Annotated in this window: 57 protein-coding genes (2 of these 57 only partly in view); 43 read left to right on the forward strand and 14 right to left on the reverse strand. The window is 47.9% G+C overall.

What is annotated here, in order from left to right:
- A protein-coding gene (locus H8710_RS08170; RefSeq protein ID WP_249294996.1) for a M56 family metallopeptidase crosses the window boundary here: on the forward strand, positions 1–2459 show its 3' portion. It extends 91 nt beyond the left edge of the window; the window shows 2459 of its 2550 coding nt (coding positions 92–2550); its start codon lies beyond the left edge, outside the window; its stop codon occupies positions 2457–2459.
- A gap of 51 nt (positions 2460–2510) precedes the next feature.
- Here H8710_RS08170 and H8710_RS08175 read toward each other — a convergent pair whose 3' ends face one another.
- From H8710_RS08175 to H8710_RS08190, 4 genes are all read right to left on the reverse strand, one after another.
- Positions 2511–3299, reverse strand: coding sequence for a class I SAM-dependent methyltransferase (locus H8710_RS08175; RefSeq protein ID WP_249294997.1), 789 nt, complete (start codon positions 3297–3299; stop codon positions 2511–2513).
- A 65-nt stretch (positions 3300–3364) separates the two neighbouring features.
- Complete coding sequence (locus H8710_RS08180; protein ID WP_249294998.1) at positions 3365–3853, reverse strand: GNAT family N-acetyltransferase; 489 nt, start codon at positions 3851–3853, stop codon at positions 3365–3367.
- 62 nt (positions 3854–3915) lie between these two features.
- Positions 3916–4545 carry a hypothetical protein gene (locus tag H8710_RS08185; RefSeq protein ID WP_249294999.1) on the reverse strand — a complete coding sequence of 210 codons (630 nt, stop codon included), beginning with the start codon at positions 4543–4545 and terminating at the stop codon, positions 3916–3918.
- A gap of 16 nt (positions 4546–4561) precedes the next feature.
- Entirely contained in the window at positions 4562–6463 is a 1902-nt protein-coding gene (locus H8710_RS08190; RefSeq protein WP_249295000.1) for a beta-N-acetylhexosaminidase, read from the reverse strand.
- Positions 6464–6779: 316 nt separating this feature from the next.
- On the opposite strand from H8710_RS08190, the gene H8710_RS08195 reads away from it, so the two are divergent.
- From H8710_RS08195 to H8710_RS08205, 3 genes are all read left to right on the forward strand, one after another.
- Positions 6780–7664 (forward strand): metallophosphoesterase, encoded by an 885-nt coding sequence (locus H8710_RS08195; RefSeq protein WP_249295001.1) that lies wholly within the window; start codon positions 6780–6782, stop codon positions 7662–7664.
- Between the two features lie 369 nt (positions 7665–8033).
- Positions 8034–8516 carry a YbaK/EbsC family protein gene (locus H8710_RS08200; RefSeq protein ID WP_249295002.1) on the forward strand — a complete coding sequence of 161 codons (483 nt, stop codon included), beginning with the start codon at positions 8034–8036 and terminating at the stop codon, positions 8514–8516.
- 485 nt (positions 8517–9001) lie between these two features.
- Positions 9002–10096 carry an ArsR/SmtB family transcription factor gene (locus H8710_RS08205; protein ID WP_249295003.1) on the forward strand — a complete coding sequence of 365 codons (1095 nt, stop codon included), beginning with the start codon at positions 9002–9004 and terminating at the stop codon, positions 10094–10096.
- On the opposite strand, the gene H8710_RS08210 is transcribed toward H8710_RS08205, so the two are convergent.
- Entirely contained in the window at positions 10069–11145 is a 1077-nt protein-coding gene (locus H8710_RS08210) for a tetratricopeptide repeat-containing glycosyltransferase family 2 protein (protein WP_249295004.1), read from the reverse strand. The genes H8710_RS08205 and H8710_RS08210 overlap by 28 nt on opposite strands.
- 679 nt (positions 11146–11824) lie before the next feature.
- On the opposite strand from H8710_RS08210, the gene H8710_RS08215 reads away from it, so the two are divergent.
- Positions 11825–12409, forward strand: coding sequence for a uracil-DNA glycosylase (locus H8710_RS08215; RefSeq protein WP_249295005.1), 585 nt, complete (start codon positions 11825–11827; stop codon positions 12407–12409).
- A gap of 81 nt (positions 12410–12490) precedes the next feature.
- Here the strand turns inward: H8710_RS08215 and H8710_RS08220 are convergent, their stop codons facing one another.
- From H8710_RS08220 to H8710_RS08230, 3 genes are read right to left on the reverse strand one after another with little or no spacing between them, the layout of a single operon-like run.
- Complete coding sequence (locus H8710_RS08220; protein WP_249295006.1) at positions 12491–13333, reverse strand: ABC transporter permease; 843 nt, start codon at positions 13331–13333, stop codon at positions 12491–12493.
- Positions 13330–14004, reverse strand: coding sequence for an ABC transporter ATP-binding protein (locus H8710_RS08225; RefSeq protein WP_249295007.1), 675 nt, complete (start codon positions 14002–14004; stop codon positions 13330–13332). Before H8710_RS08225 ends, H8710_RS08220 begins: the two co-directional genes overlap by 4 nt.
- 12 nt (positions 14005–14016) lie before the next feature.
- The gene (locus tag H8710_RS08230; protein ID WP_249295008.1) at positions 14017–14970 is read right to left on the reverse strand and encodes a DUF1848 domain-containing protein; all 954 of its coding nucleotides are present in this window, start codon (positions 14968–14970) and stop codon (positions 14017–14019) included.
- A gap of 659 nt (positions 14971–15629) precedes the next feature.
- On the opposite strand from H8710_RS08230, the gene H8710_RS08235 reads away from it, so the two are divergent.
- The 4 genes from H8710_RS08235 to def all read left to right on the forward strand — a co-directional run bounded on the left by H8710_RS08235 (position 15630) and on the right by def (position 17958).
- The gene (locus H8710_RS08235; RefSeq protein ID WP_249295320.1) at positions 15630–16463 is read left to right on the forward strand and encodes an undecaprenyl-diphosphate phosphatase; all 834 of its coding nucleotides are present in this window, start codon (positions 15630–15632) and stop codon (positions 16461–16463) included.
- A gap of 30 nt (positions 16464–16493) precedes the next feature.
- Positions 16494–17021, forward strand: coding sequence for a putative immunity protein (locus H8710_RS08240; protein ID WP_249295009.1), 528 nt, complete (start codon positions 16494–16496; stop codon positions 17019–17021).
- A gap of 163 nt (positions 17022–17184) precedes the next feature.
- Positions 17185–17424: a helix-turn-helix transcriptional regulator gene (locus H8710_RS08245; RefSeq protein WP_249295010.1), complete on the forward strand. Its 240-nt coding sequence runs from the start codon at positions 17185–17187 to the stop codon at positions 17422–17424.
- A 78-nt stretch (positions 17425–17502) separates the two neighbouring features.
- Complete coding sequence (gene def, locus H8710_RS08250; protein ID WP_249295011.1) at positions 17503–17958, forward strand: peptide deformylase; 456 nt, start codon at positions 17503–17505, stop codon at positions 17956–17958.
- A 71-nt stretch (positions 17959–18029) separates the two neighbouring features.
- On the opposite strand, the gene H8710_RS08255 is transcribed toward def, so the two are convergent.
- The 4 genes from H8710_RS08255 to H8710_RS08270 form a co-directional block, all read right to left on the reverse strand.
- A complete protein-coding gene (locus H8710_RS08255; RefSeq protein ID WP_249295012.1) occupies positions 18030–18410 on the reverse strand; it encodes a zinc ribbon domain-containing protein in 381 nt (126 codons plus the stop codon).
- A 132-nt stretch (positions 18411–18542) separates the two neighbouring features.
- Positions 18543–18947, reverse strand: a complete 405-nt coding sequence (locus H8710_RS08260; RefSeq protein WP_249295013.1) for a pyridoxamine 5'-phosphate oxidase family protein — start codon at positions 18945–18947, stop codon at positions 18543–18545.
- A gap of 200 nt (positions 18948–19147) precedes the next feature.
- Complete coding sequence (locus tag H8710_RS08265; RefSeq protein ID WP_283242819.1) at positions 19148–20596, reverse strand: nicotinate phosphoribosyltransferase; 1449 nt, start codon at positions 20594–20596, stop codon at positions 19148–19150.
- 16 nt (positions 20597–20612) lie between these two features.
- Complete coding sequence (locus H8710_RS08270) at positions 20613–21140, reverse strand: cysteine hydrolase family protein (protein WP_249295014.1); 528 nt, start codon at positions 21138–21140, stop codon at positions 20613–20615.
- Positions 21141–21455: 315 nt separating this feature from the next.
- Here H8710_RS08270 and H8710_RS08275 point away from each other — a divergent pair, with 315 nt between their 5' ends.
- The 32 genes from H8710_RS08275 to H8710_RS08430 all read left to right on the forward strand — a co-directional run bounded on the left by H8710_RS08275 (position 21456) and on the right by H8710_RS08430 (position 54238).
- A complete protein-coding gene (locus H8710_RS08275; protein ID WP_249295015.1) occupies positions 21456–22325 on the forward strand; it encodes a helix-turn-helix domain-containing protein in 870 nt (289 codons plus the stop codon).
- 130 nt (positions 22326–22455) lie between these two features.
- The gene (locus H8710_RS08280; RefSeq protein WP_249295016.1) at positions 22456–22665 is read left to right on the forward strand and encodes a helix-turn-helix transcriptional regulator; all 210 of its coding nucleotides are present in this window, start codon (positions 22456–22458) and stop codon (positions 22663–22665) included.
- Positions 22658–23080, forward strand: a complete 423-nt coding sequence (locus H8710_RS08285) for a hypothetical protein (RefSeq protein WP_249295017.1) — start codon at positions 22658–22660, stop codon at positions 23078–23080. Before H8710_RS08280 ends, H8710_RS08285 begins: the two co-directional genes overlap by 8 nt.
- Positions 23081–23392: 312 nt before the next feature.
- On the forward strand, positions 23393–24676 hold the full coding sequence (locus H8710_RS08290; protein ID WP_249295018.1) for a glycosyl hydrolase family 18 protein: 1284 nt from the start codon (positions 23393–23395) through the stop codon (positions 24674–24676).
- A 338-nt stretch (positions 24677–25014) separates the two neighbouring features.
- Positions 25015–25737: a YveK family protein gene (locus H8710_RS08295; protein WP_249295019.1), complete on the forward strand. Its 723-nt coding sequence runs from the start codon at positions 25015–25017 to the stop codon at positions 25735–25737.
- Positions 25721–26449: a CpsD/CapB family tyrosine-protein kinase gene (locus tag H8710_RS08300; protein ID WP_249295020.1), complete on the forward strand. Its 729-nt coding sequence runs from the start codon at positions 25721–25723 to the stop codon at positions 26447–26449. Before H8710_RS08295 ends, H8710_RS08300 begins: the two co-directional genes overlap by 17 nt.
- A gap of 5 nt (positions 26450–26454) precedes the next feature.
- A complete protein-coding gene (locus tag H8710_RS08305; protein ID WP_249295021.1) occupies positions 26455–27105 on the forward strand; it encodes a CpsB/CapC family capsule biosynthesis tyrosine phosphatase in 651 nt (216 codons plus the stop codon).
- Between the two features lie 69 nt (positions 27106–27174).
- A complete protein-coding gene (locus H8710_RS08310; protein ID WP_249295022.1) occupies positions 27175–29298 on the forward strand; it encodes a polysaccharide biosynthesis protein in 2124 nt (707 codons plus the stop codon).
- A gap of 141 nt (positions 29299–29439) precedes the next feature.
- The gene (locus H8710_RS08315; protein ID WP_249295023.1) at positions 29440–29958 is read left to right on the forward strand and encodes a PglD-related sugar-binding protein; all 519 of its coding nucleotides are present in this window, start codon (positions 29440–29442) and stop codon (positions 29956–29958) included.
- Positions 29959–30016: 58 nt separating this feature from the next.
- Positions 30017–30964: an aldo/keto reductase gene (locus H8710_RS08320; RefSeq protein ID WP_249295024.1), complete on the forward strand. Its 948-nt coding sequence runs from the start codon at positions 30017–30019 to the stop codon at positions 30962–30964.
- 14 nt (positions 30965–30978) lie between these two features.
- Entirely contained in the window at positions 30979–31668 is a 690-nt protein-coding gene (locus H8710_RS08325) for a PIG-L deacetylase family protein (protein ID WP_249295025.1), read from the forward strand.
- Between the two features lie 3 nt (positions 31669–31671).
- On the forward strand, positions 31672–32319 hold the full coding sequence (locus tag H8710_RS08330) for a sugar transferase (RefSeq protein ID WP_249295026.1): 648 nt from the start codon (positions 31672–31674) through the stop codon (positions 32317–32319).
- A 42-nt stretch (positions 32320–32361) separates the two neighbouring features.
- Positions 32362–33150 (forward strand): methionyl-tRNA formyltransferase, encoded by a 789-nt coding sequence (locus tag H8710_RS08335; protein WP_249295027.1) that lies wholly within the window; start codon positions 32362–32364, stop codon positions 33148–33150.
- Between the two features lie 22 nt (positions 33151–33172).
- Positions 33173–34363: a glycosyltransferase family 4 protein gene (locus H8710_RS08340; RefSeq protein WP_249295028.1), complete on the forward strand. Its 1191-nt coding sequence runs from the start codon at positions 33173–33175 to the stop codon at positions 34361–34363.
- Positions 34364–34449: 86 nt separating this feature from the next.
- Complete coding sequence (locus tag H8710_RS08345; RefSeq protein ID WP_249295029.1) at positions 34450–35547, forward strand: glycosyltransferase family 4 protein; 1098 nt, start codon at positions 34450–34452, stop codon at positions 35545–35547.
- Positions 35544–36059: an acyltransferase gene (locus tag H8710_RS13375; protein ID WP_283242820.1), complete on the forward strand. Its 516-nt coding sequence runs from the start codon at positions 35544–35546 to the stop codon at positions 36057–36059. Before H8710_RS08345 ends, H8710_RS13375 begins: the two co-directional genes overlap by 4 nt.
- A 1-nt stretch (position 36060) precedes the next feature.
- A complete protein-coding gene (locus H8710_RS08355; RefSeq protein ID WP_249295322.1) occupies positions 36061–37383 on the forward strand; it encodes a nucleotide sugar dehydrogenase in 1323 nt (440 codons plus the stop codon).
- Positions 37384–37385: 2 nt separating this feature from the next.
- Positions 37386–38360, forward strand: coding sequence for an SDR family oxidoreductase (locus tag H8710_RS08360; protein ID WP_249295030.1), 975 nt, complete (start codon positions 37386–37388; stop codon positions 38358–38360).
- A 68-nt stretch (positions 38361–38428) separates the two neighbouring features.
- Positions 38429–39661: a hypothetical protein gene (locus tag H8710_RS08365; RefSeq protein WP_249295031.1), complete on the forward strand. Its 1233-nt coding sequence runs from the start codon at positions 38429–38431 to the stop codon at positions 39659–39661.
- A gap of 28 nt (positions 39662–39689) precedes the next feature.
- Positions 39690–40940: a glycosyltransferase gene (locus H8710_RS08370; protein WP_249295032.1), complete on the forward strand. Its 1251-nt coding sequence runs from the start codon at positions 39690–39692 to the stop codon at positions 40938–40940.
- A gap of 30 nt (positions 40941–40970) precedes the next feature.
- Positions 40971–42059, forward strand: a complete 1089-nt coding sequence (locus H8710_RS08375; RefSeq protein ID WP_249295033.1) for a glycosyltransferase — start codon at positions 40971–40973, stop codon at positions 42057–42059.
- Between the two features lie 53 nt (positions 42060–42112).
- Positions 42113–43201, forward strand: a complete 1089-nt coding sequence (locus tag H8710_RS08380; protein ID WP_249295034.1) for a glycosyltransferase — start codon at positions 42113–42115, stop codon at positions 43199–43201.
- A gap of 61 nt (positions 43202–43262) precedes the next feature.
- Entirely contained in the window at positions 43263–44669 is a 1407-nt protein-coding gene (locus H8710_RS08385; protein WP_249295035.1) for a lipopolysaccharide biosynthesis protein, read from the forward strand.
- A complete protein-coding gene (locus H8710_RS08390; protein ID WP_249295036.1) occupies positions 44647–46521 on the forward strand; it encodes a hypothetical protein in 1875 nt (624 codons plus the stop codon). Before H8710_RS08385 ends, H8710_RS08390 begins: the two co-directional genes overlap by 23 nt.
- A 62-nt stretch (positions 46522–46583) precedes the next feature.
- Entirely contained in the window at positions 46584–47642 is a 1059-nt protein-coding gene (locus H8710_RS08395; RefSeq protein WP_283242821.1) for a nucleoside-diphosphate sugar epimerase/dehydratase, read from the forward strand.
- Positions 47643–48851 (forward strand): capsular polysaccharide biosynthesis protein CapF, encoded by a 1209-nt coding sequence (locus H8710_RS08400; protein ID WP_249295037.1) that lies wholly within the window; start codon positions 47643–47645, stop codon positions 48849–48851.
- A complete protein-coding gene (gene wecB, locus H8710_RS08405) occupies positions 48851–50035 on the forward strand; it encodes a non-hydrolyzing UDP-N-acetylglucosamine 2-epimerase (RefSeq protein WP_249295038.1) in 1185 nt (394 codons plus the stop codon). The genes H8710_RS08400 and wecB overlap by 1 nt, the downstream gene beginning before the upstream one ends.
- Positions 50036–50097: 62 nt before the next feature.
- Positions 50098–50520 (forward strand): VanZ family protein, encoded by a 423-nt coding sequence (locus H8710_RS08410; RefSeq protein WP_488154047.1) that lies wholly within the window; start codon positions 50098–50100, stop codon positions 50518–50520.
- Positions 50521–50759: 239 nt separating this feature from the next.
- Positions 50760–51632, forward strand: coding sequence for a UTP--glucose-1-phosphate uridylyltransferase GalU (gene galU / locus H8710_RS08415; protein ID WP_249295039.1), 873 nt, complete (start codon positions 50760–50762; stop codon positions 51630–51632).
- A gap of 266 nt (positions 51633–51898) precedes the next feature.
- Positions 51899–52630 (forward strand): hypothetical protein, encoded by a 732-nt coding sequence (locus H8710_RS08420; RefSeq protein WP_249295040.1) that lies wholly within the window; start codon positions 51899–51901, stop codon positions 52628–52630.
- Entirely contained in the window at positions 52630–53307 is a 678-nt protein-coding gene (locus H8710_RS08425) for a class D sortase (RefSeq protein WP_249295041.1), read from the forward strand. The genes H8710_RS08420 and H8710_RS08425 overlap by 1 nt, the downstream gene beginning before the upstream one ends.
- Before the next feature lie 13 nt (positions 53308–53320).
- Entirely contained in the window at positions 53321–54238 is a 918-nt protein-coding gene (locus H8710_RS08430) for a hypothetical protein (RefSeq protein ID WP_249295042.1), read from the forward strand.
- Positions 54239–54295: 57 nt separating this feature from the next.
- Here H8710_RS08430 and H8710_RS08435 read toward each other — a convergent pair whose 3' ends face one another.
- On the reverse strand, positions 54296–54496 hold the full coding sequence (locus H8710_RS08435; RefSeq protein ID WP_249295043.1) for a hypothetical protein: 201 nt from the start codon (positions 54494–54496) through the stop codon (positions 54296–54298).
- 189 nt (positions 54497–54685) lie between these two features.
- Here H8710_RS08435 and H8710_RS08440 point away from each other — a divergent pair, with 189 nt between their 5' ends.
- Positions 54686–55036 (forward strand): helix-turn-helix domain-containing protein, encoded by a 351-nt coding sequence (locus tag H8710_RS08440; protein WP_249295044.1) that lies wholly within the window; start codon positions 54686–54688, stop codon positions 55034–55036.
- Between the two features lie 202 nt (positions 55037–55238).
- Here H8710_RS08440 and H8710_RS08445 read toward each other — a convergent pair whose 3' ends face one another.
- A complete protein-coding gene (locus H8710_RS08445) occupies positions 55239–55916 on the reverse strand; it encodes a response regulator transcription factor (protein WP_249295045.1) in 678 nt (225 codons plus the stop codon).
- 442 nt (positions 55917–56358) lie between these two features.
- On the opposite strand from H8710_RS08445, the gene H8710_RS08450 reads away from it, so the two are divergent.
- A protein-coding gene (locus H8710_RS08450) for a cation-translocating P-type ATPase (protein WP_249295046.1) crosses the window boundary here: on the forward strand, positions 56359–57671 show its 5' portion. 1063 nt of this gene lie beyond the right edge of the window; only the first 1313 of its 2376 coding nucleotides appear in the window; it begins with the start codon at positions 56359–56361; its stop codon lies off the right edge, out of view.

Raw genomic sequence — 57671 nt, forward strand, 5'->3', positions numbered from 1 at the left:
TTTGTCTCAAAAAAGCCCCCAAAATTTTTTCATACTGTTTGTGGGCGGCGGCCTTTTTCCGCCTCATTTGCCCCGTGTCCTTTGAAAGTGCTCTGAGCCTCATCCCCCACGGCCGCCAAATGGGAGATGCTGTCCCACCTTTCGCCGGGAGGATGCTCTCGGTCACCGGAACGGGCGGGGCGGACCCCTCCGGCGTGACAGTTGCGCCGCCTCTGCCGCCCGCCGCGCCATCCGGTATGACGCCAGCTGAACGGTTCTGGCTCGCCGCCGGAGCGGTTTGGATCGCGGGAGTGGTGCTCCTCCTCCTCTACAGCACCGTCACCACAGTCATGCTGAAACGAAGCCTCAAAAACGCCGTTCCCGCTGGGGATAACGTCTACGAGGCCCCGAACTTGCAAACTCCATTTGTACTGGGCTTTTTCCACCCGAACATCTACGTTCCCGCCGGGCTATCCGGCCGGGAGCGGCAGTATATCCTCGCCCATGAGCGGACCCACATCCGCCGGAAAGATTACCTCATCAAGCCCCTTGCCTTCTTTATCCTGTGCGTTCACTGGTTCAACCCTCTTGTTTGGGCCGCCTTTTTCCTCTTGGGCAAGGATATGGAAATGTCCTGCGACGAGCGGGTTCTGAAAGACTTGGGTCCCGGCATCAAAAAGGACTATTCCTCCTCCCTCTTGTCGTTTGCCTCCGGAAGGCGGTTTGTCGGGGGAAGCCCTCTGGCCTTCGGAGAGGGGAGCGTCAAATCCCGCATCAAGAATGTGCTGAGCTATAAAAAGCCCGCTTTCTGGATTTTGTTGGCCGCCCTTTTCGCGGTGATCGGTGTTACCACCGCTCTCCTCGCCAATCCGAGAACATTCGATTACGCCAAAGCGGAGGCGGCGGCTCTGCGGTTCTCCACTTCGGAGACCGAGCCGGAAAAAATCGGAACCGCTGCCTTCGAGCACTACTACGGCACTTTTCAAAAGAAAAACGTCCCCGACGAATATCGCTTGGACGACGTTTCCCTGAAAAGCATCGAGCTCAGCGCCGGCGACGAGGCAGAATTCCTCGCCATGATGGAGTTTACCTACACCGCCGGGGAAAAATGCCTTCTGCTTGAGGGTCCTGCGGACAACAAAGAGCAGTGGCAGTCCATCCGGGTCAAGAGCCTCGGTAAAGGTGACTACGAAATAGTCGCAATCGGGAAACGGGTTGATAATCAGGGCCTCCTCACCGCCGGGGACGCCCAGGGCATCACCGTCCAGACCGACGGCGACCGCCCCGTCAGCGCCGAGTTCGGCCGGACCCTCTGGCGGGACATCGCGGTGACGCCCCAGATGATGGAAAATGAGCTCTACACCATGAAGGGCTTTCTGTTTTCTGTATCCGAGGCAAAAAAAGGCATTTGGCTGGGTCTGCGGTTTTCAGACCAGAAACCCCGGAGCTCCGAAGCGGTAGGCCTTATCATCGACGGAAAAAAGGCGCCCGGCGCTTATCCGTCCCAATATATCGGCTGTGACGTGATGGTCCCTGAAAAGCCGGGCCGATACCACGTTTACATCGACCTGACCTGGCCGGACGGCACCCCGGAAACCATCTATTTTCCCATCACCGTCTGGGAGGGGAAAAAGCCTCAGGAACCCCCTGTGGGCGCCCGGGAACGCTCCTACTCGGTTGTGGCTGATGATAACGCCCCTATCGGCTGTGAATTCGGCATCGACCGAAACAATACTGACGCCCTGACCCTTCTCAGCAAGCTCCAGTCCTTAAACGGCTTCTACTACCAGATTGGTACCACCGACAACCAGTATGTAAAGCTCCAGTTCCATGACGAAAAGCCGCAAAGCGTCTATCTGCGCCTTGTCGGCTCCAACGGCTGGCAGGAGGAATACCCCATCGACAGTGAGACCTACCATATCAAGGTGCCGAACGGCATCGGCTGGTACAACTATTTCGCCGACATCACCTGGGAAGACGGCGCCACAGAAACTGCCTATTTCTGGGTCAAGGTGGATAAAGATGCCCTACAGCCCACAAATCCTTGGGATTCCACCATCGACGACGGCTCCGGTGAAAAGGTGGAGCTGATGGAAAAGCTTCAGCTTTCGTCCATGTTCAACCCCGCCTGGTACGGCGCCATAAATCCCTACCGGGTCGGCGGCCCTTTGGAAATCTACTGTGTCGATGAGGACGCAGTCAAGGAGGCCATCCGCTTCATGGGCATCACCGATGAAATCGCCTACTTTTCCTGCACCTACAGCCGGGCGGAGCTGGAAAAACTCTATGAGGAGCTCCGGCAGGAGAAACTGATTCAAAAGGCCCTCCAAAACGGCTATATCCGCCTTTCTGTCGACATCACAAACCCGGCGGTCCAGCTTTCCATTGTTCCCCTCTGCGATTTTGAGACCGAAAATCAGATTCTCGATTTTGCAGAAAACCACCCCATGTCGGAAGGTATTGCCGTCTCCATTACCTAACCTAAATAAAAGAGGGTGCTGCCCATGTGGGGAGCACCCTCTTTTCTCATTTTAGTTTCCCTGTAAATCCACCATCGTCACAAGGTGGGGAATCTCAAAAACTTCGGGCAGCGTCTCCATGTAAGCCCAGTGTTCCTTCTTAAACGCCTCGATTTCTTCCCGAGGCAGGGAAGAGGCCCCCACACCCCGGCAGGCGATGGTCCGCCCGTGCCAGCTTTCCCGCGTAAACGGCACATTACTCACATACCCCAGCGCCTCGGCGCACTGAAACAGCGTTTCGCTTCCCTTGGGCGGCTCCGGCTCGTACCGTCTCATCCCGCCGCCGGTCCAATGGGGATTGTATTTGAGTACCAGCTTTTCGGTGCCCATGGCGATTTCGCTTTCAAAGGGGAGCCAGCCCATGAACAGCAGGAGGAGATGCCCATGAGGCTTCAGCATTCGATGGATTTCCGGGAAAATCCGCGCCGGGTCGAAATACCAAAAGCACTGGGCCGCCGTAACGAGCTCGAAGGCCCCGTCCGGAAGCCCCGTCTCCTCAGCGGGAGCGGCTAAAAACCGGATGTCCATCCCGCTTTCCGCCGCCAGCCGCCTTGCCTCCCTGATTTGGTTCTCCGCAAGGTCCGCCCCCGTCCAGCGCGCGCCGTACCGGTACATGTTCCGGGGAATGACCCCGGTGCCGGTTCCCAGGTCGAGGCACTCCTGCCCTGAAACACCCAGTCCGCGGCTCGCGATCCGCTCATAGAACTCGTCGGGGTAAATGTCCCGGAACTTGGCGTAATCGGCGGAAGTGCGCCCCCAGTCGAAAGCTTTTCCGTGGTCGATATCCTTGTTCTGAATCATCTGGCTTACTCTCCTTTCTGTTGCACAAAACCCCGGCAAACGCTTGCCGGGGTTTTTCCGATATGCTATTCCGATAATTCCCTGAGCTGTTCTTTGGTCAGCCGGTAGGTACTCCACCCGTCCATGGAGCGGGCCCCCATAGAGCGGTAAAAATCGATAGAAGGCTGGTTCCAGTCGAGGCAGCACCACTCCATCCGGCCGCAGCCCTCTTCGTGGGCCAGCTTCGCCAGATACAAAAAAAGCGCCTTGCCAAAGCCCTTACCTCGGTATTCCGGCCAGACAAAGATATCCTCGATGTACAGGCCGGCTCTCCCCATAAAGGTGGAGAAATTGTGAAAAAAGAGAGAAAATCCTACCGGTACGCCACGGAGTTCCCCGATGATGACTCTTGCCGACTGCTTTTTAAACACCCATTCTCTGAGCAATTCCTCAGTGGCCACCACTTCCGGAAGCATTTTTTCATACTCTGCAATCCCTTTTATGAATTTGAGGATCAGCCCCACATCCTTTTCTTCTGCGAACCGGATGGCAAATCCCTCTGTTTTTCTGTCCATGGTCAAACGTCCTTTCGTCCTTTATGAGAATTTCACTGGTGGGACGGCATCTCCCGCCGACGTTAAAATTGCGGCAGAGGATAGCAAAGCTTCTGATGCACGTATTTGGGCCGCAGCACCTTGAAATCCCGAAACTCCGCCTTGCTGCAGTAAACTCCCAGCCCCACCCGGTTGCTCCCGGGATGACAGATGGGCTCTGGGTCCCGCATCTCGACGATGACTGCGTTATCCACCGCCAAAAAGCAGCGGTCACCGATGATGCCCGCCTGTATGTGGTACTCCCGGCCCGATTCCGGCTGGAACGCGCCCGTGAGCGCCTGCACCCGGCAGTCCGGGTATTTTTCGATGCCTGCCCGCCCGGTCCACCAGCCGCCCAGGCCACCGATGTAGCCCGTACTCGCGTCATTATTGAATTTATCCCATCCGACGGCCCGGAAGGTAAAATTCAGGTCGTTTTTACAGGGGGAAACGAGAGTCCCGTAAAAGTCCAGCATCACGTCGCCGGGAAACTGCTCGTGGGAGTAGATGAGCCCGCCCCGGTTTTCCCGGATGCAGCCCAGAAGCACGCCGTTTTTTATCGTCCAGCCGCCGCTGGCCACCTCCCAGTTGTCGCCCACCTTTCCGCTGAAGTCATCGTGGAAGAGAAGCTCGGATTTTTCGGGGTAAACCGCGTTATCGAATACGTAAAACATTTTTTCCTCAATTCTGTTATGCCTCCGGCGCAATGCGGCTGGGGGAAACGATTTCTCCATAGTAGTTGGCGTAGGAAACAAGCCCTTCCTTGCCATTATAGGGGAGCCGCGGCTCTAAAAGCTCCGGAATCTCCGGCAAGACACCGTTTAAATAATCGGACAGCTCTTCAATGGCGGAGCGAATGCGGATGAGCAGCGCACCGTAGCGCATATCCTGCACGTCCCAACCAAAGGGCTTGTAGGTTTTAAACCAGAGAGCCTTATGCAGCCGACGCAGTGTTTCCACTTCCTCGATAAGATTGGGAAGATACAGCTCCACGAAAGCAGCCAGCTGCTTTCGATCTTCACCCAGATAGGCTTTCCGGATCTGAAGGCCCATTTCCGCCTTGATCGAAAGCACCCGCGCCACTTGGGCGTTGAAGACAAACAAATCTTTGTAATTCTCGTTTTTCTCTGCCGATCTTTTAAATTTCTCTGCAAGGGAAGCGTAATGCTCCCTGAGGGGCAGTCCCTTGATATTTTCGTCAAACAGCCCAGTGAGAATATCCTGCCACATCAGGTATTTGGACGGATTTTTCTCCTCAGGGTTGCCCGGCTTACAGCCGGGGGTTTCGTCCAAAAACTGCAAATTGTAAAAATCTCCGTATTTGCCGCCGGTGCAGAAGTAGAATCGGTTTCGCAGATGATCGTTGCCAAAGGCCTCTACGTAGCCGTGTTCAGCAAACAGGCACAGCCCTAAAAGGGATGCCATGAGGTTCCCCTCGGTGCCATTGTCGCCCCATACGGTGGCGAACACCTCTTTGACGCCCTGCTCCTTGCAGGCGGTCAGCGCGGCACCTGTCACCGAAAAAGTCTTGGCCCAGTTGACGCCGAATCCCAGCCAAGTCCAAATGCCTCCCGCAAAAATTGGCTCACCCAGCTTGCGGTGCTTTGAGATAAAAGACTCATAGGTGTCCTTTGCATAATGGTAATAGTCCCAGTAAACCAGCTTGACCCCCGGCGGAACCTGCTCTGCGGCCTCTTTTGGAATTTCGGTTTTGGGGTTGTAATAATCGCCGTCGGGAGAGTAGGCACGGAAAAACATATCGCTCCACATCATAGGGGAAAGTCCCAGGCTTTGCACGATTTTCATAACTTTTTTCAGGTGGGAAATCATGATGTGTCCCGCCGGAACATAACCGTGCTTGTCGAAATACTTTCCATGGCCAAGATGCCAGGCTTCGTCCATACCGATGTGGATACGTTTGGTGCGGAAGGGCTTGGACGCCGTCTTGATCAAGTGCCGGATAAAATCGTAAGTGCGTTTTTCATCGGGCAGGAGGGTCGATGGGTTTTCGGTGATATTTCCGTAAACCCCTTTCCAGCGCAGAGGCTCGTAAAGGTGAGCCAAGGTCTGGATGCACGGGATCATCTCGATACCGAACAGTGCGGCATAATCGTCGCATTCCCGCAGCTCTGTTTCAGTGTATTTGCCTCTCATGTAGCCGAAATAAGGCTCTTCTTTTACTAAAAACCCGTCTTCGCAGTAAAGCATCAGCATGTTGAGCCCCATCAGGGCCATTCTTCGGAGAAAGATCTTAACTGTCTGTACAGTGGGAACCGCATTTCCCTGGGACGTGTCGAGCATGACTCCGTTTGTGGTAAACTGTGGATTCTCCAATAAATGAAAGCTCTTATTCTCATAAGATAATTCCTGTAAAAACCGGCCGAATCCCCGGAAAAAATGGATTGTTTCCGAATAGGAAATACAAACTCCCTGCTCCAGGTCTCCTGTGACCGTAAGAAGCCCATCTCGGGCCTGTACTGCCCGCACTGTAATTGCATCTGCGTCCTCACAAAGGCAGAACCCATATTCCTCGGTAAATTCCAGCAGCCCTTCCTCAAATTGGGCGCCGTCTATCAGTTTTATTTTCAACATACGGGGAGCCTCCTTACCTGGGTAAAATCCCATTACGCATACATTTCTATTCTACGGAACACATAGGAAAAAGTCAAGGAATTTCTATTGTTTATCTGGTGAGAAAAGAATTGTGCAATTGGGAGTTTTTCTTGCTTTCGCTTTCAAAAGTCAGTATAATGATAGTTAAAATAACTTCACAACGGATTTTGACTTCTGCCCAACTGCTCCGCAGTAAAAGCCATCGTCCAAAAGCAGTTTTCGGTCTGATGCATCATAGACTGATATGAGGGGAATCCTCATAAAAAACATTTTACACCATTCAGGAGAAAACAGCATGAAACATTTATTAACTGGCTCAAATATCTGGGCCATCCTTGGAATTTTTGGAGCCCTCTGTCTCATCGGGGTGTTTTTGTGGCGGGAAAATAACATCATCGGACTGACCCAACAGGAGTTTGTAAGCCGTGACCTGCCAGAGGGATTTGACGGCTACCGTATTCTTCATATTTCCGACCTGCATAACAAAAGCTTCGGCACTGGGCAGGAAAAGCTCCTGAAAATCTGCGCTGATGTATCCCCCGATCTGATCGTCATTACCGGCGATTTGATCGACAAGCGCCGGACCCGGCTTGGAGATATCGACCCCGCCCTCAATCTTGCAAACGGTGCCGCCCGGATTGCCCCCACCTTTTTTGTCTGCGGAAACCATGAAATCACCGCCGGTTATTACGACCGATTTCGTCTGGAGCTAATGGAATGCGGCGTGGCGGTGCTAGACGACGAAACTGTAGAACTCCATAGGGGAGACGACGTGATCACCCTGGCGGGTATTCAAAATGTCAATGTGTTTTCCGATGTGCGGAAAGAGGGAAAAGCGGCGGAAGAGAGCTTCCGTGTCCGGCTCCGGGAATTATCCAGTCAGGTTAAGACCCCTTTTTCGATTCTTCTGTCCCACCGTCCCGATCTTTTTGAATGGTATCTGGATGCGGGATTTTCCCTTACCTTCTGTGGCCATGCTCACGGCGGCCAGGTGCGGATACCGGGACTGGGGGGAGTTCTCGCTCCTAACCAGGGATTTTTTGGGAAATATACCGCTGGTCTGCATATAAAATCTGGCCGCGGCATGAACATCAGCCGGGGACTGGGCAATAGCGGCTTTCCCATCCGGCTTTTCAACCGTCCCGAGGTGGTTTTGGTTACCCTGCGCCGAGAGAAATAGAAAGTATTACTTAGGCAGGTGCTCCATCTGCTCTTTTCCGCTCGTCCGGAAGAATGCCCACCTGCAAAAAAACAAAATCCCCGGAGTGCCCCGGGGATTTTGTTTTTAAAAAGGATGTTGAAATACTTGGAAGAGTTAGAACCTTGCTGCGAGAATTATGTTATCATAAAAAAGTTAAAAAGATTGTCGTTTTCTGCAATGGAATCAAAATATTTTCGGAAATTGGAAGTTGATTTTTGCGCAGTAGTGCGGTAAAATGAGACCAGTTCACTGTACTTTCGCAATGCAAGAAGATCGACGCGGAAGATTAACGGCATGTCCGGTCGATTCGCTGCGCAGTGTATTTTATGACAAGAAAGGATGTTTACAATGGCGATTGAACCCGTTCGGGATTTTTTTAAACAATATGGAATTGAGGAGCGCATCCGGGAATTTGATGTTTCCAGCGCTACCGTTGAACTGGCAGCACAGGCGCTCGACTGTGAGCCCGCCCGCATTGCCAAAACCCTCTCGTTCCTTTCCGGGGATGGATGTATCCTCGTCGTCGCCGCCGGCGACGCCAAGGTGGACAACGCAAAATTCAAAGCCCAGTTCGGTATAAAGGCAAAAATGCTCACTCCCGATCAGGTGTTGGAGTTGTGCGGTCACGCAGTAGGAGGAGTCTGCCCCTTCGCTGTCAAGGATACCGCCAAGGTTTATACCGATATTTCCCTTCAGCGGTTCGAAACGGTGTATCCCGCCTGCGGAAGCAGCAACAGCGCCATTCCACTTAGTTGTGATGAATTGTTTACTTATTCCCAAAGCATTGATTGGATCGACGTCTGCAAGGCTTGGCAGAACACAGACATCTAATAACAAAAAGTTTTATGAAAAAAGCATTCTTTTCAGAAGAGTGCTTTTTTATTTTTTCTATCTCTTATCAATCGTCACTTTTAAAAAAGATAAAAATATTTTAGATATTATGCACCAGATATTAATCACATTTTCGTACATATTATTTGAAATTTTTCAAAATACGACGAAATATATCTTAAACAACCAAAAAAACGCATTAAAAAAACAGAAAATTCAAAATTCGACAAATTACGCGATAACATTATGCTATGATTTTATTGCAACATGATCTCAACTCAATCAAAAATTCGAATACCCATCATGCAGAAACACAGGCCTGGAATTTCCCAGGCCTGTGTTTTTCCAAAATATATGACATATTATTTTAGAAAATTATTTTCTAAAATAATTGAAATATCTGTCAAAAGCGCTATAATAAAATAGTAAACGCTTAGGCGGGCGATGTTTCTAAACGTGCTGCCCGCATGGAAAGGAGTTCCGACATGATAACCTACTCCCCAATCCCTGGCAGAATCATTGATCTGATTTACGCGCAAATGATCCGGTATGATTATTCCGGATGCCTCAGGGCGGCCAATGAACAAAAATTGTTTGTAGAAGACTGCCATAGCATGGTGCATGAAGGCTTTCATAAAAGTCAGTTGCCGCAGGAGCAGGTCCTCAGCGTTCTTTTTGCCGTCCATAAAGGGGACTGCTGTTTCAGCCGTTTTGTTCGGGCTTCTAAAGGATTATTTCGTTTCCCGTCTATTTCCGCCTTTCTCGACTGGATCCGTCGGATGGAACCCACTTACTTCCTATCGCATGTTCTTCGAATATTTGACCACCGTTCCTTGCTTTTAACGGATTACGAGAACAGACTGCGGGACAGCTGCAAACTGCTTTCGCTGATTCAGTCTTTTGAATTGGAAGAAAAGTACCAGTTTTACCTGTTGAGCCTATGTCTGGACGGAAAGCACTATCTGCAGGAACTGCATCATAGCTTTGTCCAGTGCGCAAGACTTCTGGAAAAAGTGGAATTGTGGGCTTCCGCTTCAAGCAGCCTCAACACCGCAGAAAACATGGATGAGGAAAGGTTATTTCAGCTTCTGGACATACCATTAGAAGCCAAAGAGACCGTTCGTTATTCTATCTGCACTCTTCCCGACGGTTTGGTGCGAATTTTCACCAAATCGGAGGAACTGGAAATCATCATCGGCTGCAATGCCTGCTCTCCGCTGGAGCAAACGAATCCCGATTCGCCCGACCTTCAGCTTATCGGTAACGCCTTGAGCGAACAGAGGAGACTGGATATCCTATCTGTTATCCGCGGCAGGGAACTATATGCAACCGAAATCGCAAAAGAACTTGACGTCTCCAATAATACTCTCTTTTACCATATGAACATGCTTTGTGAGGCAAAGCTTCTCACCGCCCGCACCTCTGGGCGAAAGGTGTTTTACTCCGTTGACCCGAAGACACTGAAAAAACTTTCAATTTACTTTGATCGCCTCTACCGGCGGATCGTCAGGGAACAACAGCAAGGGAAAAAAGTACCGGCCTCCGACGTGCGTCAGTCTGACAGCAGCTTTGAAAAATAAGCCCGGTTCAGTTTGACTGCTTCCGATTGAGGTTTTGTTTCCGCCGCCTTTTCATTATAGCGAAAGGCAGTTTCGTGTTCTCCCAGCCGGTCGTAGCAGACGCAGAGCTGAAGATAGGGGATGTAATCGTAGCAGTCGGTCAGCACAAATCCGCCGGACTGGTCGTTGCGGGGGCGGGAAGCGGCGGTCTCATACCAGAAGATTGCCGTCCGGAGCTGTCCTCTGTCCATAAAGTGCTTTCCTAAATCACAACAGGTTTCCGCCCGGGGCGCGTCGTAGCTAAAGCTTCGCAGCAACATGCCCAAAGCGCTGTCCGGGTCATTCAAAGCGTAGTAGCAGGCGGCTGCTATCCGGCAGGCGTCGATACAGTTTTCTGCCCAGCCCTTCCCACTGTCCAAAAAAGCCCGGAACACCGTTATGGCGTCCTCATAGCGGCCGTGATAGTAGAGCTCCCGGGCGTAGTAGAACTGCTGCCGCGGTTCGAGGACAGCGCCTCCCGCCAGCATCGACTCAAAAATGCGCAGGTTTCGGTCCGGGTCCCCTGGACCGAGTTTTTGATGGGTCACCGCCGTTTCGGAGTAGACGATGTTCCCCCTGGGGGCGATGACCTCATGTATGGCCCCTTCCCAGAAAAATTCCCCGCTGTTTTTGATGAGCCGCTCCCGGTAATAGCTGAAGGAGGGAGTGCCGTCCTCATGAAATGCTGTGTGGTATTTCATCATGACGATATCGGTGGTGGACGGAAGGGATTCTTTCAGCTGCAAAAAGGATTCCCGGTCCTTTTCGGTGAAAACGTCGTCGGCGTCCAGCCACAGGATGTATTCTTTGGTCGCCTTGGAAAAGGAGTAGTTTCGGGCGGCGGCGAAGTCATCCCTCCAGGCGAAGTCACATACTAGATCGGCGTACCGCCCGGCGATTTCCTTGGTGCCGTCGGTGGAACCGGTGTCCACGATAATGATTTCGTCGGCGATGTCCCTCACGCTTTTGAGGCATCTTTCTAAAACAGCCTCTTCGTTTTTGACGATCATGCACAGGCTGATTGTAATCATAAAAAAATCTCCTTTATGCGGATTGTTTGTGTTTTATCATATGCGCTCAAAGGTTTTTTGGGGAATGGAACCGCCCCTTGTCAATTACCCGCAACTATACGATAATAACCTCACGGCGTGAGTCGAAGCCTTGTTCTACAAGCCTTCGGACGCCTGAGAGAACATTTTGTCGTCATCTGGTTGTGCCAAAGCAGAACTACGGCGGGGAGACCCGCCTGCAAATTCCTTCGGAATTTGCAGATGTGGTATAATATCCACAAATAGCACACAATGTGTGCTATGAGCCGCAGGCGCAATCATTTTGTCTCGCAAAATGATTTGTGGATGATTATCACCATAGCAAAAACGGCTAAAGCTGTTTTGCGCCGCTGAAAGCGGCGTGCAAGCCCTATGGGCTTGCGGATATGGTATAATAGCCTCACAAGCAAACAGCTTTGCTGTTTGCAAAGCGCCTTTAAGGCGCTTTTATCCCGCTGGCACGGGATAAGTGAGAACATTGTATCATAAATTTGCAAAAGGCAGAGCCTTTTGCGCGGGCTATGCCCGTTATCGTGGACTTCGTCCACTAATTTATGGTATAATAATGATATATGGTGTGCAAAAAAAGTAAACTGGCTGCCATCATCAAAACCGTGAAAACGGCAAACAAGCCCTGAATATCAATCATTGAAAGGAGAGGATGCCGGTGCGTACCTGGGAAACATTGAAACAGGCCTGCCTGAACTGCACCCGCTGCAAACTGGCCAACACCCGGACCCACGTGGTCGTCGGAAACGGGAACCAAAACGCCGATGTGATGCTCATCGGAGAGGGCCCCGGAGAGCAGGAGGACCGGCAGGGGATTCCCTTCGTCGGCCCTGCCGGACAGCTCCTGGACAAAATGCTTTTGTCCATCGGCCTTGAGCGGGCCGATGTCTACGTAGCCAATATCGTCAAATGCCGCCCGCCCGGAAACCGGGACCCTGCCGCTGACGAAAAAGAGGCCTGCATGCCCTTCCTTCGGTATCAGACCCACCTTGTGCAGCCGAAAATTATCGTCTGCCTGGGACGGATTGCCGCTCAGGCCCTCATCAGCCCAGACTTTAAAATCACCAAGGAACACGGCGTCTGGTACGAGCGGAAGGGTTTCTGGATGATCGCCACTTACCATCCCTCCGCTCTCCTGCGGGATCCGATGAAAAAACGCCCCGCCTACGAGGACTTAAAGCTTATCCGCCAGAAGATCGACGAAATCTGCCCGCCCTTAAAGCCGGACGGCCAATGAATAAAACTTCTTCTGTTGGGTCAAGGCGTTAGAAAAACCCAAAGCAAGCGGCGAATAAAAAGGAACCCGCTGATAAATTTATCAGCGGGTTCCTTTTTGCGCAAATATTGTTTTCCCTTCTTTTTCCGTTTCCTTCTCCATGGGCAGCAGCCTCGCGTCCTTGGAAAAAAAGGTTTTGTACCCCAGGGAAACGAAAAGCACCGTCGCCAAAGCGGTGGCCCCGAGAATCGCCAGCATGATGCCGATTTGGTACTTTATGGCGGTGAGGGGAAAGGTGCCCGACAGAATCTGCCCCGTCATCATCCCCGGCAGGGAGACGATTCCCATGGTCAGCATGTTGTTCATGGTGGGGAGAATGGCGCTGTCAAAGGCATCGTTGACGATCTGCTTCGTTGCCGCAAAGGGGGTAGCTCCCAGCATGAGGGAATTTTCGATCATCTCCCGCTTATCCGCCATGTCGCCGCAGAGCTTGTTGGCCCCAAGCGCAATGCCGGTCATGCAGTTACCCACCACCATGCCGGAAATGGGGATGAAATACTGGGGATTGAACCAGGGCCGCACCTGCAACACAACGATGATGAAAAAAGCTGCCGTCATCAGCGCCCCGAAAATCATCGAGACGGCGATGAGCCGTTTTAAGGCCCCCGACATGGGGATTTTGACCCGCTTGATGGCGTTGTAGATGGCAAATCCGATCATGATGGCCACCATGAGCACAGTGAGCCACCAGTGGGCGTGCCGGAAGACTACCATTAGGATCAATCCCATCACTGTCAGTTGGACCGTCATCCGGGTGGTGGCGATGAGGATTTCCTTTTCCCGCCGGATGCCCCTGCTCTTGAAAATGATGAGCAGAATCAGCACAAAGACATAGGCGATAGAAAGCTGTAAGATTGACAGATCCATGACGGCGTTTTCACTCATGGCTGACCCTCCTCACCGGACGAATTTCCTTCTTCGGGATGGGCGGTATTTTCCTCCACCCGCCCCTTGACGATGTGGACACGGGCCTCCGGGAACCGACCCGCCACCTGCGGCGAATGGGTGACCATGATGAGCTCTTTGCCCCGTTCCCGCACGAATTTTATCAAAACCTCCAGGATAAATTCCTCGGTTTTTTTGTCCAGAGCGCTGGATGGCTCGTCCAGCAGATAAGTCTCGGCGTCCATCAAAAGCACCCGCGCCAGGCAAAGCCGCTGCTTTTCCCCGCCGGACAGGGTGGCGCACCGGTCGTCGGGGAGCTTTTCCAGCTCCACCTCCCGCAGAATCTTCCGCAAAGCGCTTTCCGGCCGGGGAATCCGCCCGGAAAACAGCCGCCCGATCTGCAAATTGTCCCCGACGGTGCCGGGATAAATCACCGGCGTCTGCCCCAGCATCACCACATTCCGCCGCAGGGCCACACTGTCCATATGGGCCAAATCCTCCCCATTTCGGAGGATGACTCCCTCGTCCGGGACGATGAGCTTATTCAGCATCTTGAGCAGCGTTGTTTTTCCGCTGCCCGAGGCCCCCACGATACAGGTGATCTGCCGGTCGATGGTCAGCTTTGGGATATTCAGTATGTCCAGAAACCGCAAATTTTCGATGGTAAACATCCGTACTGTTCCTCACTCTTTGTTATTGAAGGGAAATTTCATCTGCGCCGCCTTGATGGATGGAAGCTTCCGGGGAACCACCGTTGCCTCAGGCTCGGGATAGCCGATGAGGGTGGGGGAGTCCGGATGGTGGTTTGCGGTGTTTTGCAGGATTACCTGCCGGGACGTGTTGGCGTAGCAGTACAGGCAGCCGTTTGTACAGCTGTCGTAAACGCCGATGTCGGCGCTCTGGATACAGCCGCAGGAAGCCCGCTGCCCCGGGTCTTTCCTGCCGCAAACGGGCGCGCCGATCACCGCTTCGGCAAATCCCTCGCTGATGCAGGCCTCCCGCGTAACGTCCCACCGATCGAATTTGGGTGCCTCGCAGCAGGCGGAAAGCGCCATCCCACGGTCTCGGGCGATGGAGGAAAACCCTTCTGCAACGTCTTTTATTTCTTCGTCCGTCCAGCCGTGCTCCGCCAAAGCCTTCCCGGCGGGTGAAAGCTTCCGATACCAGTCCATCAAGCTGAACACACAGCGCCCCGTATGGCCCTGAAGCCGTTTTGCCATCTCAGAAAACGCCTTCAGATGCCGTTTCACCGTCCAATCCGCCGATAAAATCACCGGGTCGTACCGCCAGACCATCTTCTTCGGCCCCAGCCGCTCCGACAGCCCGCAAAACGCCTTAATGAGCGCCTCTTTGTCCGGCAGGTTCGGCTCGATATCCCTGTCATAAGGGGTGATGGTAAACTGGAACCCGAATGGAATGCCGAAATCCTTGAGTTCGTCCAGATAGGGGAGCAGGGGGAGGGGATTCTTGGTCCAAAAGACGATGCCCTCCGCCTCTTCTTTTGAGAGGGAAATCCTGCTCAGCTGCCGCGGATTCCGCGGATTGGGCGCCAGGACAAAACCCTCTCGCATCCGTCTTAAAAACCACTGGGGATAGCAGGCCGGAATATCCGTCCGCCGGCTGGCGCTGATGAGCATGAAAATCCTCCTTTCCCTTTTTCTCGCTGAGATTAGTATACCACGTCTGCAAATTCCGTAGGAATTTGTAGGCGGGTCTCCCCGCCGCGGTTCTGCGTCAGCAGAACCGGATGATGATAAAATAAACGCAATGATAAAATGCTTGCATTTTATCAAGCCGCTCTATGCGGCCAAAGGTTTTCGGCGAAAACCTTTGCAATTGCGCTTATTATACCATAAATTCAGTGGACGAAGTCCTCGATAGCGGGCGAGGCCCGCGCAAAAGGCTTTGCCTTTTGTGAATTTATGATACAATGTTCTCACGTAATCCGCAAAGCGGGATAAAAGCGCCTTTAGGCGCTTTACAAGTGGATTTGCGACTTGTTTGTGAGGTCATTATACCATTTTTAGGGAAAAATGAAAAGATGGACAAAATTTTAGAAAGTTTGAAGATTTTCTTGCAACTTTTGCGTAAAAGAAATATAATAGTCTTTGATTTGTGATCGGAATAGAAAACGGGCCTCCCCCAAAAACGGCGGGCAGGCCGTGTCTTTTTCCCGCTGAAAACGCATAGGAATGGAAAAAGAACTCTGCGCGATGCAATGGACTAACTGATATTGTTGGACGGAAAAGCGCCGGTTATGCGCTTCGTCCGACGCCGGAAAGGAATGACTGTAAACATGCAGATTTGGGAGATTATCAAGGCGGCGATTTTGGGGATCATCGAGGGCATCACCGAGTGGCTGCCCATCAGCAGCACCGGGCACATGATTTTAGCCGACGAGTTCATCCGTTTAAACGTGTCCGACGCGTTCAAGGAAATGTTTTTCGTCGTCATCCAGCTGGGGGCGATTTTGGCGGTGCTGGTGCTCTATTTCCACAAGCTCAATCCCTTTTCCCCGAAAAAATCCGCCGGGGAGAAAAAAGAGACCTTCTCCCTCTGGGGCAAAGTCATCGTCGCCTGTATCCCCGCGGCGGTCATCGGCCTGCTGTTCGACGAAAAAATCGACGAACTCTTTTATAACTACATCACTGTGGCGATTACTCTCATCCTCTACGGCGTCCTTTTCATCGTCATCGAGAACCGGAACAAAAGCCGCGCCCCCAAGGTGAACGCCTTGGCCGACCTTTCCTACCAGACGGCCCTCTTCATCGGCATGTTCCAGGTATTGTCCCTGATCCCCGGCACCTCCCGTTCCGGCGCGACCATCCTGGGCGCCATCCTCATCGGCACTTCCCGGTACGTGGCGGCGGAGTTCACCTTTTTCCTGGCCATCCCCGTCATGTTCGGCGCGAGCTTACTAAAGATCGTCAAATTCGGCTTTGACTTTTCAGGCAGCGAAATCGCCATCCTCCTCACCGGAATGGTCGTCGCCTTCGCCGTGTCGGTGTTCGCCATCAAGTTTCTCATGGGCTACATTAAAAAGCACGACTTTAAGGCTTTCGGCTGGTACCGCATTGCCCTGGGCGTCATCGTGGTGGGCTACTTCCTCTTAAAACAATTTGTATTCTAAGGATTTTGCCCATCAGAAACGGAGAAAAATATGGCGAAGCTGAGAAAAATGCTCTGCAACATCGACTCCCCGGAATGTGTCTCCCTCATGGCCCTGATGGAGACACAGAGCAAGAAAACCCTTGCTTCCTGGGCGGTGGAGTACGCAAAAACCCATTATCTCCCCATCTATGAAGCCCAGTACTCCGAGGACCTGCGCCTCCGCGGCACGGTGTCGGCCTGTGAGCAGCACCTGACGGGCGATATGCCCCTGAAAAACCTGAAGCCGCTCCTCCGGGAGGCGGCGCAAATCGCCCGGGATGCCGAAAATCACCCCGTCGCCCAAGCGGCAGCCCGCGCCGTTTCCACCGCCTGTTCGTCAGTGCAAACACCAACCAGCGCATTGGGATTCCTGTTTTACGGGGCGGCTGCCGTGGCCTACAGCCGGGCGGGCCTCGAAGAAAAGCCGGAGACCTACGACGCTTTGGCTTCGGCGGAGCTCCAAGAGGCTTTGGCTTCCCTCCGGCAGTCCGCCGTCCCGGACGAGCCCCATCCCGCCAAAATCAACTGGAACTGCTGAGCCGCGCCCTTGTATCAACAGCGGATTCTCTCTCATATATTGTAGCAAAAGGTCGAAAAGTGACTGCTGCAAGAATAAATAGAGGGGAGCAGCCGTCGCCTTTGACGGCTGCTCCCCTTTTATGGTATAATTGATGTAAGGTAAACATAACATGGGGGCTTCTATGAAAAATAAAATTCGTGAGCTGCGGGAGCGGCAGGGCCTTACCCAGGAAGAACTGGGCCGTAAGGTCGGCGTCTCCCGGCAGGCCATCCTCGCTATCGAAAGCGAGAAATTCGAGCCGTCCATCTGGCTTGCCCACGACATTGCGGCGGTGTTCGGCTGCGCAATCGAAGAGGTTTTCCTCTTTGCCGAGAGCGAGCGGAAATCCCGTGCGGAAAAAAGCAGGAGGACGGCGGGCTGAAAGCAAATTTTCACACCGGGAGTTTTTTGACTTTGCCGTAAAAACCGGCCAAAGCATTGGGAAAGGAATATTGATTTTATGGCGATTCGGCAATTGCGTTTTTTTGACGACGAAATCCTCCGGAAAAAATGCCGGGAGGTAGAAACTGTAGATGACAGGATCCGTCTGCTCCTAAAGGATATGGCCGACACCATGTACCACGCCGATAACGGCGCGGGCCTGGCCGCCCCACAGGTGGGGATTTTGAGACGGCTTATCGTCATCGACGTGGGAAACGGCCTCATGAAGCTCGTCAATCCCCGTATCACAAGCTCCGGCGGCACCCAGCAGTGCAACGAGGGTTGTCTCAGCTTTCCCGGCAAGTGGGGGAGAACCGTCCGCCCCCAGTGGGTGACAGTGGAAGCCCTCAACGAACGGGGCGAACAAATCCGCGTCAAAGGCAAGGGCCTATTGGCCCAGTGCCTCTGCCACGAAATCGATCACCTGGACGGCGTCGTCTTACCCGACCGGGTGACGGAATGGCTCGTGCCTTAGGAAACGGCGGAATCCCATTCCGCAAAGAAAACGAAAAAAGCGTCCGGTTTGACCGAACGCTTTTTTCGCACTCAGGGATGCTCGCCGCAGTTTTGACAGAACCGGACGCTTTGGGGATTCTTATGCTCACACTTGGAGCAAGTCCAGGAATCTCTTGGCAGTTTGGCATAAGAGTTAGAAACAGCCATTGTTTTTTTCGGCTCCGCGCCCTTTACTTCGTTTTGGATACTGCGAATAGTGTGGGCGGTCGATTCAATGGAACCGGCTAGGGAATCGACCCGATCCAGAATTTCCCCCAGCACGAAGAAAAGCAGAAAGGCCAATACTCCGCTTACCACTGCCGTCAGAAAAACCGTCCAGCTGAAACCATAGTCAATGTTTCCCAATATGATGCCGGAAATAATAGAACCGATCAGCAGAATGAACGAAACGACTTTACAAGCGATTGACATAAAATCCCTCCTATTTTCAATTTAGTTTATTATAATATATTTTACATATTTTGTCAATTAAAACTATAAATTATATTAACAATAAACAAATAGGCGCAAAAAAACGGGAACGCTTTCGTTCCCGTTTTTTTCCTACAGCTCGAATTCCTCCGGCGGATTGCCGGAAAAATCGGAGATCACCGCCTTTGCATCGTCCAGATAAAAAATCAGGAAATCCGGGTTGTCGGCGCTTTTGTAAATGCTCTTCACCAGCGGATTCCCCTCGATTATCTGCTCCTTGACCGCCCGGTCGCCGGAAAAGGCCGCTTTGCCGCTCATGCGGATCCACCGGGAATCGGCGCTGCTGGCGCATAGCTCCACATAAGGATTTTTCTGCATCTCCTGATAGACGTTTTTGCCTTTTCCTGTGCAGAAATAGAATTTTCCGTCTTTTTTCAGCATGAACTGAAACGGCCGGACTTTGGGCTTTCCATCCAATCCCACGGTGGCAAAGTATTGAACGGGGTTCTCGGTCAGAAATTTTACGACTTCATTCAATGAAAAAACCTCCTTTGACGCGGTAAAATAGGCGGCGCCCGCCTTCAGCTTCATCATATACCCAATTTCTGGAAATGTAAAGGTCAAATAACAAAAAACGCTGCGAGACGTTTTTCACGCCCCCTGCCACCTTTTTATTCCACCATTCTGTCAAAGAAAAAGCGGAGGCGCACTCTTCGCACCTCCGCAATGTTTTTGCCTTATGCCTTATGTTTTTCTGCGCTCAGCAGCCCCTGTTTGATGTCCCAAAGCTTCTGGGACAAATCCACATAGTAGGTGTGGGGATTTTCAAACCGCTTGACTTCATCCCATAGAGCATCCACCTCTGCCCGGCAGTAATCCTTGATGGACTGGATGTCCGGCAGGTCGTAGACAAGCTCTCCGCCCTTGAAAATGGGCTTCAGCAGTTCCCGCGCCATAAAGTCTGAGAGCGTTTTCCGTTTCCAGGTGAAGTTCGGGTCGAAGATTTCCAGCGGCTTCGTCTCATCAACCACCTCGTCGTGGACGCAGATCAGGTCGGCGATGGCCTTGCCGGTTTCTTTCTCCGACAGCCGGTACACCTTCTTAAAATGAGGGGTGGTCACCTTGCCGGCGTTCTCGCTGATCTTGATTTTCGGGAGGATCGTCCCGTCGTTGCCCTCCTTGGCCGCCAGCTTGTAGACCCCGCCGAAAACCGGGTCGCTCTTGGCGGTGATGAGCCGCTCGCCCACCCCGAACAGGTCGATTTTCGCCCCCTGTAAAATCAGGTCCCGGATGATGAACTCGTCCAGCGAGTTGGAGGCGACGATTTTGCAGTTCGGCAGCCCCGCCTCGTCCAGCATCTTCCGCGCCTTCTTCGACAGGTAGGTGATGTCCCCGGAATCCAGCCGGATGCCGCAGTCTGTGATGCCTTGGGGCAGCAGCACTTCCTGAAACGCCCGGATGGCGTTGGGCACGCCGCTTTCCAGTACGTTGTAGGTATCCACCAGCAGGGTGGCGCTGTGGGGGTAGAGTTCACAGTAGGCCTTGAACGCCTCGTACTCGCTGTCGAACATCTGCACCCAGGAATGGGCCATAGTCCCGGTGGCGGGGACGCCGTAGTCCCGGTCGGTCATGGTGCATGCGGTTCCAGCACAGCCGCCGATAAACGCCGCCCGCGCCCCCAAAACCGCCCCTTCCGCCCCCTGTGCCCGGCGGGAGCCGAACTCGGCGATGGCCCGCCCCTCGGCGGCCCGGACGATGCGGTTTGCTTTCGTTGCGATGAGAGACTGGTGATTCAAGGCCAGCAGCACATAGGTTTCGATGAACTGCGCCTCAATGGCCGGGGCCCGGACGATGAGGATGGGTTCCCCCGGAAAGACCGGCGTCCCCTCCGGTACCGCCCAGATGTCTCCCGTAAAACGAAACCCTCTCAAATAGCTTAGAAACGCCTCGTCAAAAATACCCTTTCCTTTTAAATAGGAAATGTCTTCCTCGGTAAACCGCAAAGAGCGGATGTAATGAACTACCTGTTCCAGCCCGGCGGCGATGGCGAACCCGCCCCCGTCGGGAACCTGCCGGAAAAACACATCGAAGTAGGCGATGTCGTTTTGCATCCCCTTTTTGAAGTACCCGTTGGCCATGGTCAGCTCATAAAAATCGCAGAGCATGGTAAAATTACGCTGATCCAATTTGATTCGCTCCTATCTATCGGTTTGTAATTTGGATTTGCAGCCCTGCCATCACGTCCAGGGCCTCTTGGTGGAGATTTTTGTCCGCCCCCGCCGTACAGGAGGCGTCCACGGTGATTTGGGCCTCGGGAAGGGCGGCTTTCGCGATGACGGCATTGGAGATGACGCAGATGCTGGAGACGAGCCCCACAAACTCCACTTCATCATATTGCCCTTTTTTCAGCAGTTCTCCCAGCTCCAGGCTCCCGAAAGCGCCCTTTTCGGTGACCGCCGCCGCTTTTTGCAGATAATCCCCGGTTTTGCCGTACAGTTTCCAGCCGTCGGATCCTTTGACGCAGTGTAAAACCGGCAGGTTTTTCCCCTCCAGCGTGTCTAGGTAATCCTCCCCGTGGGTGTCGAAGGTAAAAATCAAATCTCCTCCCGACTGGAGATTCTCCTCTATTTTGGCGGCGATTTTTTCATCCAGTTTTTCCGCCCCCGGAAACCCCAGGCTCCCCGAAACAAAATCCTTTTGGTAGTCGACGACGACCAATGCCTTTTTCATCAAAAACACGCTCCTTTCTCTTTTAGAATACCGCAGTGCTTCATTACTTTTATCTTAACCGTTTTATCCCGCTTTGTAAAGCGAATAAGGGGAATAAATATGCAAACTTCCGGCTCAAGAGCTGGTTGAATCGGAAAATTTAGCCGGTTCAACGGCCGCTTGTTAGACAAAAGGGAAGAATTCCTCTATACTGGCATCATACGGTACCGTTCAGTTCAATCCAAAATCAGAATGCGGATATGATGTGAAATATTTGTTCCCGCGGCCCTGGAAGATAGGGAAGACTGGAACAAACCAAAAGGAAGGGTGACTCAAATGACATTTTCTATTGAACAAATCGGACGCAGGATTTCTGGGCGCAGAAAAGAGAAAAACATGACCCAGATGGAGCTGGCTGACCGGATGGGCATCAGTTTTCAGGCGGTGAGCAACTGGGAGCGGGGAAACTCCATGCCCGATATCTCAAAACTCCCGCAATTGGCGGAAGTACTTGATTTATCGCTGGACAGCCTCTTGGGAAACGGGGAACCCGCCCAGCTGCTCAGGCATGCGGCGGAAGGAAAAACGGAGGCGTTTGTCCGTGAAAATCATGTGCCGCAGCAGGTTTTTGAAGAGGTGGCGCCCATGCTTCCGCCGAAGGACGCGGACGTGGTATTTGAGCATACGGCGCCGCCTTTCGATTTGACGGACATCGCGGAGATTCTCCCGTTTATCAGCGACAGCCTCATTGACGATCTGTTTCGGAAAGGCGTGGAAAATAAAAATGATCAGGACTTGGACGATTTGGAAGAGCTTCTGCCCTTTGTGAGCTCTGCCCTCCTCGCCGAAATGGTGGAGCAGCGTCTCTATCGCAGCGAAAAGGTTTCCTCCTGTTTCCCCTTTCTTTCCGAAGATCAGGTAGACCGGGTGAGCGCCAAAATCTATGACACCTACGGCCTGGAAGGGATGGAAGACCGGGACTGCTTTCCCTTTATGTCGGAGAGGGCGCTTGCAGAAACGGCCCGGCTGGAATTTGAAAAAAGCGGCCTGAACGACATGGATATTCTGGCCCCTTTCCTCAGCCAGAATCAGCTCCATGAACTGGCGAAAAAAGCAGTCGCCAAAGACGGCGTCAAAGCGATTGTTCCCCTCGCGCCTTTTTTGGATAAAAGCCTGCTGGAAGAATGGGTCAAAGAATTGTTCTGACTGAATTTTCGTCATGCCGCCGTCAGGGCGGCATGTTTTTTGGAAAAATGGAAAGCAAGCTTGACATTTTAATCCAACTATGCTATTCTGTTGATGGAAAGCTAGCTTTACATCAGAAAGGACGACCGACATGCAAAACAAACTGGAGGAGTTCCGCAAACGCCGGGGCATCCGGCAGGAGGAACTGGCAGACGCCCTGGGGGTGTCCCGTCAGACCATCGGTTCGCTGGAAAACGGCCGGTACAATCCGTCCATCCTGCTGGCGTTCAAGATTGCCCGGTATTTTGACACAACCATTGAAGAGATTTTTTTGTATGAGGAGGAAACAGACCATGAATAAGCCGATTCGCGTGATTTTGCTCATAATGGGCCTCGGGCTCTTGGCCGCGGGAGCCGTTTTTATGAAGATGGGAATGTTCGAGGAAATAAAGGCCTTGCCCGGCGTGATGATCGGCGTGGGAGCCGGACTCTTCGGCCACAGCCTGGGCGCTCTCATCCAGGCGGGAACCTTAAAGCGCCATCCCGAGGATGCCCGGAAACTTCAGATCGAGCAGACCGACGAGCGCAACGTCGCCATCAGCCGGGAAGCTAAAAGCCGCGCCTTTGACGTGATGGGCTACGTCTACGCCGCGCTGATGCTGGCCTTAGTCATGATGGGCGCCGAGCTCATGGTGGTTTTGCTGCTGGTGGCCGCCTATCTCATTACCTACGGCGTAATGATTTACGAGCTGAACCGCCTGCATAAAGAAATGTAAGGCTGTCCTTTTTAAAGGAAGTGGAATCACTCCGCATAGCCTCCACATATACTGTACTATATTTTATTTTTATATAAGAGGTCCGGTTTTGCCGCCTTTCAGCGGACAAAATTGAGGACGAAGTCCTCAAAGGACTACTTCGACGATAAACGCAGTTTACCTGCGTTTATCGTACCGTATTTCATTATGATGCAAGAAGCCCGGTTTTGTCGACTTGGCGCTAAAATTGAGGACGAAGTCCTCAAAGGGCTTCTTGGGCGATAAACGCAGTTTACCTGCGTTTATCGTACCATAGAAAGGGAGGCTATGCTTATGGTGATACATGTAGTAAAACAAGGCGACAGCGTTTATTCGGTGGCGCAGGAATACGGGGTTTCGCCGGACCGGGTGCTCATCGACAACGGGCTCACCGACGATTCTGAACTGGTCATTGGCCAGACCTTGGTGATCCTCTATCCAGAACAGGTACATACCGTGAAAGCAGGGGAGACCCTTCGTTCCATTGCATTGCAGTACGGCTCCACCGTGATTCAGCTCTATCGCAATAATCCCCAGCTCCGGGCCCTGCCGTCGCTGATGGAAGGGGAGGAACTGGTGATTTCTTTTCAGCAGCAGAAGGAAGGCGCCCTGTCGGTCAACGGCTACGCCTATCCCTTCGTCGACCGGGATCTTTACCGGGAAACCATGCCCTACCTGACTTTTGTGACACCCTTCACCTACGGATTTACTGCGACGGGGGAGCTGGTGGATCTGGACGACGAATTCATGATCGCAGAGGCCCGAGATTACGGTGTTGCCCCGCTGATGCACCTGTCAACCCTGACGGAGGAAGGCGGCTTCAGCAACGAGCTTGCTCACATCGCCCTCAACGAACGGCAGGTGCAGGAAAATCTCATCGACAACATCATATCCACCATGCAGCGAAAAAACTATTACGGCCTGGATGTGGACTTTGAGTACGTCCTCCCCGAGGACCGGGACGCCTATACCTCATTTATCCGCAATTTGAGAAACCGCCTCAATCCCCTGGGCTACGAGGTGACGGTCGCCCTGGCTCCCAAAACATCAGCGAACCAACGGGGCCTCCTTTACGAGGGCCACGATTTCCGCGGCTTGGGCCAGGCGGCAAACTGGGTGCTCCTGATGACCTACGAATGGGGCTATACTTACGGCCCCGCCATGGCCGTCAGCCCCATCAACAAAGTGCGGGAAGTGCTGGATTACGCCGTCACCGAAATCGACCCCAAAAAAATTTTCCTCGGCATGCCCAACTACGGTTACGACTGGACCCTCCCTTTCGTCCAGGGAGAATCCAAAGCCACTCTGATCTCCAACGTCCGCGCCGTGGAAATCGCCCGCCGGTACGGAGCGGAAATCCAGTATGACGAGACCTCCCAGGCCCCGTTTTTCCGCTACTACGACGAGGAGGGGAGACAGCACGAGGTGTGGTTCGAGGATGCCCGCAGTATACGGGCCAAATTGGCCTTGGTTCCTGAATATGGCTTTGAGGGTGTGGGCTACTGGAACCTGATGCGTCCTTTTCCTCAAAATTGGACGGTGCTGAACGCCTTGTATCACATTCGGAAGAAACTCTAAATAATCAAAAGAGGAGGCTGTAAGAGCCTCCTCTTTTGTATATTTTTCCATATCGTTAAAAAATAATCAATAGTTAACATATTTGTTATAATATATAAAAATATTAGAAATAAAATTGGTTCAACTGTCACTTTAAGATAATATTGTATTAAATTGAAAATTTTACTGTTATATTATTGACGACTTATGTCAAAAACGGTATAATGAACAAAAGAGGTATTTTTGTGTAACATGAATAAATATCATGTCGTTTATTTATGCCTTTATCCCTTATTTGCGGGAATAAGCCGATAACAGTTCGTACTGTAACAGAAAATTCTTGAGAACGAGGAAGAAAAATGGAAGAAAAAGTGATTGAAATCGATTTGAAGGCACTCGTCAATATTTTCAGGAAACGATGGGCGTGGATCGCCACCAGTACCATTGCTGGCTTCCTGATTCTGCTGATGGTGTCTTTATTTATGCTCCCCCGAAAGTATACCTCCTCTGTTTCGCTTTATGTGAACAACTTGACGTCGGTTTCCCTGACCGGCGATGTGAACATCAACGATATTAACGCCTCCCAGAAGCTGGTTGACACTTATATCGTTATTTTGCAGGACGACGATGTGCTGCAGCAGGTGGCGGACCAGCTGAGCACGCCCATGACAGCCAGAGAATTGTCCGGCGTGATTTCTATGCAGTCGGTAAACCAGACTGAAGTGCTCCAGATTTCTGCTGAAACTGTCAGCCCGGAGCTCTCTGCCGAGATCTGCAACACCTTGGCCGAAGTTGCTCCGTCTGTTCTGCAGCGGGTGGTAAAAGCGGGTTCGGTCGAAGTGATCGGTTCTGCGAAAGCTCCGCAGAATGCTTCCTCCCCCAATGTGAAGCTCAATTCGCTGCTGGGCGCTCTGATTGGCCTGGCTCTTTCGATTGGCGCCAGCATCATAATCTACTTGCTCGACAACACAGTAAAAGGCGAAGAAGATTTGAAGGCTCGTTTGGATGTTCCAGTTTTAGGCGAAATTCCGAGCTTTGACAATGCTGTTACAAGGAGGGAACACAATGTTCAATCAAAATAAGAAACCGAACAGCGCTTCTTCGCGCGTTCAGAATAAATTGACCCAAGCCATCCCGTTTCAGATTGTAGAAGCCTACAAAAACGTCCGCACCAGCTTGCTCTTCTCGCTGGCTCCCGCCTCCCAGAAGAGCATCGTGGTTTCCAGCGCTGAACCGGATACCGGAAAATCCACCACCTGCTCCAACCTGGCAATTACTATGTCCCAGACGGGAGCCCGTGTGGTGTTGATCGACGCAGACATGAGAAAACCGGTTCAGCATAAAATTTTTCAAGTGAACAACACCACCGGCCTTTCTGAGCTCCTCAGCGGCTTTGCCAATTTGAACGACGTCATTCATTCGGATGTGGCGTCCAAACTCGACCTAATTACTTCCGGTCCCATTCCGCCCAATCCGTCGGAACTGTTGGGCTCTGAGAGCATGGAAAAGCTTCTGGAAGTGCTGTCAGAGCATTACGACTATATTTTTATTGACACTCCTCCCATCAATGTGGTAGCCGATTCCCTTCTGCTCTGTGGCAAAACTGCCGGCACCCTTCTTGTGACGCGGCAGAAGCAAACTACCTATGATGAGCTGGACAAGGCCATTGACAATATCAAAAGCATCGACGGCAATATTTTGGGTGTCGTCATCACCGACGTCAAAGAGCATGAAAAGCCCTATGCCTACTATAAAAGTTATAAATCTTATGATTATCAGTACGGAAGGTCGTAGCAGGTATGCTGACAGATTTTCATTGTCACTGTCTGCCTCAGATGGACGACGGGTCACAGTCTGTGGAGATGTCCCTTCAGATGCTGCAAAAGTTACGGCTTCAAAACGTAGGCAAAGTTATTGCGACGCCGCATTATTATCCTTATAAAGAAGACGTCGCCTCTTTCCTGAAAAGGAGAGAGGTTTCTCATAAATCCCTGTCGGAGCGTATGATAAGCTCCAAATTACCGGAAATCGAACTGGGGGCTGAAGTCCACCTCTCCAGGGGCCTCTCGAAAGAAAACCTTTCCGGCCTCTGCACCGAAAGTGGAACGATTCTTCTGGAATTGCCCTTTCGCAGCTTCAAGACCTGGATGATGGAGGAAATTGAAAACATTACCTATCAGTTCTCGGTGACCCCTATTATTGCCCACATCGAACGATACCTACCGTTGTACCAAAAGGAGGATTTTCAACGACTGCTCTCTTTTGAGGAAGCAGTTTGGCAGATTAATAATTCGGCCTTTTTACATTTGAAGAGCAGGAGTTTTGTCCGAAAACTCATTCGCCAGGGTCACCGGGTTGTTCTGGGAAGCGACGCCCACAATCTGTCCGACCGCGCCCCGGATTTCGATCAAGTGGAAAAGTATCTGAAAAAATATCCGCTTGCCCACTGAGAAACGGGCCGCTGTGATCAGAACTGATTGTATAAACGTATGATCCTTTTTTAAATGGGGAGAGAATTGATGGACAAGATAAAAGATAAAAATTCAGATTCATGCAGGTTAAAGACTGCAGCGAATAATGTAAAGAGAAAGAAAAAAGCCATTGAGCACTGGGAAGTAATCGCATTCTATCTATTTGTTTATGATATCTTGGCGATGAACTTTGCTTACTTTCTTGGACTCTGGATGCGCTTTGATTTTCATTTTTCCAACATTCCAAAAGAGTATCTCTATGCCTTTTTGAAATTCGCGCCTTTTTATACCGTGTTTTCCATTGTGGTGTTCTATTTTTTGCGCTTGTATAAAAGCATATGGCGCTTCGCCAGCTTCAATGAACTAAACAGGATTCTTTTTGCGTCGCTGGTTACGGCGGCATTTCACACGATAGGTATTACTGCCTTTGTACAGCGAATGCCAATATCCTATTACCTTGTCGGCGCAATGACCCAGTTCATGCTGGTTGTCGCCGTTCGGTTTGCTTACCGCTATATTCTGCTGGAGCGGAAAAGGCGGGAGAAAAGCGTTCAGGCGGTGCGCCACGTGATGATTATAGGGGCTGGATCCGCAGGACAGGTGATTTTAAAGGAGCTTATCAACTCCAAACGCGCTGACGCCAAGCCCTGCTGCATCATCGACGACAACTCCAACAAGTGGGGGCGCTTTATCGAGGGCGTGCCAATCGTAGGCGGCCGTGAAGACATCCTTGTAAATGCAAAGAAATATAAGATCGACCAGATCTTATTTGCGATCCCCACCGCGACAATGGAACAAAAACGCGATATTTTGAACATTTGTAAAGAAACCGGCTGCGAAATGAAACGGCTGCCGGGTGTTTATCAGCTGGTGAACGGAGAAGTGTCTCTGAGCAAAATGAAGTCGGTTGCCGTCGAAGACCTGCTGGGAAGAGACCCGATCAAGGTCAATATGGATGAAATTTTCCAATACATAAAGGGAAAAACGATCCTGGTTACCGGAGGCGGCGGTTCCATCGGCAGCGAGCTGTGTCGTCAAATCGCGGGACACGAACCGAAGCAGTTGATTATTTATGATATCTACGAGAACAACGCCTATGATATTGAACAGGAACTGCGTACCTCTTATCCTAACTTGGATTTAAAAGTCCTGATTGGCTCTGTCCGGGACAGCAGGAGGATCAACGGTATATTTGAGCAGTATCGTCCGGAAATCGTTTACCATGCTGCCGCGCATAAACACGTTCCCTTGATGGAATCGAGTCCCTGTGAAGCCATCAAAAACAATGTCATCGGCACATATAAGACGGCCTATGCAGCTCTGCAAAACGGATGCCAGAAATTCGTGCTCATCAGTACCGACAAAGCGGTAAATCCCACCAATATCATGGGAGCCAGCAAACGGCTCTGCGAGATGGTCATCCAGAGCATGAATCTAATCAGCAAAGAGGGCAGGGGAGATTTACTGCCGCCAATTGGGTCGTACTGCAACTCGGAAGACAGTTTACAGGATGCCGAAGGACGTTCGAATTCGGATAAAATCAAACTTTCCGGCGGTGGGAAAGACAGGACAGAATTCGTTGCCGTGCGTTTCGGAAACGTGCTCGGCAGTAACGGCTCGGTCATCCCACTGTTCCGCAAGCAGATCGAGAAAGGCGGACCGGTCACGGTAACACACCCCGACATTATCCGCTACTTTATGACGATTCCGGAAGCAGTGAGCTTGGTGATGCAGGCGGGAACCTACGCCAGGGGCGGGGAAATTTTTGTCCTCGACATGGGTGCGCCTGTCAAAATCGACACCTTGGCGCGTAACCTCATCAAGCTCTCCGGCTATAAACCCGACGAGGACATCAAAATCGTTTACACCGGACTGCGGCCTGGAGAAAAGCTGTACGAAGAAAAACTGATGGCGGAAGAGGGCTTAGATAAGACGCCCAACGAGCTGATTCATATCGGCAAGCCCATCTCCTTCGATGTGGAGCAATTTTTTGAACAGTTAGAAAAGCTGGCCGAGTGTAGCTATTCCGAAAGCTCTGAGATTACAAGCCTTGTCGAATCCGTGGTGCCAACCTATCATTCGCCCGATTCGGATTTGGAAACCGGCAAGGATGTTTATGAGACTTTGATGAAGGAAGCTTCTGCTACAGCGGGACAAAAGCAGTTGGCGTAAAGGCGATCCTAATTGGATGAAAGCGGCAGACAGCTTTGAGGACGGCGAATATATTAACGAGGAGGAAGAATAGCCTGCAGGCGCTTTCAAAAACTAGCGTAGGATGGTTGTTCTTTAATCTATAACAGGGATGGTGATGTTGTGGGTAAAAGACTGCTTTTATTGGGAGCCGGAGGACACGGAAAATTCGTGTACGAAGTTGCCCACAGCCTTTGCGATAGGGACGGAACTCCTTTGTATACAGTGATTGATTTTTTGGATGATGCCGTCTCTGACGCTGTGGGTAAAATGGCTGAATTGGAATCTATTGGAAGGAATTATGACGCCATATTTTGTGGGATTGGAAATAATGCATTTAGGCGGGAGTTGATGGAACGGACTGCTAAAATGGGAAAGGAGATTCCTGCCTTAATCCATCCCTCCGCTTATATCAGTTCCAGCGCCATTGTAGAAAAGGGGACAATAGTTGAGCCTAAAGCAATCGTCAATACAAACGCCTGGGTACAACAAGGCTCGATTATCTCTGTAGGTGCCATCGTAGATCATGACGCAGTTATAGGCTCCTATTCTCATGTGAATGCTGGGGTGATCTGCAAAGCTGGAAGCCATATCGAGAGTGGTAGAAAGCTGGAAGTAGGAGAAGTGGTCAAGGGCTATTAGGGCTTAGTCTCCTTACGAGTAGTCTTTAGAATGCTGAAAGGAAAGTGAATAGACCAAAATGAAAATGAGGAATTTAGGTAATACGGATATCACGATATCGGAATTGGGTTTTGGCTGTGCTAGTGTATGGGGGAAGAACTTCTTTGTCGAACAGGAGGCGATGGATTTATTCCAAACAGCTGTGGAAGAGGGAATTACGTTTTTTGATACAGGATATTCCTATGGCCATGCAGAGGAACGGTTAGGAAAATGTCTTCAGCAACTTGGCACCCAAAAAAGAAAAGAACTGACTATCGCTACAAAATGTGGAACCAGGATCAGTGACACCCCCACGGTGTGTGTGTATCATGATTGGAGTGTTGAATGGCTGAAGCAGAGCGTAGAAATCAGTTTGAAAAGACTTCATACGGATTATCTTGATATGCTTCATCTTCATGGCCCCAAAATTAACGAGATGACAGATGAAGTGTTAAAATTTATGAATGATTTAAAGGCCCAAAATGTTGTAAGGGCAATAGGTGTTAATTCATTTGACACAGATGTGTTGTCGTATATTTGCGATAATCGGTTATTTGATTTTGTTATGCTTGATTACAATATTATGCGCCAGGATAGAGAAGAGCTAATTAAACGTTTGTATAAGAATGGAATTGGAGTAATTGCAGGTGCGGCACTGGCGCAGTCATTATATTCTAACAGAGTATTTCAAATACATGAAAAAAAGGATATTTGGTATCTTCTTAGAGCGTTGAAAAATTTTAGAGGACATATGTTTGAAGGAAGAAAATATAGATTTATAAATAAAATTCCAAATTTTACCGGCAGCCAGATAGCTCTCCGATATGTTATGGACAATCCATATGTATCATCTGCGGTGTTTGGAACTACAAATCTGCAACATTTAGTGGAAAATGTGCAGGCAACAAATATGATTTTACCTGCTGATATATTGGAAAAAATAAGGAAAAATGGGCGGTTTAGTAGCGAAAAATTAGATCGTCATTAGGAGGATCAGTATTTATGTCATACTTGGTAGTCGTTGCCCATCCAGACGATGAAGTTTTGGGAGCCGGGGCGACTATGTATAAACTCGCTCAGGCGGGAAAAGAAGTCAATGTTTGTATCATGTCAGGACAGGCCCAGGCGCGAGCCTTCCGCCCCAGTGATAGCGAACTGCAATCCGACACGGAACATTGCATGAAAATGCTGGGAGTCTATAAAGTGTATACGGGAGATTTCCCCAATATCAAATTAAATACGGTTCCTCATTTAGAGTTGGTACAGTTTATCGAAAAAGCGATGATAGATTGTAAGGCTACGGTGGTTTTTACCCATCATCCGGCAGACTTAAACAACGATCATCTACATACTTCGCTGGCTTGTCAGGCCGCTGTTCGTTTGTTCCAGAGGAGAACGGATATTGAGCCGCTAGAGGAACTATTGTTTATGGAAGTCCCTTCCGCGACGGAATGGTCTTTCAACAACGCAATGAACAAGTTCCAGCCAAACACCTTCATTGAAGTGGGCAAGGAAGCTGTCGATAAAAAGGTGGAAGCCCTGTCCCAGTATCGCGGAGTAATGCGTGATTACCCTCATCCTAGAAGTATAGAAGCGATTACTGGTCTGGCTGCCTATCGAGGGGCACAGTCGGGCTGTAATTATGCCGAAGCGTTTGAATGTGTATTTAGAAGAGTAGTCCTAGGAGAGTGAGAAATGTATAAATATTTGAAAAGAGCCTTTGATATTGTTTGCTCTTTCCTTGGGCTTCTGGGCACATTGCCACTTTGGCTGGTTGCCGTCATCGGAATTGAAATTTCCGATCCGGGACCGGTATTTTATATGGCTCACAGAGTTGGCAAGGGTAACCGCACCTTTCGGATGTTTAAATTTCGTTCCATGCGGCAAGGAAAGGCCAATGAAGCTGTGTTCCGCGGCGATGAAGACAGAATATTTCCTTTTGGGCAATTTATTCGTGCCACAAAAATAGATGAACTTCCCCAACTGCTCAATATTTTTATCGGAGATATGTCCATCGTTGGTCCTCGACCTGCTGCCGTAGATCAATTACAGATAGTAAGAGGCGGGAAATACGCTGTTGTAGGCAATGCACAGGCAGGGTTGACCGGACCATCAGCGCTTTACGATTACATATATGGCGATACCATTGAGGATGCTGATGATTATGGGAAAATGGTATTGCCGACTCGGCTTGAATTGGATGTATGGTATGTCGAGCATATGTCTGCATGGCTGGATCTCAAGATGATTTGGTGGACGATAGTTTGCGTATTAGCTGAAATATTCCATAAAACAACACCGAAGATCTATAGCGAACTGGTGGGGTATGTTGAAGTAACATAAAGTGATAAAAGTTTTAATGATTTGAAAAGATAGGAGAACAGAATGAGCGACAGATTGAGAGTTATCGTGATGACACAGAATGATCGCTTTTTTATTCCTGAGAATATATATAAAGCGTCTCAAGTTTGCCAAATAGTTGAGATAGTAGAAGTTAATTGCAAATCTTCGTTAGATAACAAATTAAAGGATTACTATAAATGGTTTGGCTTTACGCAATGTGCTAAAATGGGAATGCTAACCATTTATCGAGAGTTACAAAAGTATGTTGATAGAATGTGTAGTTATAAAAAATATCATGGTTTTTGTTCTGTAGGTGATGTGGCCAAGGCACTGAGTGTTGTGCATCAGATTATTGCTGATAGTAATGATAGGAATTTTGTAGAACATGTCAGACGATTAAAACCGGATCTGATTATTTCATATTCGGCACCTCAGATTTTTAAAGAGGAATTGCTTAACGTGCCCAAATATGGAGTGATTAATGTCCATGGTTCTTTACTGCCCGACTATAGAGGTTGTTTACCCTCATTCTGGTATCTCTATAATGATGAAAGATTGGGTGGTGCCACAGTCCATTACATGAGTGCCAAGATTGATGATGGAGCGATTATTGAGCAGGATAGTGTGGATATTTCGGATTGCAAAACCATGTTTCAACTCATGAAGAAAACAAAGAAACTGGGTGGTGAACTTATGGTTAAAGCCATTGGAGATATATCTACGGATAAAATTAATGTACGGCCTAATGAGAGTGAAAAAGGTAGCTATTATACTTGGCCTACTGTAGAACAGGCTAAAGAGTTTATGGCTAAAGGATACAAATTAATTTGATGGTATATGAGGCAAGAAGTATATGAAAATTCTGGTGGTATGTCAATACTACAAACCGGAGCCTTTTCGCATTTCTGAAATCTGTGAGGAACTTGTTAAACGGGGAAATGAAGTAACGGTATTGACTGGACTTCCCAATTATCCTATGGGAGAAATATACGAAGGTTATCGAAAAGGTAAAAAACGAGATGAAGTAATAAATGGCGTTAGTGTGCATAGATGCTTTACAATTGGCAGGAAACAAGGTGTAGTTCATCGATTTCTTAATTATTACAGTTATGCGATTTCTTCTACAAGATATGCCAAAAAAATTAGAGAAAAATTTGATGTAGTGTTTGTTAATCAGCTTTCTCCAGTGATGATGGCGAACGCTGGAATTACTTATAAAAAAAGAAATCGCGTACCACTTATTCTGTATTCATTGGATCTATGGCCAGAATCTTTGGAATGGGGTGGAATCAACCGTTCCTCTCCAATATTCAAGTATTTTCATCGAGTTTCTAAGAAAATATATGAACAGGCAGATTGTGTTGCAGTTACATCGAAGTTATTTGCTCGGTATTTTGCTGATGAATTTAATATCAACCAGGTAGAATATTTGCCGCAATTTGCAGAAGACATATTTTCTTCTGATATAGTGGAGAACGAGCGAACAGGTGAGGATATTAACTTGGTTTTTGCAGGAAATATTGGAGTGGCACAGAGCATTGTGACGATGATTAAAGCCGCTGATTTGGTGAAAGATATAGGACGATTGAAGTGGCATATTGTAGGTGACGGGTCTGAATTAAATCGACTGAAGAACTTATCCAGCAGTATGCATATGGACAATGTAGTTTTTCACGGAAGAAAGCCTTTAGAAAAAATGCCAGAGATTTATGCAAAAGCAGATGCCATGCTAGTTACAATGCAAAAAAGTTCTATACTTTCCTATACTTTACCCGGAAAAGTACAAACATATATGGCGGCAGGAAAACCTATTATCGGTGCGATAGATGGAGAAACTGCTTTGATTATCAAGGAAGCACAGTGCGGATTTTGTAGCGATGCTGAGGATGCAGAGGCACTGGCTGAAAATGTTAGGCGATTTATCGCCTCAGACGCAAAGGAGCAGATGGGTAGAAATGCTCGATCGTATTATGATCGGCATTTTAGTAAGGAAAAGTTTATGGAAGATTTGGACAGTATTTTTTATGAAATAATACAACAGTAAAAAGATGATGGTATTTTTCAGTATGTGGGCGCTGATTCCATATAGAAGTATCGAACTGATAGAGATTAAAGAAGAGGTAGCAGTTGATGGGCAAATTAAAGGTAACCCTAGTTGCTCCAATCCCTCCTCCGTATGGAGGAATTGCCAATTGGGTCGTTTTGATGCAAAAATATATGCAGTCCAGAGCAGATGTAGAGCTCGTTGAAATTGTCAATATCGCACCAAAAAAACGCGGACTTGATGGGCGCTCCTTATGGAATCGGGTTGTTGGACAAGGCTTGGAGATGCTTCGGCTGAACCGGGAACTCAAACACAAGATAAAAGAAAAAAAGCCGGATGTTATACATATGACAACTAGTGGTCAGCTCGCTATTATCCGAGATATTTTATTTTTGCGTACCGCAAAGAAACTGGGAATACCAACGGCCTATCATATACGTTTTGGACGAGTGCCAGAGATAGCAGAGAATAATACGTTAGAATGGCGCTTTCTGAAAAAAGCAATCGATTTATCCAGTATGACAATAGCCATCGATGATAAAACCTATAAAACCTTGAAATATCATTTTGCTGATGATCGTATTCAAAAGGTTGCGAATCCGTTTGATATCAGCAACGTTAATGTAAAGCAGACATCAGTGGGAAAAAAAGAAGTAATGTTTCTCAGCTGGTGTATAAAAACAAAGGGTATAGAGGAGCTTTTGGCTGCTTGGGACAAGCTGTATACTCAGCACCTTGAATGGATATTGAAATTGGTTGGTCCGATAGATGATAATTATAAACAGGAGTTGCAGAGCAGGTTTTCGATGACGAATGTCCAATTTGAAGGCGAGAAAAAACATGAAGACGCAATGCAGCTCCTCAATGAAGCCTCGGTGTTTATTTTGCCCAGTTATACAGAAGGCTTTCCAAATGCAGTTTTAGAGGCAATGGCATTGGAGAAACCCATTATAGCAACAGATGTAGGTGCGATAGCGGAAATGCTTAGCAATCATTCAGGAATCGTAATTCCTCCTCATAGCGAAGAGGCAATCGTGGATGCATTAGATACGGTGCTATCTGATGAAAAATTGCGTTGCGAACTAGGACAAAATGCAAAAAAACATCTGATAGATGACTACTCAATCGATGTGGTGTTTGAAAAATACAAAACTATCTGGAGTAAGGTGGCGCGGCAGCAATGAAAGTTTATGATTTGTTTCAGCTATTTTCCCGACTGCTCAACAAACTTATTATGAATCCAATTATAAAAGCTTCTTTTGACACTTGCGGAAAAGACGTTGCTGTCGGAAGACGATTCCGGGCATATGGCATCAGCAATATAGTAGCCGGAAATGATATTGGCTTAGGTGAAGAAAATCTTTTGATGTGTACCAGAGCCAAAATCCATATAGGAGACCATGTAATGACTGGTCCACGGGTTACAATGATTACAGGTGGACATCGTTATGATATCAAGGAGCGTCCTATGAAAAGCATTGGTAATGAGGAAAAACTGCCGGAAAATGATTTGGATATTATACTGGAAGGCGATAATTGGATTGGCGCCAACGCTACCATTTTAAAAGGAGTTACAGTAGGACAAGGCGCTGTTATAGCGGCAGGAGCAGTCGTCACAAAAGATGTTTTGCCATATAGTATCGTAGCAGGTGTTCCGGCCAAAATGATAAAAATGAGATTTGAGGAGAATGATTAAAATGTCTTTGTATGAAAAAATCAAAAATCGTGAGGAATCATTGTCTTTGGTAGGTCTTGGCTATGTCGGCATGCCGATTGCCATTGAATTTGCAAAACGCGGTGTTAAGGTGATTGGCTTTGACTTAAATGCGGCAAAGATAGAACTGTATAAGTCTGGAATTGATCCTACGAATGAAGTGGGTGATGAGGCGATACAGACATCTACCATGGAGTTTGCCGCTGACGAGTGTAAGCTCCGTGAAGCTAAATTTCACATTGTGGCAGTTCCGACGCCGGTCAATGACGACCATACGCCCGACCTTACCCCCGTAGAAGGAGCGAGCCGTATTTTGGGCAGAAATCTCACGAAAGACTCCGTGGTCGTATTTGAATCCACCGTCTACCCTGGTGTTACCGAAGATGTTTGTGTCCCTATTCTGGAGAAAGAATCCGGTTTGAAGTGCGGAGTTGACTTTAAAATTGGTTATTCCCCGGAGCGGATCAATCCCGGCGATAAAGTGCACCGTTTGAACACTATTACCAAGATTGTTTCTGGTATGGATGATGAGACCCTTGATACAGTCGCTAAAGTATATGAAATCGTAGTGGATGCCGGTGTACATAGAGCGGAGTCTATTAAAGTAGCAGAAGCTGCCAAGGTCATCGAGAACAGTCAGCGTGATATTAATATTGCGTTTATGAATGAGTTGTCCATTATTTTCAACAAGATGGGGATTGACACCCAGTCTGTACTGAAAGCAGCTGGGACAAAATGGAATTTCCTGAATTTTTACCCGGGACTGGTTGGCGGTCATTGTATCGGCGTTGATCCGTACTACCTGACCTATAAAGCAGAAGAATTGGGATATCACAGCCAGATCATTCTGTCTGGCAGACGTATCAACGACGATATGGGACGATATGTAGCGGAACAACTTGTCAAAAAGCTCATTGCTGCGGAGTTACCTGTCAGAAACGCAAGGGTGGGCATTCTGGGATTTACCTTTAAGGAAAATTGCCCAGACACTAGAAATACAAAAATTATCGATATTGTAAAGGAACTCAATGAGTATGGAATCCAGCCGATGATTGCTGACCCGGTTGCCGATGCTGACGAGGCGGAGAGATTGTACGGCGTGAAGTTCTGCAGTATGGATGACATCAAAGAGTGTGATGCAGTGGTTCTGGCCGTTGCCCATACCGAAATTGCGGCGTTGACCATAGCTCAGATCGATGAAATGTTCAAATCTAGTGAAAACGCCCAAAAGGTTCTGATTGATGTGAAGGGAATCTTAAACCGCAAAGAATATGAAGCAGCTGGATACAGCTATTGGAGACTGTAAAAATGGGATATAAAAATTTGACCTTTCGGAAAGATACTTTGTTTCTAGTTACAGGTGGAGCCGGTTTTATCGGCTCTAACCTGTGCGAAGCTATTCTTAAAATGGGATACAAGGTGCGTTGCCTGGATGATCTTTCTACTGGGAAGCAAGCCAATGTTGATATGTTTCTGAACAATCCAAACTATGAGTTTATGAAGGGCGACATTAAGGATTTAGATACCTGTATGAAAGCTTGCGAAGGCGTGGATTACGTACTGAATCAAGCTGCATGGGGAAGTGTACCGCGCAGCATTGAAATGCCGCTGTTTTATTGTGCCAATAATATTACTGGAACGTTGAACATGCTGGAGGCGTCCAGACAAAACGGTGTGAAGAAGTTTGTGTATGCTTCCAGTTCTTCCGTATACGGTGATGAGCCGAACCTTCCGAAAAAAGAAGGCAGAGAAGGTAATCTGCTTTCTCCGTATGCCGTGAGCAAAAGAGCAGATGAGGAGTGGGCGAAACAGTATACCCGGCATTATGGACTGGACACCTACGGAATGCGGTATTTTAATGTGTTTGGTCGTCGGCAAGATCCTAACGGCGCTTATGCAGCTGTTATCCCTAAGTTTATCAAGGAGCTTTTGAACGGGGAAGTACCTACTATTAACGGTGACGGTAAGCAGAGTCGTGATTTTACCTATATTGAGAACGTCATTGAGGCAAATCTGAAAGCTTGCCTTGCTCCTCATGAAGCTGCAGGTGAAGCGTTTAATATCGCTTATGGCGGACGGGAATACCTGATCGATATTTACTATGGGCTGACAGAAGCATTGGGAGTAAAGATGGAACCGAACTTTGGGCCGGACCGTGCTGGAGACATCAAGCATTCCAACGCCGACATCAGCAAGGCGAGAGAGCTGCTTAATTATGACCCGGATTACAGTTTTCAGGATGGAATCCAGTTGGCTATCCAGTGGTATAAGGAGAATCTTTAAATTTTTGTAATAATAGAGATTGATACTCTGTTAATTTAAGAAAGAATATAAATCATGTGGTGCAATATATGAAAATTAAAGTCAACAGATTGTTATTATGTATAATCCTTTTTGGAACATTTATTAAGCAGCTGTATTCCTATATTGGGATTGAATATATATTGATTCCAGGCAGTAGCTATGGGTATCAGCAACTTGCCAGGGGAGATAAAATAACCCTTGCATTTGAGTTGATTGTTTTAATTAGTATAGTTCTGCTTTTTTTTATAGAATCTAAAGTCAGAAAAAAGTTTTTTACACTTGGATATCGTTTGACTCTACTTGCTTTGGTACTTGGGATAATGTTTTGGGAAATTTTGACTATTTTCCAGAATGGATTAATTACAACTTTATATAGTACAACAGCACCGCATGTATACCTGACGGCACTTTGTGTATGTATCGGAATGGATGAATCACTTTTTAATGTATTTATCAAATACATTAAATGGATAGGTTATTTATCGCTTGGTTTAAGTTTGGTATGGTATTTGGTATTTTTACAAACCCATCCAAACGGATTGCTGGGGAATAGTTCAGTTCTCACTTTTTATATTCAAGGCTTTTGGTTTCTCTGTATTTGGAGCATTACGGAGAAGAAAACATCAAGTCTTCAGGTATTAGTAACAATAGGTATCGGTGCGTTTTTAGCAGGGCTTTTCAATTCGCGTAGTTGGATTATTCAATGTTTAATTTGGGCAGTTGTATATGTGTATTATACCAGTGGAAAAAAAGGCTTAACCCGTTTGTTTAAGGTGATAGTTTTTGTGAGTTTGGGTCTTGTTATCGCTTATTTTCTGATAAATCACTATTATCCGCAGTCACTGGATCTGTTAATTAAAAAAATGGGGACTGATACCAGATCTTTTCAATATGAGGACTTATTTTCTCAGACGAATTTGTGGGATTACATATTTGGGAATGGATATAATTTCCAGTATTATAGTGCTTCTATGGGCGGTATGTACAGTTATATAGATAATTCGTATTTATTGATGTTGGTTCGCTACGGATTAGTGTTAGGCCTTTTTTATCCGTTGGTGTTTGTTATACCAATTATAAAAACTTTCAAAAATAGATCTATAAGAAATAAAACTGCGCTTATTTTACTAATGTGGTTAGCCGCATTGGGAGGATTGTCTGTATATTGTGCTGTTATTTTGGATTTGAAGAGCATAGCACTGGCTGCGCTTGCTGGATATAGTATGAGAGAAAATAAAAAATCTTTAAGCGGTAAAAAAATGTATTGTCAAATCAAATGAAGAGGAGTGCACAAGGCGTGAATAGAAAATGAAAAGTGTTCTTTATATCTCCCGAGCTGGGCTTCCTATAGATGCCACCGGCTTGCGCATTTTTTCCATTGGCAGTTTATTGGAAAAAATGGATTATCGTATTCATTATATTTGTGACAGGCGCGTGGACGCCGCTGTTGAAAACTCAGGCTATGAAAAAGTTCATGTCGATAACGAAGATTTTCTTTTTGCTCATGACGAAATCCACTTTCGTATTGGCAACAAGGTATATTCCTATCTACCTAGTTTTGCCGGAGGAAAGTGGAATGCATTAAAAGAGATTGTGGAAATCTGTACGGCAAGCCGATCGTTCAAAAGGGTGAAGAAAATTTGTCAGTTCGAAAAACCCGATTTGATTATATTGTATAATGATACGGGTGGATTGACTAAAAAGCTAATTCCATTTTGCAAAGAACAAAATATACAGCTATTGGCGGATGTGACGGAATGGTATGAAAAAAGGAGATCCGCATCTGTCGCAGAACAATTAGTCATCTCGTTTACTGACAGGCGAATCAGATTTGTTGATAAGAAGCTGGACGGCGTAATTGCAATCAGTCCTTTCTTTCACGATTACTATAAAAACCAGGGAGTCAAATGCATATTGATCCCACCTTTAATGGAAATGGATGATAGAAAAATAGAAAGAGATGACAACCCCAAAAATTTGATTCGTTTTGTATATGCAGGCAGTCCGGGCTCCAAAGATATTGTCGTCCCATTTGTCCGGAGTATTGTCAAAGCGAATACGGAAACAATCAATTTTCGGTTGGATCTAGTTGGCATTGATTATCAATATTTGGAGGAAAACGGCTTCCCGAATGTGTCGGAAAATAGGGGGGTATTTGCCCATGGAAGGCTGTCTCACCCTGAAACGGTGGAAATCGTAAAGAAAGCGGATTTTGGAATCCTTTTTCGCCATAATCAGAGATATGCGAAAGCGGGCTTCTCTACAAAATTTGCAGAATGTATGAGTTTGGGGGTCGCCATAGTGTGCAACCGGATAGGAGGTACCGATCGTTTTATATCTGATGGCGTAGATGGTTTTGTTTTAGAAGAGGCAAACGAGCAAGCCTTTGACAGCTTTCTGCAAAAATTGCTTCAATTTGATGAAGAAAAAATTGCATTTTTAAAAGCAAACGCTTATTTAAAGGCCACTAAAATTTTTGACCTCAGAAATTATGAAAGAATGTTACGTGATTTTTTGGTGGAGTTACGAGAAAGAAATGATTCAAAGGTCAAAAGATGATGTTGGAAATATAAAGGGCTGATTTTAATAATGAATATACTGATCATAGTTGATGATTTTTCTGGTGGGGCGGGCAATGTGGCACAACTCTTAGCAATCGAGCTGAGTAAAAAACACAAAGTTTCTTTGGCCTTGACTAATAGACATTCCAAGTCCAGATACAACCTTTCAGAGATTTCTGTATATGATGAAAACTTAAATATAACTGGAAAAAATAAAATAGCAGGACTATTGTCGGCAATAAAAAGGCTTCGAGAACGGTTGCAAACCGTTGGAGCTGAATTTGTCATTTCTTTTTTGGATAATAATAATACAATGGCGTGCTTGATGCTCAGGAAAACGAATATTCCGATCATAGTGTCCGAGAGAAGCAATCCGCTTGTCATTTATCCTAAATTCCCTTGGAACTATCTTCGGAGGATCGCATACAAAAGAGCGGATGTGGTGTCTGTTCAATTTGATATCTTTCGTGATTTTGACGGCGGACGGTATGAGAAAAAATGTATGGTGACCCATAATGTAATTGAACAGCCTTCTGTTTTTAAAACAGAATGGGAAAAACCGACGGTATCCTTTGTATCCATGGGACGAAATGCTGATGTTAAACGCTTTGATTTGATGATCAAAATATTTGGGAAGCTTTTGAAAAAATGTTCCAATGTTGAACTTCATATTTTCGGTGCGGGCATCGATAACGATACGCTTCGTGCTCAAGTAGATGCTGTGGGAGGAAAAGATTCCATTCATTTACACGAAGCAATTTCCAATGTACATGAGGAACTGGTTCAACACGACGTGTATTTAATGACGTCAGAGCAGGAGGGGTTCCCCAACGCACTCAGCGAGGCATTGGCTGTGGGGTTGCCGGCCGTTGTATTTAAATGTCATCAGGGCATAGGTGACCTTGTAAAATCAGAAGAAAATGGCTACTGTATAGATGAAGGCGATGAAAAGAATTTTATTAACGCGATGAAAATTCTTGCTTTGGACAAATACAAAAGACAGACATTTGGTCAAAAATCCATTAGCATTGCGAAGAGATATGACGATCAGTCGGTTATGCAGGAATGGGAGGCTTGTATAAAGAAGGCGATTTTAAACCGAAGTGGTAGGGACTAATTTAATCGTCAGTTTTTTCAGGATAAAGAAAATATTGAAAATGTGGGTAGTCTATGAAAAAAGTGTTGTGTTTGATTGATAATCTCGGTTCTGGCGGAGCGCAAAGACAACTGGTGAATTTAGCCATTCTGTTAAAGCAAACCGGATATGCAGTGGATTTTGCCGTATATAGGGAGAATGATTTTTATCAACCCCTATTGGATGCAGAAAATATTAAAGTCCACACGATAAAAGAAAATAATCCACTCAAATTAATACTTAAAATGCGGTCTTATATCAGGAGAATAAATCCCGATGTTGTAATTCCATTTTTGGAAACGCCAGGTTTTTTGGCTTGTATCGCCAAAATGGGCGGAGGCAAATGGAAACTGATAACAAGTGAACTCAGTGCTAAGATGACGACCTTTTCCAATAGGAAAAATCGGTTTTATAACTGGTTTGAACGTTTTTCGGACGTAAAAGTGTGTAATTCCCAAAACGCTGTGCAAATGTGGAACCACTACTATCCTCAATATCATGACAAATACCGGGTTATTTATAATCCGGTATTGATACAAAATCAACCGAATGTAAGCCATTTGTATCGAAAGGACGGCAAGCTGCATCTAGTGGTCGCGGCGAGTTATCAGGAGTTAAAAAACCCGTTGGGATTGATAGAAGCTATCCTGCTGTTGGATGAAACCGAAAAAGAAAAGATTGTGATTGATTGGTATGGTAAAGTGGAAGTGACTATTGGGAATACAGTCATTTATGAGTGCGCTGTCCAAATGATAAAAGCAAACGCTTTAGATTCTACAATTAGATTGCACCATGAAACTAAGAAAATATATAATATTATGTCCCAGGCAGATGTCATTGGCCTGTTCAGCACGGTAGAGGGCTTACCAAATGTAATCTGTGAGGCTATGATGCTTGGTAAACCGGTAATCATGAGTAAGGTGTCGGATTACCAGATTCTAACAGAGGGAAACGGTATTACCTGTGAGCCGACACCGGAGAGAATTGCCTTAGGATTGCGGGAGTTATTGCAACTTCCTCCCAGTGATTTGGATAAAATGGGCAAGCTGTCTTATGAGAAGGCAAACAGGTTATTTTCGCCGGAAGCAATTGTAAAACAATGGATTGAGGTTATCGAGGATTGAAAAAGATTTTCATATTACCTGTATTTAATAGGAGTGCGGTACTGCCATTAGGAGACCAGACATGAATAAAATCAAACAATTTATCGTACTTGTAGCACATGGAAAATATGATACCTCTACCGCCGATGGAAGAAGCATGGAGCGCGCCAGGGGGATTGCTCTGACGGCGTTGACTGCGATGTTGGCAAAGGCATTTGCAATGGCTGTGCCCCTCATTACGGTGAGAATCACTTTAAGCTACATGGGGGAAGAAATATATGGCTTATGGACAACCGTAACTTCTTTCTTTACCATGTTCTCCTTTGCGGATTTGGGCTTGGGGAGCGGACTCCAAACAGAACTGAGCAAAGCCACGGCGACGGACGATAAACAATATTGCAGAAAGCTCGTTTCATCGTGTTATACGATGCTGGCCGGAGTGGCTTTGGCGCTTATGGTCATTTTTGTATGTATCTATCCATTTGTCAATTGGGCCGGTCTTGTCAACGCATCTACCGAGAGAACCATTGCTTTGGCGGGCGGTGTCGTTATGGCGATTGTTACTTCCAGGGTGGTAAATGTGCCGCTTGCGTTGATTCAACGCACACAATTTGCCATGCAGGAAGGATATCGCAACAATTTGTGGAACTGTACAGGTAATATTCTGAGTTTGTTATTTGTTCTAGTTGTTTATTATCTGGATTTAGGCGTTTTGACGATGATTTGGGCATCGTCTTTGATCACCGTCATTGTCGCCGCAGTCAATATGGTTGTGTATTTTAAGTGGCAGAGGCCGGAATTAAAGCCCCGTTTTAGCGAGTTTGATAAAAAAATTAGTAAAAGGCTATTACATACGGGAGTCCTCTTCTTTATCCTTTCAATATTCACCTCCCTCAGCCTCTCCATTGACAATTTTATAGTAGCGCATGCCTGCAGTTTGTCTGAGGTCACCCCATATTCGGTGATGTATAAGATCGTTTCAATGATCGGGGTCGTTTCGTCCATGCTGAGCAGCCCCATGTGGTCGGCCAATGGGGAAGCGATGCAAAGGGGAGAGTACCAATGGGTGCGCAAAACGACAACCAAGATGGCTTTGATCTCTTTGTTGTTTGCTCTTATCTGCTCCATTGGCATTTTTGTATTGATACAGCCAGCACTTTGGTTGCTTACAGATGGGGCTGTCCAGGCGAACTACTCTATCCTTTTTGGAATGTGTTTGTTACAGATAGCGATATCTGTTACAAATCCATACTTTATGATTTTAAACGGAGCTGGCATTATCAAATTCCAAATCTTCAATTATATTATATATGCAGCGATCAGCCTACCTTTCAAATATGTTCTGGGTATTAAATTTGGTGCGGAGGCAATCACCTGGTGTGGTGCGATAACATATATTATTCTTTTAACTGTTCCGACATTTTATCGCGGTATGAGTTATTTACATCAAAAAAGAGGTTGTTTAAATGTCATCACTAAAAAATATTAAGGAAAAAGTAGAATGTTTTTGGGGTGAAAGACATCCTATACCAAAACAAAGCGGAAGAATATTTCATTATTATCTCTCTATAGATACCCAAAAGTATGCAGTATATGAACGTTCCAGGGGAGCTGATCGAGTTGTGGCAGCTCATGATAAAATGGTTTTGGTACAAAAAAACAGCAATAAAAATCAGCTAATTCTGTATCCTTACTATCAAAATCGTTTTATCTTTCATAAAATTTATTTATCTGAAAAACAATTTCCTAATCTGATAAAGGGTAGCAATGTTTTATTATGTTTATTTCTGCCTTATATGAGACAAGTTCGAAGTGGTCAGTACATCAAATCAGTACGGCTTGTGGTTATTACTGATAAAGCACAAATTTATCATAATTGTCCTGCCAGAAACAAAAAATTTGATGGATTTTCTTTGGCCGGTGATAATCTTTTGTTTGAAGAAAGTGTCATTTGGGATTTACCTGGTAGAAAGTATCCTGTACAAAATCCCACAGAATCAGATTTAGAAAGATTTTATCCCAATTTGCCCACAGAATGCTACAGGTATCATCCGATGCTGAATACAGATAATGAGTTTCAGGACCGGTATGGAAATGGTGGTTTCGGAAAAAACACCATCGTTTTCGAAAATGGACGGGCAGTACGTGTCCCAAGATTCTATATTCACGACAGAAGTGTGGAATCAAATCCATTCCATTTTATTGGTTCGGGGGAAAAGGATCACAAAATGAGTCTGTTGGCCACTTATAGGAGCAATGTTACCGCTGGGGTGCGAACCTGTATATTTGCTACTTCTGATGGTGGGCGGACGTGGTACTGCAAATACGAATTTGCAGATTTGGGTGAATATGAGTTTCGTCAAGGCCATGCTGAATCTTTTGGTAAAAATGTTGGCAATCCAATACAAAATGCTGGATATGACAAAAACTATAAAGGAGAACTGCAGCTACTCAAAAGAAAGCTTATCGTTCCCTCGGAATCTTGCAAAGAGCCTACTGTACGAATTATGTGGGATGACATTGGACCAATTGAAAGTATCGGGACAGAGGCACAACTCACGCTTAAAACAGAACATCCACATGGCTTAACTACCGGCAATATTGTTGCTTTATCGAGTAACGTTTCGGAAGATTTTTCGATGAAGTGGATGGTGAATCCTACTGTGGGAAATAATAGCGCTGGAAATGGATTACTATTTAAAATTCAGGTAGTAGATGATTATAGGATTTCGCTATTTGAACTGGTTTCATCACCTGATAACAATATTTCTTGTAGGCATGTGCATCACATAAATCGAATAAAAGATGGGTGGCTTATTGGAACAGGAGAAATATATCCCAACGGATGGCTTTTATATTTTCAAATGAAAGAAGCAGATACTTTTTCGATAAAAAATGCAAATGAGGAATTTAGAATTATTCGGTTAAATTCAACTGAGATGTCTGCGCAAAGGACGATGGGGGCGTTTTTAACGGATAGTAAAAGGCCGGAATTAGTTTATGCATCGGATCATGATTGTTTGAAACGGGAGAAAGTCGCTATTTGTGACCAAAGAAGTGAGAAATTCGATCGAAATTCTACCGGAATTTTTAAAGGATACTTATCAGATATAGATAATCGGCAGCAACATACAGTAATATTTGAGGCGTCTGAACCTTGTTTCTATTTTCAAGAGCTTGATTCTATGCTGGTGTTTTGCGGGCAAAGAGGGCAGCTTGGATTGAGCTTCGACAAAGGAATTTCATGGAGTAAAGAACGAATTAGGAATCCGGTTATTCATTATTATGGTGCTAACGGTCAAAGATACTATTTTGATGATTGCGTTATATTTAGGAAATAGATATTAAGGATTATTTCATTTATCTTTAATAATATATTCTAGTTGCTATAGAAGGAGAAAGTATGATGAGTACATCAAAAATTTTTAAAGGCAAAACCCTTGTGATCACCGGCGGTACCGGTTCGTTTGGAAACGCTGTTCTCAATCGTTTTCTTCACACTGACATCGGAGAAATCCGGATTTTCTCTCGGGATGAAAAGAAGCAGGACGATATGCGCCACGAGTTTCAGGCGAAGATGCCGGAAGTGGCGGGCAAGATTTCTTTTTATATCGGCGACGTCCGAGATCTGGCGTCAGTAAAAAACGCCATGCATGGTGTCGATTACATATTCCACGCCGCGGCTCTCAAACAGGTTCCGTCCTGCGAGTTTTTTCCCATTGAGGCGGTAAAGACCAACGTTTTGGGGACGGAAAATGTGCTGACGGCGGCCATTGATGAGGGGGTGGAAGCGGTCATCTGCCTTTCCACTGACAAGGCAGCCTATCCGGTCAATGCCATGGGGACCTCCAAGGCGATGATGGAAAAGGTTATTGTGGCAAAATCCCGCACCGTCAAGCCGGAGCGGACGAAAATCTGCTGCACCCGGTATGGAAACGTCATGTGCTCCCGGGGGTCAGTGATTCCGCTGTGGATCGATCAGATCAAGTCGGGAATTCCCATCACTATTACAGAGCCTTCTATGACGCGGTTCATTATGTCGTTGGAAGAAGCGGTAGATTTGGTTCTTTTTGCCTTTGAAAACGGGACAAGCGGGGACATCCTGGTACAGAAAGCTCCCGCCTGCACCATCGAGACTTTGGCGCAAGCGGTAACCGGTTTGTTCCAGCCGGAGCACGAAATCAAGGTGATCGGTATTCGCCACGGCGAGAAGATGTATGAGACGCTGCTCACCAACGAGGAATGCGCTCACGCTGTTGACTTGGGCAATTTTTATCGGGTTCCCTGTGACAAAAGAGACCTCAACTACGATAAGTATTTTAAAGACGGCGATACCAAACGCAATACGCTGACCGAGTTCAACAGCAACAATACAGAGCTTCTCAATGTGGAGCAGGTGAAGGAAAAGCTTTTGTCTTTACAGTATATCAGTGACGAACTGGCCGCGTGGGAGAACCGATAGATGAAGATACTGGTAACAGGCGCCAACGGCTTCGTGGGGAAAAATCTTGTGGCGTCCCTGAAAAATATCAGGGATGGGAAAGACCGCACCCGCCCGGGCGTTCAAATTGACGAGATTTTTGCGTATGATATTGATACGGGAGCAGAGCTTCTGGACCGATTTTGTGAAAAAGCGGATTTTGTCTTTAACCTTGCCGGCGTAAACCGGCCGAAAGAACAGTCGGAATTCATGGCGGGCAATTTTGGGTTTGGTTCTACGCTGCTGGATACGCTGAAGAAGTATCAAAACCGCTGTCCGGTGATGCTCGCTTCCTCCATCCAGGCGACGCTGCTGGGGCGGTATGCCGGAAGTGAATACGGGAAAAGCAAGCTGGCGGGAGAAGAACTGTTTCGGGACTATCAGAGGGACACAGGCGCCAAGGTGCTCATTTACCGATTCCCGAACCTCTTCGGCAAATGGTGCCGGCCCAACTATAACTCGGCTGTGGTGACCTTCTGCCACAACATTGCAAACGATTTGCCGATTACGGTAAATGATCCGGCGGTAGAGTTGGAACTACTGTATATCGATGACTTGGTAGCCGAAATGCTGGATGCATTAGAAGGAAAAGAGCATCGCTGCGAGTTTGAGGGCGTTGATGCGGTGGAGCAGCCGCACGGCAGATACTGTTATGTACCGGTGACTCATAAAGCGGCCCTTGGGGAAATCGTTTCACTTCTAGAAAGCTTCAAAAAACAGCCGGAAACCCTGAAAATGCCGGAAATTGCGGACGGTTCTTTTGCGAAGAAGCTGTATTCCACGTACCTTTCCTATCTGCCGAAAGAGAAGGTGGCTTTTCCGCTCAAAATGAATGTAGATGACCGGGGAAGCTTTACCGAACTCCTCAAAACCGAGAAATGCGGGCAGTTTTCGGTGAATATTTCAAAGCCGGGCATCATAAAAGGGCAGCATTGGCACCACAGCAAGTGGGAATTCTTTATTGTGGTTTCCGGGCGTGGTTTGATCCAGCAGCGAAAAATCGGCACGGAGGAAGTGCTGTTTTTTGAGGTTTCCGGAGACAAAATCGAGGCCGTCCATATGCTGCCGGGGTACACCCACAACATAATCAATCTGTCGGAGACGGAGAATTTGGTGACCGTCATGTGGGCCAATGAGCAGTTTGATTCCAGTCGGCCAGATACTTATTTTGAGCCCGTGGAGGAAGAATAATGGTAATAAGGACAGATTATTCCGATATTAAATTTCGGGAAAACGGGAAACTAAAGCTCCTAATTATCGTGGGGACCCGTCCGGAGATTATCCGGCTGGGCGCTGTTATCAACAAATGCCGGAAGTACTTTGACTGTGTGTTGGCGCACACGGGGCAGAATTACGACTATAATCTCAACGGCGTGTTTTTTCGTGACCTGAAACTCAAGGAGCCGGAAGTTTACATGGACGCGGTTGGGGATGATTTGGGCGCCACTGTGGGCAACATCATCAACTGCTCCTACAAATTGATGAACGAGATAAAGCCCGACGCGCTTTTGATTCTGGGGGACACCAACTCCTGTCTGTCGGCCATTGCGGCAAAGCGGCTGCATATCCCGATTTTTCATATGGAGGCGGGGAACCGCTGCAAGGACGAGTGCCTGCCGGAGGAGACAAATCGTCGCATTGTGGACATCATTTCCGACGTGAATTTGGCCTACTCAGAGCACGCGAGGAAGTATCTCCATGAGTGCGGGCTGCCGAAGGAGCGGGTATATGTGACCGGTTCTCCTATGGCGGAAGTGCTGCATCAAAATCTCGAGGAGATTGAGCAGTCGGATATTTTGAAGCGTTTGAATCTCGAACCTCAGAAATATATTTTGCTTTCCGCTCACAGGGAGGAAAATATCGACACCGAGAAGAATTTTCTTTCGTTGTTCACAGCCATCAATAAAATGGCGGAGAAGTACGATATGCCGATTCTTTATTCCTGCCATCCCAGGAGCAAAAAAAGGCTGGAAGCCTCCGGTTTCCAGTTGGATAAGCGCGTGATACAAAATGAGCCGCTGGGTTTTCACGATTACAACCATTTGCAGATGAACGCTTTTGCGGTAGTGTCCGATTCCGGGACTTTGCCAGAAGAGAGCAGTTTCTTTACTTCCCAGGGGCACCCGTTCCCGGCGGTGTGCATCCGGACATCCACTGAGCGGCCGGAGGCGCTGGACAAGGCGTGTTTCGTGTTGGCGGGTATCGACGAAAAGTCTTTATTGCAGGCAGTGGATACTGCGGTGCAGATGAATCTTGACGGGGATTACGGCATTCCGGTGCCGGATTACGTGGAAGAAAATGTCAGCACCAAGGTTGTGAAGATCATTCAGAGCTACACCGGGGTTGTGGACAAGATGGTGTGGAGGAAGTACTAGATATATAGCGAGGTAGACGATTGAAAAAAAGACTTTCCATTTTCCTTACCATTCTTATCCTTTTGACGCTTACCTTTATTTTTACAAACTCCATGGACAGCGTAGCCGAGTCTCAGAAGAAAAGCGGGGCTGTGCTGGAACGGGTTTGGATTCTCTTAAAAGGCGTGGTCGGAAAAGAGAACGTAACGGAGCATCTGGTGCGAAAACTGGCGCATTTTTTTGAGTTTTTTGTTTTAGGCGTTGAAATGTCGGCGCTTTCTTTTCTTCATCATTCGCCGCGGCGTACTTTATATTATTCCATTTCTCTTCCGGTGTTTTGCGGCTTGCTGGCTGCCCTGACGGACGAAACCATCCAAATTGCGTCCGCCCGGGGTTCGCAGGTTCAGGATGTATGGCTTGACTTTGCAGGTGTGTGCGTTGGAGTAGGAGTAGTTTTTGTCATATGGCTAGTATGGAGAAATAGACAGATACGCCAAGGACAATAAGGCCGTGCTGATGTACCCAATAGGATAACCGGAGATTACGTCCTGCGATATTGTTGATTCTAACAGGTTTTTACTCAAAAAGTAGTGAAATTGTTTTAAAAGTGTGCTAAAATTTAGGAAAGATATAGGCAGTTAACTTCAAAGATGGACAGGAATTGCAGGGCCTGTCCATGGCGATTCGACAATTTTCGCATGAATTGCGTTGTAAGATAATTCAGGATATAAAAGGAGAGGTAAAGATGAGAATTAAAAAGGCTGTGATTCCGGCCGCGGGGCTTGGTACCAGGGTTCTTCCCGCTACCAAAGCCATGCCCAAGGAAATGCTTACCATTGTGGACAAGCCGGCGATCCAGTACATAGTCGAAGAGGCTGTCAAAAGCGGGATTGAGGATATTTGTATCATTTTGAGCCGCGGCAAGCACGTGGTGGAAGACCATTTTGACCGCACACCGGAACTGGAGCAGAAGCTGTTGAGCAGCGGTAAACAGGAACTTTACGAAGAGGTCCTGAAAATCGCCAATTTAGCAAACATCACTTACGTCCGGCAGCAGGAGCCCAAAGGATTGGCGCATGCAGTTCTCTGCGCCAAACCATTTGTCGGCGACGAGCCTTTTGCAGTGCTTTATGGAGACGACGTTATCATGGGCGAATATCCCACCTGCAAGCAGCTTACCGACCAGTACGAAAAATACGGCGTAGGCTGTGTGGCGATGAAAGAGGTGCCTTTTGAACAGGTCACAAGATATTCTTCGCTTAAGGTGGAAAATCTTTTCGACAACGTGTATAAAGTTACCGACATGGTTGAAAAACCTGCCACTCCCAAACAGGCTTTCTCCAATTTCTCTATTCTGGGGCGCTGTGTGCTCCCGCCGGAGATTTTTTCTCTGCTCGAGACGCTGCCCACCGGCGCGGGGGGAGAATACCAGCTCACCGACGCCATGAAAATCTTAGCCCAAACCCAGGGGATGATCGGGGTGGACTTCATCGGAACCCGGTATGACATGGGAAATAAGTTAGGAATTATGCAGGCGGCGGTGGAAACCGCAATAAATCATCCGGAAATCGGAGAAAATTTCAAAAAATACTTGAAAGATTTTACAAAAGGGTTATAATAGTATTATACCAATGATGGGTAAAAGCGTTACTTTCTGCTGCTGATTCGGAAGCAGCACCCGAACATAAGGCCAAAATAAAAAGCGAGGATGGCTGTAATGATGTATCCCATAGCATATTTCCTTTCTGAGTTTTTTGTTTCATTGGCTGATACTTAAATTATGCCCCAAAAATGGACTTTTGTTTCAAAAAATAATTTATTTCTTTGTTTGTTTTTGCTTGAAAAAGTGTAACAATAGAAAAGGATCTACTAGGAGGTAAAATTATGAAAAAAATCATTTCCGCAGTTTGTGCAGTAGCCTTGATGGCTTCCTTAGCAGCTCCGATGCAGGTGGCTGCCGCTACAAAGGACGATATTGTCAACGAGATGTTTACTAGTTTTGAAGTTGGAGGCAGAACAAGACAGATTCCCAGCCGGTATGTCACCTTAGTGGTTCGTTATCTGGACAATAACAAGCTTACTTCTGCTGAACTGGATGAGGCCTTGGCGGCAGGCAGAGAAGCAAAACAAATCTGGATTGCGACTGGACAGCCTACTTTTGAGAAACTTTCCTCTGACGTGAAGATGCAGCTGGCTGGAAAAGCTGCCAGTATGATGAAAAAATTAGGTGCAACTGTAAGCTTCAGCGGTACAACTCTTACTGTTGTTGACCCCAATGGTAAATCGTACAGTGTGAATACTCTCCATGATTTGAGTGCTTTAGTAGGCGCTTCTACTTCTGGAGGAAACAACGGCTCGGGTTCCAATGACCCTTGGAATAACGGCGAGACCAGCGGCACAACTCCTGATGGCGGTCACTGGGAAGTGGAAGGAAACACTGTAACCATCACCGATAAGGACGGCAATGTTTCTACTATTGAGATCAATCCTATCAAACAGACTGGCGCCGGCGTAGACACTTCTTCTGCCGTGGCAGTTGCTGCTCTGCTGATCGCAGGTTTGAGCGCGACTGTTATCGTCGCCCGGAAAAGCCGCTTGGGTGAGGACTGCGAATAATGAGCAAACGGGTTTCTGAGAAGCCCAGAAGAAGCAATCGGACAAAATTTATCCTTTGTCCGATTGCCTTTTTCATAGTGGGCCTTGTACTCATTTTAATCGCCTTTATGCCGATGTTGACACCCATGGTGGACGTACTGGATTTAGTGACTCTGTCGTCGCCGCCTACCTTTGAGGAGTCCGCTCCGGTGGAAAAGGATTTCACTTCGGGGGAAACTTCCGGTGTTCTCAATTGGGAGAGTCTGGATCTGCCTGGCGAGGGAGAGCTTTTCGGGGAGCTGATTATCCAGTCGGCGGGAATTGATGTGGACCTCTACTTTGGCGACAGCCCGACCGAGCTGAGAAAGGGCGTAGGTACCTATACGTCGGCGGGGCTGCCCGGCGAGGGCAAAACGATCCTGATGGCGGCCCATAACAATACCTATTTCCACACGCTGGGGGATGCAAAACCCGGCGATTCCATTGAGATCAACACCAATTATGGGAAGTACGTCTATGAAATGACGGACAGCAGGGTGGCGGAAGATACCGATTCCACCGCCTATGACCTGAGCGCCCCGGAGGAAAATCTCATTCTGTACACCTGTTATCCCTTCGACCGGCTGGGATTTACCTCTCAGCGGTATTTTGTCTATGCAAAATACGTTTCCGGGCCGCAGTGGAATCTTCCGGAGTAAGGAGTTATTTGTTATGCAGAACCGTTCTAAAATACGAAACGGCGTCTCCTATGTGTTGGCGTTTTTTCTTTCACTATTCGTAGCGGCTCTTTCGGCCCTTTTGGTGCTTCAGACTACTATACTCAGCGAAAGTTTCTTGCAGAAGCAGGTGGACCGAAGCGGATATGCCGCTAATGTTATCGAGCGCATCGAAAACACTTTCATTTCCTATGGCATGTCCAGCGGATTCGACGAGGCATTTTTCTCCACTGTTTTGGACGAGCAGACCGTTCGGGAGGATATTCGCGGAGTGATGTCCGCTATCTATCACGGAAAGCCGCGTGACGTTTCTACTGAGGCTTTCCGCTCCATGCTGTATGAAAAGCTGCTGGCCAATGTAACGGACCGGGGATTCGTCGTCAGCGAAGAGCTGGAGCAGTCTTTGGAGCAGCTGGTGGATTACTGCGCTGTTACATATCGAAACGAATTGCGGTTTCCAATGGGTTCGGCGGCAGCTTCTATGTTGCAGAAGGCGAAAAATCCGGTGCTGTTGGGAATCGGTGTCATGGCAGCCCTCAGTTTATTTGTCTTTTTTGTGCTGTTTTCCATCCATCCAAGAAAATCCAGTGTGATACGCAATGTGATCTACGCCCTCAGTGGTTCTTTTTTGATGCTGTTCATTCCGACGGGATTCGCTTTGTTGTCCGGGCGAATCGAGCGGCTGGCCATTACCTCAAAGCCGCTTTACTATCTGGTGGTTGCCGAACTGCAGCAGACACTGTATGTCTTTTTGCTGGCCTGCGGCATTTTAGCGGTTATCATTGCGGGGTTGGGGATATGGTATCATATAATGGTACGAAGAAAATCCCATTCCTATGAGCCGGTATTTCGAATCGATAGGTTCCAGGGAGAGGAAAAGGATCAGGCGGATACGGCCAGTTCCAAAGGATAATACAAACAACATTTATACTAGTAAAGCGTAGGTACCACAAAGTGGTGCCTACGCTTTTTATGTTTCCAGTAATATGATGAACAAGACGACAATAAGGAAAAGCCCTAGAGCACAAACGGCGATAATCCAGGGGGAAAAGTGTCGTTTCCGTGGGGGAAGCATATCGGCGATGAGAGGTTCCCGCTCAAAAGAAACGCCGCAACGCTGGCATTTTTGGGCGGAAACAGGATTTTCTTTGCCGCAAAATGGACAGATCATAAGGTGCCTCCTTTATGGAATAGAAAGTGGAAATTTTTAGGATGTAAGTTAAATAATCTTTATTTATTTAGTTTACCAGACAAATTTTTATTTGTCAATATCTATAAGTATAAATAATTACTACCTATAGAGATTTGAAGGAATATCTTATATGAGATAAAGTATACTTATAGATAGGAGAACGAAATTATGACGGATAAAAAACGGGAAATTACTAAAAAAACGGCAGACCGAATACGATATTTCCGAAAACTGCTGGGAATGAGCCAGGAACAGCTGGCTTTTGCGGCCGGGATGAATCCGGCATTTTTGGGGCACATCGAACAGGGCCTCAAATGTCCTACGATAGATACGCTGCAAAAAATATGCAGCGCGCTGGGAATCAGCCTTTCTCAACTGCTGGATTTTGATAGGGGAAAGGGGGACGTGAACGCGGAGGCGCGGATGCGGATTAATCGGGCCGTGCGCCGTCTCGACGCGGAGGATGCCAACCGAGTTGCTACCATTGTAGAGGAAATCGTGCGGATGAAAAAAGAGTAAGGCTGTCCATGAAACGGATGGAAGGCCTTACTCTTTTGTTATGGCGGGTGGATTTCTCCGAAAACCTCGTATGGCGGCAATGAATGAATTTGTAAAATGCGGCGGGGGTATTTTATGCAGTGAAAAAGTTTTGTCAGTGAGAATAAAGCAGGGAATATCACGGGCAGGTTATAGATACATCGGCTGAGATTTGCAGGACATATCATTCGTTTTCGATGAGGTAGCCCAGGCCCTTTTTGGTGTGGATGAAGTCTTGAAGGCCAAGTTCCAGAAGCCGTTTTCTCAGGCGGGTCATGTTAACGGTGAGGGTATTGTCGTCGATGAAGCTGTCGCTTTCCCAGAGGCGCTTCATGATGGCGTCCCGGGAGACGGTTTTGCCTTTGTTCTCCAAAAGAAGCTGGAGAATTTTGAATTCGTTTTTTGAGAGCTCGATTTTTCGGTTGCCGCAGGACAGAGAGGCATCTCCCAGGTTTAAAACGGCGCCGCCGTGTTCGATGACGTTCACCTGTCCGCCGAAGGAGTAGGTGCGGCGGAGGAGGGCTTGAATTTTCGCCACGGCAACATCCAACTCAAAGGGCTTGGGGATAAAGTCGTCGCCGCCCATGTTGATGGCCATGATAAGGTTCATGTTGTCGCCGGCGGAGGATATGAAAATAATCGGAACCTTGGAGAGCCTGCGGATCTCCTGGCACCAGTGATAGCCGTTGTAGTAGGGCAGGGAGATGTCCAGCAGGACAAGCTGGGGGTCAAAAGAGAGGAAATCCTCCAGCACCCGGCTGAAATCCGATACAGTTTGGACGGCATAGCCCCAGCTTTGGAGGCGCTCGTCCAGCACCCGGGCGATGGTGAGATCATCTTCGACGATGAGAATTTTGTACATGGGTGTTCTCCTTTCCGCGGGGCCGGTGAGGGCCTTTCTGATGGATAAAACGAGGGAGGGGGCTTAGTTGCTACCAAATTTAAAAAAAACGGTGGGAAAAGGCAAAAATTTTTGCCGCCATGCCATGGACGGGCTCGCGGCGTAGAAATTTTTGTTTTCTGACGGCAGGGGACGGGGAAGCTCGTTTAGTTGAATAGCTCCTTCTTTTATCTTCCTTATCAGGGCGTGCGCGGGGACCTCCGCGCACCGTTGGCCTATATGCCGATTTTCGCCGGAATGGGCTTGCATAAGGGGGAGAAATCCGGTAAAGTAGGGGATGGGGCGGAACAGCCTCAAAAATTACCGCTTTTTGACAGCGGGTTTACAGATTTTTCATGACAGTTTGAGATAATAGATACAGCGTAACGAAACAGAAGAGACAAAATGCGGAAAGAGGAAGAACATGGGCAAAGAATCGGCAGAGGCAAAGAATATAAAACGCTACCATCCCGCACCGGACGAGGGGCTTTCCCCGGCGCTGGTGCAGCAGAGGATGATCGAGGGGCTGAATAACGTGGACTGTACCGTGGCGACGAGAAGCGTCGGGCGAATTGTACGGGACAACGTCTGTACGCTGTTTAACCTCATCAATGTCATCCTCGCCGCGGCGGTGCTGGCGGTGGGGTCCTATAAAAACTGCCTGTTTATGGGGGTGGTGCTCTGCAATTTGGCTATCGGCATTTTTCAGGAGCTGCGGGCCAAGCGGACGGTGGACAAACTGTCGCTGCTGTCCTCGGTGAAGGCCCATGTGATTCGCGGCGGGATGCCGGTAGAAATCCCGGTGGACGGGGTGGTACTGGACGATGTGCTGGCCTTAAAGAGCGGAGGGCAGGTGGTGACCGACTGCGTAGTGCTCAGCGGCGAGTGCGAAGTGAACGAGTCCTTCGTCACCGGCGAGTCGGAGCCCATCCTCAAGCACCCGGGGGATTTGCTTTTGGCGGGGAGCTTTGTCGTCAGCGGAGAGTGCAAGGCGCGTGCCGAACATGTGGGGGACGAAAACTACATCTCCACCATCTCCAAGGGGGCGAAGCAGTTTAAAAAGGTGCGCTCCGAGATCATGGAGACGCTGAAAAAGATCATCCGGTTTGTTTCTGTCATCATCATTCCAGTGGGGGGGCTGCTCTTCTGGGGGCAGATGCGGCTGCCGGACAACAGTTTTAATGACGCGGTGGTGCAGACGGTGGCGGCGCTGATCGGGATGATTCCCGAGGGGCTGATGCTGCTGACCAGCACCGTTTTGGCGGTGAGTGTCATCCGGCTATCGAGTCACAAGGTGCTGGTGCAGGAACTGTACTGCATCGAGGCGCTGGCCCGGGTGGACACCCTGTGTCTCGACAAGACGGGGACGCTGACCGAGGGGACGATGGAAGTCTCGAAGGTGATTTCCTGGGGGAACTACCCGGTGCGGGAAGCGGAAGAGGCGCTGAGGGCCCTTTGCCGGGCTCTGCCCGACCGGAACGCCACCTTCGAGGCGATTGCCAAGAAGTACGGGGAAAAATCGGACTGGAAACTGACAAAAGCGGTGCCGTTTTCGTCCAAGACTAAGTGGTCAGGGGCGAGCTTTGAGGGCAAGGGAACCTATGTCATCGGGGCGGGGGAATTCCTGTTCCCGGAGATGGCGGCGGGGCTCAAATCAGAGCTTGACCGGTACGCGAAGGAGGGGCGGGTACTGCTTTTAGCCCGGTCTGAGAGCAGGTTCCGGGAACGGGGGCTGCC

It is taken from the genome of Fumia xinanensis, assembly GCF_014384905.1.
Lineage (GTDB): Bacteria > Bacillota > Clostridia > Oscillospirales > Ruminococcaceae > Fumia > Fumia xinanensis.

Bases quoted from the DNA above. Each gene is read 5' to 3' on its own strand.
- H8710_RS08175 (WP_249294997.1), bottom strand. From the start codon at position 3,299: ATGATTCAGAACAAGGATATCGACCACGGAAAAGCTTTCGACTGGGGG.
- H8710_RS08180 (WP_249294998.1), bottom strand. From the start codon at position 3,853: ATGGACAGAAAAACAGAGGGATTTGCCATCCGGTTCGCAGAAGAAAAG.
- H8710_RS08185 (WP_249294999.1), bottom strand. From the start codon at position 4,545: ATGTTTTACGTATTCGATAACGCGGTTTACCCCGAAAAATCCGAGCTT.
- H8710_RS08190 (WP_249295000.1), bottom strand. From the start codon at position 6,463: ATGTTGAAAATAAAACTGATAGACGGCGCCCAATTTGAGGAAGGGCTG.
- H8710_RS08195 (WP_249295001.1), top strand. From the start codon at position 6,780: ATGAAACATTTATTAACTGGCTCAAATATCTGGGCCATCCTTGGAATT.
- H8710_RS08200 (WP_249295002.1), top strand. From the start codon at position 8,034: ATGGCGATTGAACCCGTTCGGGATTTTTTTAAACAATATGGAATTGAG.
- H8710_RS08205 (WP_249295003.1), top strand. From the start codon at position 9,002: ATGATAACCTACTCCCCAATCCCTGGCAGAATCATTGATCTGATTTAC.
- H8710_RS08210 (WP_249295004.1), bottom strand. From the start codon at position 11,145: ATGATTACAATCAGCCTGTGCATGATCGTCAAAAACGAAGAGGCTGTT.
- H8710_RS08215 (WP_249295005.1), top strand. From the start codon at position 11,825: ATGCCGGTGCGTACCTGGGAAACATTGAAACAGGCCTGCCTGAACTGC.
- H8710_RS08220 (WP_249295006.1), bottom strand. From the start codon at position 13,333: ATGAGTGAAAACGCCGTCATGGATCTGTCAATCTTACAGCTTTCTATC.
- H8710_RS08225 (WP_249295007.1), bottom strand. From the start codon at position 14,004: ATGTTTACCATCGAAAATTTGCGGTTTCTGGACATACTGAATATCCCA.
- H8710_RS08230 (WP_249295008.1), bottom strand. From the start codon at position 14,970: ATGCTCATCAGCGCCAGCCGGCGGACGGATATTCCGGCCTGCTATCCC.
- H8710_RS08235 (WP_249295320.1), top strand. From the start codon at position 15,630: ATGCAGATTTGGGAGATTATCAAGGCGGCGATTTTGGGGATCATCGAG.
- H8710_RS08240 (WP_249295009.1), top strand. From the start codon at position 16,494: ATGGCGAAGCTGAGAAAAATGCTCTGCAACATCGACTCCCCGGAATGT.
- H8710_RS08245 (WP_249295010.1), top strand. From the start codon at position 17,185: ATGAAAAATAAAATTCGTGAGCTGCGGGAGCGGCAGGGCCTTACCCAG.
- def (WP_249295011.1), top strand. From the start codon at position 17,503: ATGGCGATTCGGCAATTGCGTTTTTTTGACGACGAAATCCTCCGGAAA.
- H8710_RS08255 (WP_249295012.1), bottom strand. From the start codon at position 18,410: ATGTCAATCGCTTGTAAAGTCGTTTCGTTCATTCTGCTGATCGGTTCT.
- H8710_RS08270 (WP_249295014.1), bottom strand. From the start codon at position 21,140: ATGAAAAAGGCATTGGTCGTCGTCGACTACCAAAAGGATTTTGTTTCG.
- H8710_RS08275 (WP_249295015.1), top strand. From the start codon at position 21,456: ATGACATTTTCTATTGAACAAATCGGACGCAGGATTTCTGGGCGCAGA.
- H8710_RS08280 (WP_249295016.1), top strand. From the start codon at position 22,456: ATGCAAAACAAACTGGAGGAGTTCCGCAAACGCCGGGGCATCCGGCAG.
- H8710_RS08285 (WP_249295017.1), top strand. From the start codon at position 22,658: ATGAATAAGCCGATTCGCGTGATTTTGCTCATAATGGGCCTCGGGCTC.
- H8710_RS08290 (WP_249295018.1), top strand. From the start codon at position 23,393: ATGGTGATACATGTAGTAAAACAAGGCGACAGCGTTTATTCGGTGGCG.
- H8710_RS08295 (WP_249295019.1), top strand. From the start codon at position 25,015: ATGGAAGAAAAAGTGATTGAAATCGATTTGAAGGCACTCGTCAATATT.
- H8710_RS08300 (WP_249295020.1), top strand. From the start codon at position 25,721: ATGTTCAATCAAAATAAGAAACCGAACAGCGCTTCTTCGCGCGTTCAG.
- H8710_RS08305 (WP_249295021.1), top strand. From the start codon at position 26,455: ATGCTGACAGATTTTCATTGTCACTGTCTGCCTCAGATGGACGACGGG.
- H8710_RS08310 (WP_249295022.1), top strand. From the start codon at position 27,175: ATGGACAAGATAAAAGATAAAAATTCAGATTCATGCAGGTTAAAGACT.
- H8710_RS08320 (WP_249295024.1), top strand. From the start codon at position 30,017: ATGAAAATGAGGAATTTAGGTAATACGGATATCACGATATCGGAATTG.
- H8710_RS08325 (WP_249295025.1), top strand. From the start codon at position 30,979: ATGTCATACTTGGTAGTCGTTGCCCATCCAGACGATGAAGTTTTGGGA.
- H8710_RS08330 (WP_249295026.1), top strand. From the start codon at position 31,672: ATGTATAAATATTTGAAAAGAGCCTTTGATATTGTTTGCTCTTTCCTT.
- H8710_RS08335 (WP_249295027.1), top strand. From the start codon at position 32,362: ATGAGCGACAGATTGAGAGTTATCGTGATGACACAGAATGATCGCTTT.
- H8710_RS08340 (WP_249295028.1), top strand. From the start codon at position 33,173: ATGAAAATTCTGGTGGTATGTCAATACTACAAACCGGAGCCTTTTCGC.
- H8710_RS08345 (WP_249295029.1), top strand. From the start codon at position 34,450: ATGGGCAAATTAAAGGTAACCCTAGTTGCTCCAATCCCTCCTCCGTAT.
- H8710_RS13375 (WP_283242820.1), top strand. From the start codon at position 35,544: ATGAAAGTTTATGATTTGTTTCAGCTATTTTCCCGACTGCTCAACAAA.
- H8710_RS08355 (WP_249295322.1), top strand. From the start codon at position 36,061: ATGTCTTTGTATGAAAAAATCAAAAATCGTGAGGAATCATTGTCTTTG.
- H8710_RS08360 (WP_249295030.1), top strand. From the start codon at position 37,386: ATGGGATATAAAAATTTGACCTTTCGGAAAGATACTTTGTTTCTAGTT.
- H8710_RS08365 (WP_249295031.1), top strand. From the start codon at position 38,429: ATGAAAATTAAAGTCAACAGATTGTTATTATGTATAATCCTTTTTGGA.
- H8710_RS08370 (WP_249295032.1), top strand. From the start codon at position 39,690: ATGAAAAGTGTTCTTTATATCTCCCGAGCTGGGCTTCCTATAGATGCC.
- H8710_RS08375 (WP_249295033.1), top strand. From the start codon at position 40,971: ATGAATATACTGATCATAGTTGATGATTTTTCTGGTGGGGCGGGCAAT.
- H8710_RS08380 (WP_249295034.1), top strand. From the start codon at position 42,113: ATGAAAAAAGTGTTGTGTTTGATTGATAATCTCGGTTCTGGCGGAGCG.
- H8710_RS08385 (WP_249295035.1), top strand. From the start codon at position 43,263: ATGAATAAAATCAAACAATTTATCGTACTTGTAGCACATGGAAAATAT.
- H8710_RS08390 (WP_249295036.1), top strand. From the start codon at position 44,647: ATGTCATCACTAAAAAATATTAAGGAAAAAGTAGAATGTTTTTGGGGT.
- H8710_RS08395 (WP_283242821.1), top strand. From the start codon at position 46,584: ATGATGAGTACATCAAAAATTTTTAAAGGCAAAACCCTTGTGATCACC.
- H8710_RS08400 (WP_249295037.1), top strand. From the start codon at position 47,643: ATGAAGATACTGGTAACAGGCGCCAACGGCTTCGTGGGGAAAAATCTT.
- wecB (WP_249295038.1), top strand. From the start codon at position 48,851: ATGGTAATAAGGACAGATTATTCCGATATTAAATTTCGGGAAAACGGG.
- galU (WP_249295039.1), top strand. From the start codon at position 50,760: ATGAGAATTAAAAAGGCTGTGATTCCGGCCGCGGGGCTTGGTACCAGG.
- H8710_RS08420 (WP_249295040.1), top strand. From the start codon at position 51,899: ATGAAAAAAATCATTTCCGCAGTTTGTGCAGTAGCCTTGATGGCTTCC.
- H8710_RS08425 (WP_249295041.1), top strand. From the start codon at position 52,630: ATGAGCAAACGGGTTTCTGAGAAGCCCAGAAGAAGCAATCGGACAAAA.
- H8710_RS08430 (WP_249295042.1), top strand. From the start codon at position 53,321: ATGCAGAACCGTTCTAAAATACGAAACGGCGTCTCCTATGTGTTGGCG.
- H8710_RS08435 (WP_249295043.1), bottom strand. From the start codon at position 54,496: ATGATCTGTCCATTTTGCGGCAAAGAAAATCCTGTTTCCGCCCAAAAA.
- H8710_RS08440 (WP_249295044.1), top strand. From the start codon at position 54,686: ATGACGGATAAAAAACGGGAAATTACTAAAAAAACGGCAGACCGAATA.
- H8710_RS08445 (WP_249295045.1), bottom strand. From the start codon at position 55,916: ATGTACAAAATTCTCATCGTCGAAGATGATCTCACCATCGCCCGGGTG.